A 57,671-nucleotide genomic window follows, 5' to 3' on the forward strand; every position below is an offset into this window, starting at 1 on the left:
TATCCTCGAATGCAGGAACCTCGCTCTGTCTTGAAATCTCAACGGAGGGCGTGATTGAGACTTTTTCAGTGCCATTGATCTATAGATAATGGAATCGCATTTCTAGAAATGTTGGGAGTTCGCCTAGAGGAAGAACCCCCTCAAGAACTAATTTTTGAGGATTTAGCTAACTTGCCGCCAATGAAAGCTCCCGCTAAACTCGCAGCTATGCAAATATTAACTCTTATTATAACACCCGCTTTTATTGTAAATCCTGCGATGTTTCCGCCAATTGTTTATACAAAAATATCCTTGTCTATTAAGTATGGAAATTCCCCTGAATCTGCTTTCGCTTATCTTTGGTATGGAGTGTTACTCTGTGGAAGATTAGGAGACATAGATTCTGGATATCAATTTGGTAAACTAGCTATTTTGCTCTTAGACAGGTTTAACACAATCACTCTTAAGTCCAAAATATTTTGTGTATTTAATTCTCTGATCCGATGTTGGAAAGAGCCGCTTAATACTACCCTCGAACCTTTGGTTGAGGCTGTTCAAAGTGGTCTAGAAAATGGAGATATAGAATTTGCTTGTCATAGTACAGTCAATTATTGCAATCACTTATTTTTAAGCGGGAGAGAACTACAAAAAGTTGAGCAGGAGCAGGCAAAATATGTGGCTCTGACAATTAATTGTAAACAAAAATTTGATACTTTATTTGTCCAAGTTTACAGCAAATAGTTGACAATTTACTAGAAAAAAACACAAATAAATACCGTTTACTAGGTGAAAGTTTTAATGAAGAAGAACTACTTCTAGGAATGGAAGCCTCTAACAATGGGACTTTACTCTATGCTTACTATGTCGGCAAAATGATCCTCTCTTATCTATTTAAAGAACCAGATAAAACAGTATCGAGTGCCCATTTAGCATTAAAATATGCCGACACAGGGGCAGGATTAATGCACATGAGTATCTACAACTTCTACCATTCTCTTGCCCTCATAGCCCTGTATCCAAAAGCCTCGGCAACAGAGAAAGAAAAATATCTAAGTGCAGTAGCCGCAAACCAAGAAAAAATGCAGAGTTGGGCGTTCCATGCACCGTGCAATTTCCAGCACAAGTATGAGTTAGTAGAAGCAGAAAAAGCGCGAATTTTGGGACAACCTTTAGAGGCGGGTGATTATTACGATCGCGCCATAGCCGGAGCCAAAGAACAGGGATATATCCAAGAAGAAGCATTAGCCAACGAACTAGCAGCAGAGTTTTATTTTTATCGCGCTAAAGATAAAATTGCTCGGATTTATTTAACTGATGCTTACTACGGATATAGTAGCTGGGGAGCGAAAGCTATAGTCAAAGATTTAGAAGCCAGATATCCTCAAATACTTTCTCGGATAGCTAAGCCAGAAAGTCAACGTAGCCAGGTCACGATTACCACTACCTCGACGAGTGGAGGAAGTGCAGGATCTCTAGATTTAGCTACTGTGATCAAAGCATCCCAAGCTCTTTCTGGTGAAATTGTACTGAGTAAGCTGTTGGCGAAATTGATGAAAATTGCGATCGAGAATGCGGGTGCTCAAAGTGGCATTTTCATTTTAGACAAAGCTGGAAATCTACTCATTGAAGCTTATGGCACTGTAGATGGGGATGTAGAAGTGCTGCAAAGAATACCAGTGGAAAATACTAAGCAACTACCCCTATCTTTGATTAACTATGTTGCCAGAACTCAGGAAAATGTGGTATTAAACGATGCGGGTTGTGAAGGAACCTTCACGGCGGATACTTATATCGTCAACCAAAAACCCAAGTCAGTATTATGTACTCCCATAGTCCATCAAGGAAAACTTACTGGCATTCTTTACTTAGAAAATAATCTCACAACTGGTGCTTTTACTCCAGATCGTTTAAAAGTTTTACAACTTTTATCTTCTCAAGCAGCTATTTCAATTGAAAATGCCCGTCTTTATAACGATTTGGAAGCAGCAAATGCTACTTTAGAAGCGAAGGTGGCAGAAAGAACGCAACAGTTACAAGAAAAAAATATCGATTTACAAAAAGCAGAAGAATTAGCGAAAGCCGCCAACTCTGCCAAGAGTGAGTTTCTTGCTAATATGAGCCACGAGCTCCGAACGCCACTTAATGGCATTTTGGGTTACACCCAAATCCTCAAACGACAAAAAAACTTGGCTGACCAGCAAAAAGATGGTTTGAACGTGATTAGTCAGTGTGGCGAACACCTCTTAACCCTAATTAACGATATTTTAGATCTCTCCAAAATCGAAGCCCGAAAAATGGAAATCCACTTGAGTAATTTCCATTTCTCACAATTTTTGGAAGGTCTGGCTGAAATTTGCAATATTCGGGCAGAACAAAAGGGAATCTCCCTGATTTATGAGCCCATTACCCAACTACCTCTTGCCGTCCAAGGTGATGAAAAACGCTTGCGTCAAGTTTTAATCAATTTACTCGGCAATGCGATTAAGTTTACCGAAAAAGGTGGCGTGGCATTCAAAGTAGGATATCAGGATGGCAAAATCCGGTTTCAAGTGGAAGATACCGGAGTGGGTATGGCATCAGAGCAATTGCAAGACATATTTTTGCCTTTTCACCAAGTAGGAGAAGCCAACCTGAAGGTTGAAGGAACCGGGTTGGGACTCGCAATTAGTCGCCAATTAGTCCAGATGATGGGCGGTGAAATAAAGGTGAAGATTACATTAGGACAAGGGAGCATTTTCTGGTTCGATTTAGATTTGCCAGAGGTATCGGAATGGGCGACTAATGCAGCCAAAGCCAATGCCCACACAATCGTTGGTTTCAAAGGCCGAAAGCTAAAAATTCTCATAGCTGACGACAAGTGGCAGAATCGCTCGATCATAGCGGGAATGCTTCAGCCGTTAGGATTTGAAATTCTGGAAGCAACGGAGGGTCAGGACTGTTTAAACAAGGTGGTGGAGTATAATCCCGACTGTATTTTGATGGACTTGATGATGCCAGTAATGAGCGGCTTAGAAGCAACGCGCCGGATTCGCAAATCATCAGCTCAGACTAATTTAGTGGTGATTGCTACTTCGACCAGCGTTTTTGATTTCGATCGACAACAAAGTGTCGAGGTAGGTTGTAATGATTTTATTCCCAAACCGATACGGATAGAGGAGCTTTTAGAAAAATTACGTACTCATTTAGGGTTAGAATGGATTTATGAAGAAAATCTGGAAGAGATTAGGAAAGTAGAAGGAGAAAAAAAATCTCTAAGTTCTGAAATTGTAGCTCCCCCCGATCAGGAAATCGCCGTTCTATTCGATCTAGCAATGATGGGCGATCTCCGAGGGATTGCGGAGCGAGCTGCAAAACTAGAACAACGCAATGAGCAATGGGTTCCCTTCGCTAGCCATCTGCGCCAGTTAGCGAAAGGATTTGAAGAACAACAAATCCTAGAGTTTATTAAACAATATAGGACGACAACCAATGAGTAGTGAAATTGCCGAACAAAGCACCATTTTAATCGTAGATGACACCCCGACTAATTTAGGTGTCCTGTTCGATTTTTTGGCTGATTTTGGCTTTAAAGTATTGGTAGCTAGGGATGGTCAAAGTGCTCTCCAGAAGGTCGCATATGCTGCGCCCGATCTGATCCTGTTGGATGTGCTTATGCCAGGAATAGATGGGTTTGAAACTTGTCGCCGTTTGAAAGCCAATGATTTAACGAGAGACATTCCCGTGATTTTTATGACGGCTCTTGCTGATACGGTGGATAAGGTTAAAGGTTTGAGTCTGGGTGCGGTGGATTATATTACTAAGCCTCTTCAGCATGAAGAGGTTTTAGCTCGCGTTAATGTCCACATAAAGCTCCGCAATTTGTCGAAGAAACTCTTGGAGCAAAATGTGTGCTTGCAAGCAGAAATCGAACAGCGTGTCAAAGCGGAATCTTTGCTCTTGAAGCTGGCATCGGAGTTGGAAAGGCGAGTTGAGGAAAGGACGGCTGAACTTTTCCAATCCAATCACTTGCTAAAACAGGAGATTCAAGAGCGTCTGCAAGCAGAGGCAGGATTGCAACAATCGGAAGCTCAATTGCGAAGCCAAACTCAATGTTTAGAAAAGGCTTTTAGAGAATTGCAAATCACGCAGACTAAACTTGTGCAGAGTGAAAAAATGTCTTGTCTAGGTCAGCTTGTTGCAGGTGTAGCCCATGAAATAAATAATCCGGTTAATTTTATTTTTGGGAATCTTTCTTATGCCGATGATTATACCCAAAATTTGATTGATCTCGTCAATCTTTATCACCAAGAATTTCCGGATGCAGGACCAAAAGTTGAACAGAAAATAGAGGAAATAGAACTAGGTTTCTTGGTTGAAGACTTACCTAAATTGCTGAGTTCAATGAAGGTAGGTGTTGACCGGATTCGCGAAATTGTTCAGTCGCTGCGAATCTTCTCGCGATTGGATGAATCTGGAATGAAACCGGTGGATATTCACCAGGGTATTGATAGCACTCTGTTAATTTTGCACAACCGTGTTAAAGGAAGGGGCGATCGACCTGCAATTGAGGTGGTCAAAGAATTCGGCAATCTGCCTCTGGTAGAGTGTTATGCGGGTCAGCTTAACCAGGTGTTTATGAATCTTGTTGCTAATGCGATTGATGCCATAGATGATTATAATACGACGCGATCCTTAAGTGAAATGAAAGCTAATCCTTCTCAGATTTTCATTCGCACTGAGGTCACGGAATCTAATCGAGTGTTAATTCATTTTACGGATAACGGGCCGGGGATGACAGAAGAAATTAGCCAACACCTATTTGAGCCATTTTTTACTACTAAGCCTATCGGGAAGGGTACTGGTATTGGGCTGTCCATTTCCCATCAGATTGTAGTGGATAAACACGGGGGCAAGCTCAATTGTATTTCAGCTCCTAATCAGGGGGCAATCTTTATTATTGATATTCCAATTTACCAGAAAATTTTGGCTACTAATTTAATTACGATGTCTAAAACAGCTATGGGTATTTCTTAGTTAATTTTAACTGAAGGCGAGTTCAATAAGTTTTAAGGGTTGCACGACTATATCAAAATCGATCAGGCAGGGGGATATTCCCCTACTTTAGGTAATGAAGTAAGAGACGGATAGAAGCCTTCGGGAGCATCTCAATGAAAGCCGCGAAGCTAGAAATTGGAGTTTTGAGCCATGAGGCAGAAGGAAGGAACGAGAAGAAGTGTTTTTATAACCCACATTCGGCACCCCCAACTGGCACATACGCGGATTGAGGGGGTAAAAGTGAATCATCCCAGATAATAGTGAGTAAAAACACCCGAAAATCTGTGCAACGCTCGCATCACCCAGTTAGGAATTCCTAAAAATTGCCATGAGCTCATGAATTAAATCTTCTTCAGCCATAAAAAGTCAAAAATCTAATTATTACTAACTATTACTTCCCAGCATATGTCGCCAGCATTATGACCATGAGGCATCACTTCTGCATCTACATTACTTAAATGTCAATAAGTTTTTCCAATCAATTTTAGACTTAATTCACAACAGGAAATAATCAAGCCTACAGGTGAATGCCAATAAAATTACTATCGCAAACCGTTCAGATATAAAATTAAAAACTTATTGAATTCTTTGAATACAAACGGTATGAATAAATTGTACAATTGGGAATGTCCAGCGTAGACTAAAATGAGCTTGAGTCTAGGTGAGATGTGTCGGTATTTATCGGGAATTTTTGAGCCACTGACAGGGCAAGGGTTGTGAATATTTTGGTAAGTTCGGCTTTTATAATTTATCTAATACTCTTCCTAGTATGTGCCAGTTGGGGGTGCCGAATGTGGGGTGTAATATCACTTCCGGCTGCACTCCTTATAATACTGAGGACACGGCACTGCCGTATCCTAATTTCTTCTTCCTACTTCTTCCTTCGTGTTCTTCGCGCCTGGGCGCTTCAATCAAACCAATTCTTCCCGCACCAAAGGAGCAAATGCACTAATTTTCTGCAATTACCGATCGCCCTTTAATCCAATCGAGTAAAATAGGATTGACCAATTCCGGCGCTTCATCCTGGGGACAATGGCCCACTCCCTCCAAAGGAATAAACTTTTCAACAGCCGGAAACTTTGCCAATTCTCGCCCCAATGCGATCGGCTCCCAAGGGTCATCCGTACCCCACAAAATCAAAGCCGGACAGTTTAAAAGCGGCAACAAATCCTCCGGTAGCGGGCCTTGAGAATAACTGATAAATGCTACGAATACTTCAACTGCGCCGCTGTCTTTAGCAGGTTCCAGCAGCATATTTACCAGTTCGTCGCTGACAGCTTCAGGACGGTGATAAGCTTGCAAAAGCACTTTTTTTACTGTTTTTGGCGTTGCTAATTGTTTAAAAAATAATTGACTTATCCACTTGACATTTAAAACTTTTTGTGCGATTGGGGCCCCAAAACTGCGATACCAAGGCAATTCGGCGCGTTTGCGATCGTGCAGCAAGCGCAGGGAACAATTGAGTAAAATTACGCCAGAAGCAATATCGGGAAAATCAACAGCGGCTTGCATAATTGCTACACAGCCGATCGAATTTCCCACCAAAAAAGCCGGCCCGCCCGCAACTTCCCGACAAAAATCAGCAATTAGCTGTCCCCAAGTTTCAAAAGTATAGTCAATCTCAAGCTTGGGGGCGGGTTTAGCAGAACCGCCAAAACCGATGAGGTCGATCGCATAACAGCGGCAATCAGTAGCCAGCGCCGGCAAATTCTTGCGCCAGTGGCCCCAAGACGCACCAAAACCGTGGACAAACACCACCGCAGGCCCCTGGGAACCCGCAGCCTGGTAGCAAATCGGAAAGCCTTTCCACAGCCAAGTTTGAGGTGCAACAGCAGTTGACGAAGTGGGAGTAGAAGATGTCATGCGATTTTAGATTTTAGATTTTAGATTTTAGATGAAGGCAAGACTGCAAAGGACTCAAGTCATTACTACAAACCGTATCGCAATTCGAGGCAACCACGGGGAGATGGCCCCCACTGCATAAATCCTCAGCCTTCCTTCCCTCACCCCTCTTCCTTCTTCCTTCTTCCTTCTTCCTTCTTCCTTCTTCCTTCTTCCTTCTGACTTTGCAGTTAGAGCCGATATTATGTCACGATTAAACCTGCTGACTTCTTTGCTGTATTAAAATTTCCCTTATGCCAACGATCGTTTCCACTGCAGTCGTACCGTTTCTGGGATCAGAAATTGTACCAGACTACGACACCGCCAAAGTAGTAATCTTGCCAATTCCCTACGAAGCTACCACCACTTACCGCCGGGGGTGCGAAAACGGGCCGGCTAAACTTCTAGAAGCTTCTCATCAACTCGAGTGCTACGACGAAGAATTGGATTCCGAAGTTTGCTACGATGTCGGAATTTATACAAAAGATCCGATCGCCGATACCCGCAACAGGCAACCAGTTTCATCCTCAGAAATGCTGCGAGTCACCCAAGCCGCAGTGCATCAGCTAGTTACCGAAAATAAATTTGTCATCTCCCTCGGAGGCGAACACAGCATCACTGCCGGCGTTGTCGAAGGTTATCGCCAAGCATACCCGGATGAACCTTTCACAGTCGTGCAAATCGACGCCCACGGGGACTTGCGGCACGAATACGAAGGCTCGATTCACAACCACGCCTGCGTGATGCGGCGTGTTGTAGATATGGGCTTACCCACACTGCAAATCGGGATTCGCGCTATCTGCAAAGAAGAAGCCGACTTGATTAAAGCAAAACAGCTAAACGTGATTCGAGCTCGCGAAATCGCTACTCAACCGGATTGGGCCGATCGGGCAATTGCCAGCATAACAACTAAGCGAGTATTTTTGACGATCGACTTAGACGGCATCGATCCGACTTTAATTCCAGGAGTGGGAACACCCGAACCGGGCGGGTTAAATTGGTATTCTCTCACCGGGTTTTTGCGCCGCGTCTTCGAGTCCTACGAAGTAATTGGGTGTGACATTATGGAATTAGCACCTATTGTAGATTCTGTAGTCTCAGAATTTACCGCCGCCAAATTAGCATACAAACTTATTGGATACCAAGCTCTGGCTCAAGGTTGGCTAAAGCCAGACGAGGGATAAATCGCGAAGTAGGAATCACTTATAGGCTGTTGGCAAGGCTAGAATTAAGCTAAAGCCAAACAACAGCCAATTTTATTCGTGCTGACAGTTTCATCTTTCATGCTGGCAAATACTGCTCTTCACCTCCTGAAAACATGAGTTTACTAATCGATACAACGGGTACTCCCATTAACGGCTACGCTCCCGATTTTGAACTGCCGGGAGTTGACGACGAAGTTCACCATTTAGCTCGATATTTAGAAAAGTTTCGGGCGATTGCGGTGATATTTATGTGCAATCATTGCCCTTACGTGCAGTCGTATCTCAATCGTATGAAAGAACTTCAAGCAGATTTTCAAGATCGAGATGTTACTTTAATCGGGATTAATGCTAATGATGCAAACCAGTATCCCGACGACAGTTTTGAGAATATGAAAATTTTTGCCACCAACAATCAACTCAACTTCCCGTACATCCGAGATGTTGCTCAAGATGTGGCTGAAAGTTTTGGGGCTTCTAAAACGCCGGAGGTTTTTTTGTTAGACCAAGACGGCAAACTGCGCTATAAAGGTTTAATTGACGACAACGGTGACGATCCGGCGGCGGTGCAGGTTTCTTATCTGCGAAGTGCGATCGACCAATTGCTCAACAGTCAACCCGTTGAGCCTTCAACTACAGAGGCAATAGGCTGTTCCGTCAAATGGCGATCGTAGTCATTAGTCAGCAGTCATCAGTCATTAGAAGATGATAATCCTGGACAAACAGCATCTACTTGTAAGGTGTGCGCGGCGCACCTTACTACTACAGATAGTGTAGATCGCTCTAGGGAAAATTATAATACAGCCTTGTGGAAAGAAAACGCATTTTCAACCCGATCGTCGCAGCCACTTTAGCGCTGACACTGCTGATTGCTTGGAACTTATTTAAAAGCGTTTCCCCAAAAACAGCACAGCAGCAAACGTCCTTAAACGTATCCGCTGCTATCAGTCTCTCCAAAGCTTTAGGGGAAATCAAAACTGTTTATCAAAGCAGTAATCCGAATTTTACTATTACTTATAATTTCGGTGCTTCCGGCGCTCTCGCACAGCAAATTCAGCAAGGAGCACCAGTAGATGTATTTTTCAGCGCCGCTACAAAACAAATGAACGATTTGCAGCAATCTAACCTGTTAAGTAACGACACGCGCCGCAATTTGCTAACAAATCGCCTGGTTTTGATTACTCCCAAAAACGGTGTTGCTTTGAGCGATTTCAAACAGTTGACAGATGCCAAGATCAATAAAATTGCGATCGGCGAACCGAAAAGCGTACCTGTGGGCCAATACGCTCAGGAAATGCTAAATAAACTTGGATTGTGGCGGCAAATACAGCCAAAATTAGTGCGAGGAAATAACGTCCGCCAAGTGCTGACATTCGTCGAAAGCGGTAACGTAGATGCTGGTATAGTTTATGCGACTGACGCCACAGCCTCAGACAAAGTAACTGTGCGGCTAACGGCTGCGGAAAATTTGCATTCGCCCATTGTTTATCCGCTGGCAGTTATCAGAAACAGCCGCAATCAGGCTGCTGCGAAAGCGTTTGTTGACTTTTTGGGGGGCGATCGAGCTAAAATAGTATTTCAGAAATACGGATTTGGCATAGTTCGATAACTCATTAATTAGGGATTTTTTACCGCTGATGGCAGCAGATAAGCGCTGATTAACGCGGATGTATTTATATATAGATGGAATTTGATATTTCTCCGCTCTGGATATCTCTAAAATCCTCTGCTATTGCGACATTTATCACCTTTTTCCTGGGAATAGCCGCCGCCCGGTGGATGCTTTCAACTCGCATCAGAGGTAAAGCTTTAATTGAAGGGATTTTCATTTCTCCCTTAGTTTTGCCGCCGACAGTAGTGGGATTTTTGCTACTGCTGCTGTTTGGGAGAAATGGGGCGATCGGGCAATTTTTGCTACAATTCGACTTAACTATAATTTTCACTTGGCAAGCCGCCGCCATTACTGCCACAGTTGTATCATTTCCCCTCATGTACAAAACTGCTTTGGGAGCTTTTGAGCAAATTGATGCCAATCTTCTCAATGCAGCTCGCACTTTGGGGGCCTCAGAGTGGCAAGTTTTTTGGCGCATTATGTTGCCGCTAGCATGGCCGGGAATTTTAGCAGGAACTATTCTCGCATTTGCCCGCGCTTTGGGTGAATTCGGCGCGACTTTGATGTTAGCTGGGAATATTCCCGGACAAACTCAAACTATCCCGATGGCAATTTATTTTGCTGTGGAAGCTGGGGATATGAGGCAAGCTGCTATTTGGGTTTTGATTATTCTGAGTATTTCTCTGAGCGTGCTAACTGCTGTTAATTTTTGGATTGATTTACAAAGGATATCGCTCAAACCGAATTCGAGCCAAAGACTGCAATTAAATATTCTTAAATTCGCGTCTACTTTTACTACTACAAAATCCCAAAAACAACAACCGAAAAGCGGACTTTGTTTAAGCATTTTTAAACCTTTGTCCAGCTTTGCCTTGGATGTCGGCTTCGGTATCGGCACGGAAGTGCTCGGAGTTTTGGGCGCGTCGGGTTCCGGCAAAAGCATGACTCTGCGCTGCATCGCTGGTTTGGAAACTCCAATGAGCGGTAAAATTTCAGTCAATGGCAGGGTTTTGTTTGACTCAGCACAGGGTATTAATGTAGCTTCTAAAGACCGCCGCATCGGTTTTTTGTTTCAAAACTATGCTTTATTTCCTCACCTGACTGTTGCTCAAAATATTGCGTTTGGCTTGCAGCATTTATCTGAAAGCGAGCAAAAAATTCGGGTAAAAGAACAACTAATTTCGGTGCAAATGTCGGGACTGGAAAACCGCTACCCGCACGAACTTTCAGGGGGCCAACAGCAGCGGGTCGCTTTAGCTAGGGCGATCGCCCCTTCTCCAGAATTGCTACTGTTAGACGAACCGTTTTCTGCTTTGGATACTCATTTACGCAGTCAACTGGAACGGGAGTTAATGCAGACTCTGGCTAATTATCGGGGAATTACTTTGTTTGTCAGCCACAATTTAGAGGAAGTTTACCGGGTGTGCAAAAATCTGTTGGTGTTGGCGGAGGGAAAGCCGATCGCCTTTGATACCAAAGAGAACATTTTCGATCGCCCTGGCAATTTCACTGTCGCCCAGTTGACGGGCTGTAAGAATTTCTCTGCAGCTAAACCGATCTCCGTAACTCTCGTGGAGGCGATCGACTGGGGCTGTACTCTGACTGTAGTCGAACCAATTCCCAAATCTCTAGTTTCTGTGGGAATTCGGGCTCATCAACTGAGTTTTGTTAGGGGGTGCGATCGTGAAAATACTTTTGCTTGTTGGATCGCCTCGACTGTGGAAACTCCGCACCGGGTGACATTATATCTCAAATTGCACTCGCCTCCCAATGATTCCCAAGATTATCACTTGCAAGCCGAAGTTTTCAAGGAAAAGTGGAGGGCTATTAAGGACAATCCTTTTCCCTGGTATGTTCATATCGAGCCAATTAGGTTAATATTAATGGAAGGCTGAGTTAACTAGCAATATACCGTTAACCGTCAACACTCAACAGTTAACAGCTAACAGTTAACCGTCAACACTCAACAGCTAAATACATCTTAAGCAAACATCAATCATGACTCAACAAGTTAAAAAAACCGACACAGAATGGCAACAACAACTCACGCCAGAACAGTTTAAAGTCACCCGCAAAAAAGGAACGGAAAGAGCTTTTAGTGGCGAATATCACGACAACAAAAAACCCGGAACTTATAAGTGTATTTGCTGCGGCACTGAGCTATTTAAATCAGAAACTAAGTACGATTCCGGTACCGGTTGGCCGAGTTTCTACGCTCCCGTTAGCGAAGAAAATGTCAAGTGTGAGTCCGATAACACCTTGTTCATGCGCCGAACAGAGGTACTGTGCGCTGTTTGCGACGCTCATCTCGGTCACGTATTTAACGACGGGCCGAAACCTACCGGTCAGCGTTACTGCATGAATTCTGCTGCTCTTAATTTCGTCCCCAAGGATTAAATTTAGTCAACCGTTCTCAGTCAAGTGTTCTGGAACAGACTTTTGGGTCTGTTCCGGGCAATTGATGTTCAAAATGCACCCATACTGCTATCTTATGGTGGAGGCAAAAAGAGTAAAAAAATAGTGGCGGCATGGGGATGGTATATCAGCGAGTTTTGCTGAAGCTCAGCGGTGAAGCGCTGATGGGCAGCTTGGGCTACGGCATCGATCCGATAGTGGTTCAGTCGATCGCCCAGGAAGTGGCCAAAGTCGTGTCCCAAGGCATTCAAATCGCGATTGTTGTCGGTGGTGGCAACATTTTTCGCGGGGTGAAAGCTGCTTCGGCAGGGATGGATCGGGCAACGGCTGATTATGTGGGCATGATTGCTACGGTGATGAATGCTATCACTTTGCAGGATGCCCTGGAACAAGCAGGAGTGCCAACGCGGGTGCAATCGGCGATCGCCATGCAAGAAGTAGCTGAACCCTACATCCGGCGGCGGGCAATTCGCCACCTAGAAAAAAAACGAGTAGTGATTTTTGGTGCCGGTTCTGGCAACCCTTTTTTTACTACTGATACTACAGCCGCTTTGCGGGCTGCTGAAATTGATGCAGAGGTCATTTTTAAAGCTACTAAGGTAGATGGGGTGTACGATTCCGACCCCCACCTCAACCCCAACGCGCGCAGGTATCAAACCCTCACCTATGCCCACGTCTTGAATCAAGATTTGCGGGTGATGGACAGTACCGCGATCGCCCTTTGCAAAGAAAATAATATTCCTATTATGGTATTTGACCTCTCGGTGTCGGGCAACATCTACCGAGCTGTAATGGGAGAATCTATTGGAACTCTTGTCGGAGGTTTTTGTGAAGTTAGCTGAATCAGAAGATCATATGCAAAAGGCAGTTGAGGCTACTCAACGGTCTTTTAATACTATTCGGACGGGACGGGCCAACGCCTCCCTCCTCGATCGAGTCATGGTAGACTACTACGGCTCTCCAACTCCGATCAAATCCCTTGCCAACATCGGCACCCCGGATGCGACTACGATCACCATTCAACCGTTCGATCGTACAGCGCTTACCTCGATCGAAAAAGCAATTTCCCTGTCCGATGTAGGACTCGTTCCCAACAACGACGGTTCAGTTATTCGCTTGAACATTCCGCCGCTGACGAGCGACAGACGCCAAGAATTTGTCAAAATGGCCAGTAAGTTTGCTGAAGAAGGTAAAGTTGCAATTCGCAATATCCGCCGCGATGCCGTTGACTCGATTCGCAAGCAGGAAAAAAGCAGCGATATCTCTAAAGATGAATCCCGCGACTTGCAAGATAAAATTCAAAAGCTGACGGACAAGTACATTGCCAAAATAGAAGAAGTTTTGGCAGCCAAAGAGAAAGATATCACGACTGTTTAGGGAATGGGAAATTGGGCAGGGGGAATAGGAAGAGTTTTGAGATTGCCGAGATACGGCCGCCAACAACGAGCAGACGCTTAATGATTTGTGAGTTGTGAGTTAAAAACTCAAGATTTAACACTCATTAACTTACCAATTCCTCCTGCCCCATGACCAATCACCCATTACCAGTTGTCCGCTGAAGGAATTCGTCCTGCCATTGTTAGCGGATTTAAGGTTGCTGAGGCGATCGATCGAGTTCTTGGAGGTGCCGACGACGCTAAGGAGCCGTACACTCAATCGATCGCCCAAGAATGGAACACTCATATGATTTGGGCCAGTCGCTTGGCTATAGCATTCTATCAGTTTACAGGAGCTGCTTACAGAGCGGGGGTCAAATTGCCGATGACTACTCAGTTGATGAGCAAAATTTTGTGTGGCGAACTGCGTTATGCCGATATCGCTAACCGCGCTCTTAAAAAGCTGATGCCGTTTTAGAACGAAGGAAGTTCGGCAACGGATTTAACGCATGGATTTTGAGGGAAGAAAGAAGAGAGAATCTTCTTAAATTCCAATTCCTTATTCTCAATTCCTCATTCCCAATAGCGGTAAGGTGCGCCCCTAAGCACCCTAGATAATTGGATTTTGCCTAAATCCTGTAAAATTTAAAATCTAAAATCAAATGATAATTTATTTTTATAAAGTAGAGGAGCCTTATGGCTGCTTTTCTAATTTTTCACTACACGACATTTCTCTGCACGGTCAATATTGGTTGACTGTGGAACATTACTATCAAGCCCAAAAATTTGTCAGCACAGATAAAAGATTAGTGGCGGCGATTCAAGCCGTAGCAACTCCTCAAGAAGCCGCTAAGTTAGGTCGCGATCCCAAGCACCGGATTCGTGCTGATTGGGAAGCAGTGAAAATTTCCATTATGCGCGAAGCAGTTTTAACTAAGTTTCTCACTCATACAGACATTCAAGCTATTCTTCTTGCCACAGGGGATCGAGTGATTGTCGAGGATTCGCCAACGGATTACTACTGGGGGTGTGGCTGCGACAGAACCGGTCAAAATCATTTGGGTAAAATTCTGATGAGCGTGCGCCAAGAAATTAATCAGGACCAGGGGCGCTGAGAGAAACTCAAATTCTTTCGTTAATTATCATTATATGAAGTTATACAACAAATGTCAAGTTATCCTAACAATGAAGAATTTTCATAGTGAAAGTTTAAGATTGCGAGAATTTTATAAGAGCATTAAAATAATAATAATTATTTGCTTAACTCGCTCTGCCTGTTGAAGGCAAGGATTAAACTGGCGCGATCGCAGATTTTCCTTACGCCAGTGCGCCAGAGGCGATACACCGTCGTCTGTCTACGTTGCGCTAGCCATTAATTGTACAGATCGGTTGAGTCAAAAACTCAGGGTGAGGCATTTGAGTTTGAACGATCCAACAGCACATCAAAACTTCTTATTATCATTGTATAAGTACAAAAGGAGATTTATGCAACTCAGAGAAAATACGCAAGAATTACATTATAAACTAGACAGAGAAGTTTTGATACGGCGGATAACAGAACGCATCCGCCAATCTCTAGAATTAGAAGATATTTTAACCAGTACGGTAGCAGAAGTGCGGTCTTTTTTGAAAACAGATCGCATTATGATTTACAGGTTTAGTGCTGACGGCAGCGGAGAAGTTGTTGCTGAGTCAATTAATAACAACCATCTCCCTTCCTTGAAAGGGCTGCACTTTCCAGCAGACGACATTCCCGCGAGTGCCAGGGAAATGTATGTCACTTTGCGCCAGCGGACAATAATAGATGTTAACTCAGGGACGATCGTCCTGAGTCCCCTCGATGCTGCAGACACCGGTCAACCTTTAGTAAAGGAAGAGATGCACTACAGATCGCTCGATCCTTGCCACACAGCTTACCTGATGGCAATGGGAGTGCAATCTTCCTTAGTCGTGCCGATTTTGCACCGCAGGATCGCCTCGCCAAACAGCAAAACAGATATTTGCGAGGCCGCGACGTGTCTGACTCGATACGAGCCAGGAAATAATCAAAAAATTCACATCGAACTGTGGGGACTTTTAGTGTCTCACCACTCCGCGCCTCTCAATATTTCACCAGCAGATTTAGAAGTAGTTCAGCTCGTATCAGATCAATTATCTAGCGCTATAGCCCACGCACTTCTCCTCGAGCAAACCCGCTCTCAAGCGGCCCGCGAAGCTACCGTGAGCCGCATAGCAGCCCTGTTATATAGTCACGTAAACATTCAACTGCAACAGGGTTTAGAAGCCACCGTCACCGCTCTGGGCGGCAGCGGTGGCCGACTCTATCTCAACCCGCCGAAAATCAACGGTGAAAATTTATCCCCTCCCAAGATTGAAGGAGGATTGCGAATTGCTCCGGCCTACAGTGATGCTACCTTTGAACTGTTCACCACAGGAGAACAACCGACACTTCCCAACTGGGAAAAAGTTAAGGCGCTCGAAGCTCACCCCCTCTGGCAGGAATGGCTAACCAAAGGATTTAAAAATACTGAAGAACTTCCCAACATTTCAATTTTTACTAACTGTCAATTCCCAGTTTTGATAATTACCGACTTATACAAAGAACCTCTATTTAGAGTTTTAGTTTCCGCTTTCCAATCTACTAAAATTAGGGGTCTGCTGGTAATTTCCCTCCACTACAAACAACAAGTAGTTGGCTGTTTGACCATTTTTCGCAATGCAATTGATACCGAAAAAATGTGGGCGGGGCGCTTTGACACCAGCGCTGCACAAACCCTTCCCAGACAATCCTTTGAAGTCTGGCGAGAAATAAAAAAAGGTCAGTCGCCCGAGTGGAAGTACGAGGAAATTGAGCAAGCTTTAGCTATAGGCAGCCAATTTTGTTCGGCAATTGGGCAGTACGTTCTTTATAAAGAAGTGCAAACTCTGAATGCCAACTTGGAGCGCCAAGTTCAAGAACGCACCGCCCAATTGCAAAAATCCTTGGACTTTGCCAAAGTATTGACGCGAGTTAGAGACCAGATTCGCAGCACCTTAGATTTAAAAATCATACTGCAAACTATTGTGCGAGAAGTCAGAGTTTTGTTGGATACCGATCGCACGGTAATCTACCAATTTGCAGCAGACAAACAGGGCGAGGTAGTTGTCGAAGCTGTTTGTGGCGAGTGGCGGTCCATTTTAGGTATCACATCTCCACAAGGATGCTTTTCCGAAGGCTCAGACTGCTTTTATCGAGCCGGACGGGTGCGAGCAATTAATGATATTTATACTGATGATTTAACACCCTGTCACCGCGAATTTTTGGAAGATTTGCAGGTGAGAGCAAGTTTAATTGTACCCATGATCGGCAAAGATTCCCAATTGTGGGGGTTGCTGATTGCCCATGAGTGTTCGGGACCGAGAGTTTGGCACACAGCAGAACAGGAATTGGTGCAACATTTAGCTGCTCAAGCTGCGATCGCCATTCACCAAGCAGAACTGTATCAAGAAAGTCTCAATGCAGCAACTGCCGATCGATTAAAAGCCGAACAGCTAGCTAAAACAGTCACAGAATTGCACAATACCCAAGCCCAACTGATTCAAACCGAAAAAATGTCCAGTCTCGGACAACTTCTGGCCGGAGTCGCCCACGAAATCAATAACCCCGTTAACTTTATCTACGGCAATCTGTCCCACGCCAGCGAATACACCAAAGATTTACTCTGCTTGGTGGAACTCTACCGCCAGCACTACCCCAATCCCAATCCAGAAATTAGCGAGTGTTCCGAAGCCATCGACATCGACTTTCTTGCCGAAGATTTGCCAAAAATTTTGGGTTCCATGACGGTCGGAGTTGAGCGCATCCGCCAGTTAGTTGTCTCCTTGCGTAATTTTTCCAGAAGCGATCAAGCCGAGAAAAAAGCCGTTGACATTCACGAGGGCATAGACAGTACCCTGTTAATTTTGCAGCACCGGATCAAAGCCAATTCTGATCACAACACCGTAGAAATTATTAAAGAATATGGCAAGTTGCCCTTAGTAGAATGCTATGCCAGCTCGCTCAATCAGGTATTTATGAATCTGATCGGTAATGCCCTTGACGCTTTAGAAATGGGAAAAAAAGAGCGAGTTATGGATATTCCCTTTAAAGCGGCAAGTGCAGCGGCAACGCATTTAAGCTCCCAAATACTGCCTATTGAGTCAGGAGATATACAGGCAACCACCGAGTGTTTGATTCCTGATTTCCCATCCCCTTGCATTCGGATTCGCACTGAATTAATCGATGAAAAAACGGTAGGAATTTGCATTGCAGACAATGGTCACGGCATCCCCAAAGAGTTAATTTCTCATATATTTAATCCGTTTTTTACTACTAAACCCGTCGGTCGGGGTACGGGTTTAGGACTCTCTATCAGTTACCAAATTGTAGTTGAGAAACACCAAGGCGTACTTAAGTGTGTTTCTGTACCCGGTCATGGTACAGAATTCTGGATTGAAATTCCCCTGAATTAGGCAACCGTCAAGGCAAGATCAACTTCACCAGCACAGAACCGATCGAACCGAGAAGACTCATAAAGTCGCCGCGGCTGGAAGTGCGGGGTTCCGTAGGCTTTTGGCGTGCAACAATGGCTTCGCCTAACTGCTTTGACAACTCCTGACCTTGGGGATTTCCTTGAGCTGCAAAGAGTTTGTTTGCTATTGCAGCGTCTTGAGTCGCGCCGGCGAAGTCTCCCAAGTCAGCGCGAGACATACTGCGCGCAAAATAAACGGCGGCTAAATCCGATTTCAAATTTAGCGCTTGATTGTAATAATCAATGGCGTTTCTGTAGTTTCCTGCTTGAGCTTCCAGCACTCCCAACCGGTAGAAGTCTTCAGCAGTGCCGATATTGGTTGGCATTCCTCTAACTCCGAGCAGTTGCGCGTTAGTTAAATTAGCGCCTTGCAAATTGGCGTCGCTGAGATAGGCACTTCTCAAGTCAGCACCGCTGAGGTTCGCACCGCTGAGGTTGGCCCCCGTCAGGTTGACGCCAAACAGGCTGGTGCCGCTGAGGTTGGCACCGCTGAGGTCAGCCCCGGTAAGGTTGGCTCGACTGAGGTTAGCCAACCTTAAGTCAGCACCTTTGAGATTGGCTCCGGTTAAATTGGCTAAAACTAAGCCTGCACTGCTGAGGTCGCAGTTGGGACACTGTCGGGTGGCTAGTAATTGTTGCGTGTGTTGGATGTTCTCGGCGGGTGCAGGAGCGATCGGCGCGATCGCGCTCAGCAGCGTTGCAGCAACGAGGATTCTGAGTTTCATTTTAACCGTCCCAAATCCAAAATATTAAATCTAAAATAGCTTTTCTCGAAGCAATTGAAAATCACCATAACACAAGTTCACCCAACAAATCTTTGACTTGGTGTATGTAGGAGTTCTGTGCGCCATCAACACCCTACATTGAAGTTCTCGGCCTTACCTTAGTGTCAAATAAAGATTTCGCTGCCAATAAATTAGGGTAATGAAAAGCTCATTACCCTTTAGCCGCTGTTCTCGGCAATCATAAAAATTAACAAATAAATTAGTCGTGAATCGTGCCGTCGGGCATCGTTGTACCCTTAAGATATACTCCGCTCAGGTTAACTTTTGTAAGGTTTGCTCCCAACAGGTTTGCTCCGCTTAAGTCTGACGCACTTAAAATCGCTTCAGTCAAGTCTGCCCTAATTAGACTCGCCCCCATTAAGTCGGCTCCGCTAAGGTCTACTTTGCTCAAGTTTGCCCCAATTAAATCGCATTCTGTGAGCACCGCCCTACGCAAGTTTACTCCGTAAAGATTTACTCCGTGCAAGTCTGCACGGCTGAGTGTTGCCCGAGATATGTTGGCTCCAATTAAAGTTGCTTGGATCAGGGAAGCTCCGCTCAAGTCTGCTTTGCTGAGATTTGCTCCCATCAACTCAGCTCGATTCAGGTTAGCTTCAAGTAAAAGTGCTTCTGTGAGGTCGGCTCCACCTAAGTCTGCTTTGCTCAAATTAATTTTGCACAAATTGGCTTTGCCAAAGTTGACTCTGTTGAGTTTGGCTTTGCTGAGATTGGCTCCAATCAGGTCGGCTTCATACAGATTGGCTCCAATCAATTCTGCTTCGTAGAGGTAGACCTCGTGCAGGTAGACCCCGCTAAAATTTCTTTCTCCTATTGCGTATAGCTTGAGCAGTTCGTCAACGTTCATTGTGGCTTCTCTACACCTTTTAAATGAAGAATACTGTCAGCAAGCTGGTTGCACCGGATGTTCTGCAATTTTAGATTCTGAAATATTCACACCCTGGGTGAAACTTCCCTCAATCTGCAAGGTTTGAGTATAAATTAGATGGTTTGGTGAGGGTGAAGGACAAAGCTGCATTCTCTTTTCCCTTTGGTTACCAATTAAAATTTAAAAATTTTAACAACAAGTTTGATCGCACTTCCTGACTAAATCCCAAAGATTCTACGTGGAAACTCCGATCCAAGCCATAACTTTTTATGGGTAGTTGAGCTTACTGAGTAAGTGTGTGACCTAGATCACAAAAAAAGGCTAGTAGTATCACATAGAAACTTTGCTTTCGATCACAGCAGGCGGGCAAAAATAGCCGATACTTATACTGTAATGCTAATAAATTGACAATGCCACCCTTGTCGTGTTTTACTAAATTGCCGATAAAGCCAGTAGTTTCACGGATACTTGCCCGCGGCAAGAAAGTCGGTTGCAAGGTCACTCGGCCCTACCCGCCCTGACCGATGAGAGTGCTGATATCTAAGCATTTTTTGCACAGCGAAAGCCAAAAATGTACTTCGGGGGCTAGGGAAATGTCTGTAGAAAAATGCGATCGCTGGTGTACAGACATTCCCCTGTTTGCTAGCACCTAATGGCTAAAAATCGCTTATACGTTCGCAAAAAATACCAATAAATACCAAGAAAACCATGATAAATGTTTAACAATAAGAGAATAAATGGTATTCCTTAAGAGTCACCTCTTGCCGGTAATGTTACAGTCGCTCGGTTCACTGCTATCACTATTAGCAATGACGCTTGTCCATCAAATACAAAAATGATCCAGAAACCGGGTTTTTTACCAAACAAAATCATGGCAACCTTGCTCCAGGTTAAAATAATCCGGTTTCTGAGCGTCTGACTGCCTCCAGGAAGGAAAAAGTTTAATGAGAACGATCACTTTTGTATTGCTTCAAGGCAAACAAAAGGTCAGCATTTAGGATAGGAGCAGCTTTCGCTCCCTTGTCAAACAAAGGTATTGTAGAACGCGAATCGTGAGGTAATTGATATGGCTGGAGTATGTAAACTTAGCATCACAGAGACAATTGAAGAACTAAAAAACCTGTTAACGGAACAAAAAACAGCAAGCGGCTTTCAAAAAATTCAAGCACTTTACCTGTTCAAAATTTGTCATGTTAAGACAGTTAAAGAATTGGCAATGACCATTGGGGTAAATCGAATTACAGTGCAGCGGTGGCTGAGAAAGTACCGATCTGATGGACTAGAAGGACTCCTCGAAACAAAGCACAGCGGCGGCCGCAAGCCGGCCATTCCTCCGCTGGCACGCGCTAGTTTGGCAATGCGCCTCAGCGACCCCCATAGAGGCTTTAAAAGCTATGGAGAAATTCAAGAGTGGTTGCAGCAGGAATATAGCATCGAGGCTTCCTATAAAGCCGTTTACGCAACAGTCAGATACCAGCTCAAAGCTAAGCTGACAAAAGTCTAGACTGTTTATACCACGTCGGATTAAGCACTGACTATCTAATTGTTTGCCGTCAGCTTTTGAAGATTTTGAGGAGTTGCGTCATCACGACAAAGCGGACTAATTCTTTTTTAACAAAACTCGCTCTCATAAACTGCGGAGCATATAAATTGTATGTTGTGGCAATGGGGTGAAGGGGAGAAGATTTGATGCTTTTCCCGCGTTTGTGAAAGATGCTTAAAAAATTGGTTAGAAAGCATAACTTGCAAGTTTTGTCTAATTTGCAAGTTTTGTTATATGGATGGAAAAATTGGCAGCAGCTAAGGCAAAAACCGATCCAAAGCCGCTTTCAACTCTTCGATTTCCGTATCGATATTACCTTCTTTAGCGGCTCGGGCAATGCACTCAGTTAAGTGTTCGTCAAGAATGATTCTCGCTACGCGATCGAGCGCGCCTCGAACCGCAGCAACTTGCACGAGAACTTCGGGACAAGGACGGTTTTCTTGCACCATTGTTTTAATGCCGCGGACGTGTCCCTCAATCCGAGACAAGCGATTTACCAGCCGCCGCATCGATTCTTCATCGTGATGGTGAGGATGGACTGATTCAGCGTCGTGATGGTGGTGGGAATTTGAGGGCAAGGATTTGTCAGTAGAAGTATCAGATAGAATCATCGGGGTTACGAGGGAAATTTAAAAGTTAGAATTCAGAATATGTGGAGTTGGTGCGGGCTCGTGACTCATGTATTGTAACTGTCAAAATATATTTAGGATCTTCATAATGGCAGATTATTGAGTCCGCACGATCGCACACGTTTACCAGACTAACCCAGACTAACAAAGATTGACGCTATGCGACTATTTAAGTTTTTTCGCCCCACACCTCGAATCGGTGCTCGTTGGTTCGCCCTAATTTTAGCAATGACGATCGCCCTGAGTGCGTTAGCAATCAATGCTGCACCCGCTGCTGCCGCTGATGGCAGCAATCCGCCCAACTTACACTTCCAGAGTTTCCCAGCCACCGCCGCGAATCCGCAACTGTTAGCGCTGCGGAGTCCTGAACTCCCAGGGGATACCGGCAGTTTTGTGACGGCGGCAGTCGATCGAGTCGGGCCAGCAGTTGTTCGTATTGATACCGAGCGCACTGTCAGTCGCAACCTCGACCCCTTAATGGAAGACCCATTCTTCCGCAGATTTTTGGGAGAAGATTTACGCAGCCTGACCCCCAGACAAGAACGCTTACGCGGTCAAGGTTCCGGCTTCATTATTGACAAAAGCGGGATTGTTTTAACCAATGCTCACGTAGTTGACAAAGCCGATCGAGTGACTGTCACCTTAAACGACGGCAGGACATTTCCAGGAGAAGTCCAAGGTACTGACGAAGTAACAGATTTGGCAGTTGTCAAAATTAATACTAAGCAATTAGACTTGCCGACTGCCACCTTGGGAGATTCCGACGCGGTGAAAGTCGGAGATTGGGCGATCGCCGTGGGCAACCCCCTCGGATTTGACAACACCGTCACCTTGGGCATTATCAGCACCCTCAAACGCTCCAGTGCAGCCGTCGGCATTCCCGACAAGCGCCTTGATTTCATTCAAACCGACGCCGCCATCAATCCCGGCAATTCCGGCGGCCCCCTGTTAAACAGCAGAGGAGAAGTAATTGGCATCAACACGGCGATTCGAGCGGATGCAATGGGTATTGGCTTTGCGATTCCGATCGACAAAGCCAAGGCCATCTACGCGCAGTTAGCCAAGGGAGAACAAGTCAGCCATCCGTTTTTGGGGATTCAGATGATTGCTTTGACTCCTGAAATGGCCAGAGAGAATAATTCTGACCCCAATGCTCCTTTGATTGTGCCGGAAGTTAACGGAGTGTTAGTGATGCGAGTTGTGCCAAACACCCCTGCTGAGAAAGCAGGGATTCGCAAAGGGGATGTGATAGTTCAAATTGATGGTGAAGGAGTGACTGAGGCGGAACAGTTGCAAAGTTTGGTGGACAACAGCAAAATCGGTCAAATTCTGAAACTGAAAGTGCGCCGCGGTGCCCAGATTAAAGAAGTAGCCGTTCAAACTGCTCAATTGCAAGATTTTTAGAAGTGAAGAGGAAGGGGGGAAACTGTTAGAAAACCTTTCCTTCTTCCTTCTTCCTTCTTCCTTATTCCTTCCTTTATATGACACGATCTCAACTTGCCTATCCCAAAATTCCAGATAGTAAAAATTGCCCTCACGAACAATGTATAGCTTTTGAGAAGTACGATGGCACTAATTTGCATTGGGTTTGGGAAGTCGAACTTGGTTGGTATGCTTTTGGTACGCGCCGCAGTAGATTTGATTTGGATGAGATGGGAATTGCAGAATTTAATGCTGCACATCCAGGTTTAGAAGCAGCACCTGAAATATTTAAAAGAGACTTTGCTAGTCCCTTAGAGTCTATATTTCGAGAGAATGAACAGTATCACTGCGCTGAAATTACTGTGTTTACAGAGTTTTTGGGTGCTAACTCGTTTGCGGGAATGCACCAAAAGGACGATCGCAAACAACTGCTTCTTTTTGATGTGGAAATTGAGGGCGGTATGGTTGTTCCCGATCGGTTTATTCAGGATTTTGGTAAATTAAATATTGCGCGAGTGATTTATCGTGGCAAACTGACGGGCAAGTTTATGGAGGATCTTCGCAGGGGGAAATACGGTGTGGATGAAGGTGTTGTGTGCAAGGGAGGCGGCAATTCTAATAATCTGTGGATGGTGAAGATTAAGACTGATGCGTATATGCAGAGATTGCAGCAAGCTTTTAAGGATGATTGGGAAAATTACTGGGAGTAATTTCAAATCTGAAGAGTAAGTTTTTTCATGAATCGATCGAGTAGTGCGATCGCTAAAACCTCGTCTTTTGCTTGAGTACAATTAACCTTGTCGTTTTCTTCAACCTAATCTGGATCAATACTTGGTTCAATCAGAGCCATGTGCTAAGCTATTGGCTATCTCATCCGCTAGTCTTCTTGCTCCTAGCGCGTCAATTTCCTGTAACTGCCCCAACAAAGTTTGCAGACCACTAAGTCGAATTTGTCTATCTATTATCCAACTGCGATCTGAATCCCAGAGTTCAGCAAGAAGTTGAACTAAAAGTTCACTTTCCTCATTTCTGCTACTGGGTAAGAGTTCCTGATTTTGGATGAGCATTTTGAAAAGTAAACGGCGGAAATATCTATAATTCGTTGATTTGCAAACACGGTACAATTTTCTTCTCAACCACCAATCAGGAAGTAAGACTTCTTGAAAACGCTCTAAAAACTCCATCAGCCATTGATCTGCTTGAGTTTCATACTTAAGATTATCCTGAGACACTTGCCCCAGCAGGTTAATCAATTTTTCCCAAATATCCCTGACTTTACCGAACAATTGCAGATTTGACTCCGGCTGATTTCTAAGGTCAAAAAAATATTCTCCAAATGTACAGGCTGTGTAATTTCTAAATGAGTAGTCAATTATGTCCGAAGAATTTCTCTCAACAATACAGTAACTCAAACTATCTACAACATGACCTAAAACAATGCAATCTACAAGGTCAACATTTTTGAGAACCTGGAGAATTAGATTAATTCGTGTAGCAACTTCGCTAGAAGTGGATTTTACTATCGCATCTATTATTTGAGATTGAGCTGAATAAAGTTGTGTTTCTACAGAATCATCTCCATCCTCTTCTTGCTCTGCTTTGTTCTCTACATAAACTGTTGCCCTTTCGTGAAACAAAGCAAAAAGCACTTGCTCGCGTAATAAACTGATTAAATCCAGCTCTATCTCGCTATCTAGCTTTGCTTCTAGCACCGGAATCAAGGCTGCTGCTAAAAAATCCCAATCCAAGTAATTGTGTAACCAACGAGGTTGTTGTTGTAGAGGTTGGATAAGTATTTCTGGAATCCATTGATAAACATCAATTAGAGAAATTTCTGAATTTTTATTATCTTCAAAATCATTTTGCAAACTAGACCATGCCTCTTCAATTTGAGGATCTTCTCGTTTGCTTATTTCTTCATCAATAAATTCCGGGTGCGGGAATAGATAAGACCCATCTGGGTTAGCAAAATTTTGGATGACCTTAGCATCGGATACTGCATGAGTCAGGGAAATGAGGCGAGCTATTCGGGGTGCAATATTGATTAGTTCTTGGGTGAGAGGGTGAACAAGCCCATATTCTCTTATCCACGATCGCATAAAAGCAGATGTATTGCGATCGCATATACCTATAAGGCAACGGAAGGCAGCAACCCGAAGAGAACTTTCAGATTCAACTCTTTGCAGCAATTTAGGAGCCGTATGTGCAATAAAACCTTCAGCATCCATGTTGTAATTCTGACCACGACTGAAGTCGTCTAAACTTATCGATAAATTTGAAAGATCATTAGCACAGTAAGTGATATCGTTCTCCAACTCCGGGGTTAGAGGATTAATAGGAGGAGCGAGAACGATAGCAATTGCTGCCCAAATTATATCTGTAAAAGCTTTTTCTCCAAGGCGCTCTTGTAGAGAAGTAAGCTGTTCTTCACTGGTCAGAAGAGTCACAAAATCCCGATGTAGTTCCGGTGTCTTTTGCAACTCACCATCTATAATTTTTCGGCATATCGTTACGATTTGAAGATACTGAAGATTCCAAAGCGCAGATTCGGCTTGAGCATCAACTTCAGCATCTTCAGGTAAAGTACCGACGAAGCCAAACCTTCTAGTTCCATGCTCATCCTCTTCCGACACCCAGTTGTTGCCCTCAAACCAAGCTCGGATTTTTAATGCACGAGAGCGACTGACCTCTGGAATAAAATTAATTTGGTGATTATCCCAGTCTGCCAAAATCTGAGAGGTTGCATCAAAAGGAATGTCTCCCTCTAGCCAGATTTGGCGTGCTATCTGTAAGAGGGAAATTTTTCTGTGAGATAACTGATGAAATTCAGCTAACTCTTGATATTCCTCGTTTGACAGTCGCCTGTATGCCTTCAAAGAATCAAAGGCAAAATTTTGTCCCTGATCAATTAATTCAATCTCTAACCATACCCAAAGTTGTAATGACGACTGTAGAGGTAGTAAGGAACCTTTCAAAAGATTGGGATCGCATTTAGCCAGCGAAATGAGTACCCCAAGCATTGCAACAGTGTCAGCACGCTCAAAGATAATTGATATAGAACGTTCGAGTGCTGCTTTAGTCGGACGACTGTAGAGCCATCCCTCCAGCGTCATTAAGAAACAAGCGACAATATCTGGAGACCAAGGATACTTGCGATGCCAGTACAAAGCATGACGACCACCTTTGAAGTGTTTTCTGTTCTCACCAATAAGCAAAGTTACGCCATCAGTATCAGTTTTAAGATTTCCCTCCAGTTTGTTCTTTGCCCAGCGATGCTCATGCCAGTAATCTGTGGCTACATTACAAAGGGTTGCAATAACATCAACTGCAAGAGATTCATTGATTTGAAGTAGATAAAGAAGTGGGAAAAACTTGAATGTGCAGACATCCAGATCATTAGAGCCTTTTGTTCCAAGATTATCATCTAACCGTTTAGAGGAGCGCTCGAACTCATAGCGATAACCAGGCGGTGAAATAGTCAGAGCTAAAAGTAATTCAGCACCGAGTTGTGGATTGACACGAATAACGGCACGGAGATATATACCATTATGCTTCAACATGAATTTTCTAAAATCAGGCTCTACTCGACCTGAAGGGCCTTTCGGGTGTGCCGGTTGAAGTATACCTACTCCAGAAAAAACTATGGAACGACTCGTATGAGTTGGTGTTAATTTTGTCGCCGGAATCACTTCTCGTCCTGCCAAAGCTCTTAACAGCCACGCTGAACGCTCTGGAACAAGTTTTAGTGTAAAGACGATACAGGCAAAAGCTGCTGATGAGGAATCATGTAACCAGTACCGTTTTTCTTGGTCGGGATCGGGTAGCAATACCCTATGAGCCAAATCAACAATTAGTTCTGCAATCTGAACCCGCAGTGGGAATGTTTCTGCAACGCCCCAGTTAAGGCAAGCTTCTGCTGCTTTAAAGATTAAGTCAGATTTTTCTATCAAAGCTTCTTGATTCTGCGCTAAAAGCCAACGCCAAACAGGTTCCCACAGATGTACTTTTGGAGTTCCAGTTGTACGTTCATGTAACATAAGCCTTTGGCTTGCGGACATTGACGGGAAAACTCCAAAGTAATCAGGAGTCGGCTCGGTTGCGATCGCTAGAAGACGAGAGATGAGGCGCTCAATGAAAAAAGGAAGGTGTTCGCCAGAACAACTCTGAAGGACGTAGCTTCCCTTTCTACTCAAAATTGCGCCATCGAGAAGTAAGTCAATAAGTTGTAAATGATTACCTTTCTTGGCCTCTTGAAGTAATTCCTGCCATGTTTCAGCTTCTTCTGACTCCATCGCAAGATATAAAGCAAACCAGCGCACGGGCTGCGACCAGAGAGGATTTCCCGACTTCGCAGCAAGCTCACTAGCTTCTAGTTCACGTCTTTTCCCCAGAAGGTAACGAAATCTTGCACAATCTCCTACAAAACGGTGTGTGACAGCTACTTTTTCTTCTACAACTCGAAGACAGTCTCGCCGCACCAGGGTATATAGGATTTTGGATTCAATCCCAGAGTCATAGAGAGACAGATCGGGAGTAAATTTATTGGCTAATGAAAGGGCTGTTTTAATTAACACACGACCTTCTTCACTGGCTTCGTGTTCATCCCCTACATGAGAGCGCCAGAACCAAGCGAGTAGGTCTAAGTCATTTTTGAAGGATGAAATATTATTGATATTATCCCGTTGAACCCTACTAATCAGCCAGTCAAGAAGCTTAAGGTTTAAAGCAGGGCCAAACTCATCAGCACGTTGAACAAGGCTCGCAACGTCGCCTGGTAAAGTATTCGATGACTGAAGATCGTTAATAGGTAGTTGTGGTAACTTAACAACATCAATAGAAAGTTCTGTGCCAAGTCGAGCAGCAATTTTGTCACGAACTCGGCGTTCAGCATCTAAATGTGCCACCAGAACAAAGCGCACATCAGATGTTTCCCTAACCAAAGCATTTTGAAGAAGGTTAAGTACACAATCAAAGCTTTGATCGTTGACATCACTCAGGTCATCTATGATGATGATGATGGGTTTCTCAATTATCTGAGCTGTTAGCAGTTCATCAATACGTCTTGTATCTCGGCTAGATGTAGAGTCTGGGGTTACTGTGAAGGAAATAATGTCAGATGGATGGAGGAACAAGCGCGTATAATCTTGAAAACTTGTTTGCATACCCAGCTTGCAAAGTGCTGATTTTCCAGATCCCGATGACCCGATGAGAAGGGTTATCCGCTTCGTGAGTACAGATGCTTGTAGCTGTGAGAGTAAATCTGTCCTGGGTAGAGACAGACTGCCACCGAGTGTATGTCGAATAGCATGAAGTTGATCGCGCGATCGGCTTAATAATCTTGCCTGTGTTGCTCGGAACGCTTCCAAGCTTTTATCATTTATGAGTTCCCGCCATATAAGAGCGCTTATACGCTCAGGAGATAAGCCTGAACCAAGTTGAAGAAGATAGCCTAACCATCGTCCTATAGTTGTCTCCGTATCCTCATCCCGTGAAAGATTTTCTAACTCAGCCTTTAAGTCTAATCTTGGGTCAGCAACAAACTCATAGCTGACACAAGTTTTGAATGTATCAAGCCTTTGTGCTTGATCTCGTGTTAATGTAGGGTTCCATTCTTTAATAACTTTATTAGGATTCTTATTATCCTCAAACTTTCCAGAGATTTTTAACCGTAAGTGTTCTACCAACTCTGGTGTAAGTTCAGAAGCAAGATTGAAAATTTTCCAAAGTTCTTCAAGCGCTTCACGAATCGCCTTGCCTGAAAGAGTTCGTTTGACTTGTGTGAGGGTAACAACTTTACCTGATTCAGTAATGTCTGAAATGGCTTCTGCGAGAATTTTATGGGCTGTATTCGGGTCTTGGCGATCGGCTTCAGAAGCTTCTTTCCATTGACGTACAATTTTCAGCAGTGTCAACAGGAATTGGTGATCGAATCCGCTCAAAGCCAGTAAACCACCCTCTGCTTGCTTAGGATAAAATTCCTCCCAAGCACTTCGTAGCTCATCTAACTGAGAGAGCAGATTTATTTCGGAGGATGTTAAAGTCGGGCTTGTTGTTTCGCTATTGACCATGCCTAATCCTAACTTTTCCTATAAAAGTTTGTTGCCCCTTTGGACTTAAAGGGCGGTTATCGCCGCCCCGTAGAAGAAATCCCCAACCTAAATCCTAATGTATCTGCGTAGGGTCAGCCTGAAGTCGAAATGTAGGAATTTTTTTCAACCATCCAGAAATCCTGCGTCACTCGATGCTATATTTGTCACCCCGCCAGCTTTTGCATTTCCCTACTCTTCAAGTTCTAAATATCGAGCCAAAATCTGTTTAATTTCTGGTATGTGGTGCAACTCCAATTGCCCAAGACAGCGCACAAGTCTGCGTTTATCAAAGGTCATCGGATCTACGCACACGATAAAACTCTCGGTACTCAGACCATTGAGAGTCGAAGGAATTACTGGCAAAACAATGGGCCGTAAATGCTCGTTTGGAACAGCAGAAGTAATGGGCAGAACTGTGACTTTACTGCGTTGATTAAAAGTAGTTCCTGAAATAATTACCGCCGGTCGAGTCTTGCGGATTTCTGTACCAACTGAGGGATCGAAATTCACGAGCCAGATGCTTCCCAGTCGGTAATCGCTGCTTGCTGCCATGCTTCATCCTCATCGGTTAATTGATCGCTCAGTTCATCCAGCAATAAACAGGCTTCTACCATTGCCTGCTGTTCTTGTTGTTTGCGCCATGCTTGCAATAAAAGCTCAACTAGCCGACTGCGATTTTCTACACGCTCATCAATGTAACGCACTAGCTCATCTGGCAAAGAGATAGATACTTTCATATTATTTATGCCACTTTTAATACTACCAAGGGTAGCACAACGATCGAGCCGGTAGCAAGCTGATGAAGTAGAGCAGCAGCAACGCCCATTCCGTCTGATTCCGATCGCCCCCTACACAAAATTAGCCGGATCTTGATCTCGCCGATGCTTCAGCAGAATCGGAGAACCTTGGCCATCACCCACCAAAGCCGCCGTTTCCTCCAACACTTCCCTCAGCCGCTTGGCCGCGTAGATGGACATATCGCGGGGCACATTCACCCGATCGCGCAAATACCGCAAAGCCGCATCAGAACCAGCAGGCGGCATACAAACTTCGCCAGTCATCATCAAAGTTAAAGCACAACGCAAAGCCTCATCAAATAAGTTGTCATCAGCAGGATTGACTCGAACGATGTTGCAGTGGTGCTTAATGACGCGGTGAAGTGCTTCAGCGCGGGAGGTTTCCGGTTCTGGATACATTACATCCGGCAGTCCAGCCCAAGGCCCATTATCCACGCGGGCTTTATTGAGTAGCATCTGAGGTTCGCCGTTTTCATAACACCCGCCCATCTGAGGTGGTAAATCGTGGACGTGGGTGTGAAAATCGCTCTGAGTGCCCCGATAGGTAGGGCGGGTTTCCATCGCCGCAAACCAGTCAGCAAAGCGCGGGTTTTCTTCCCGCATCGAGTAGCCTTTGTAGTAGTAAAGACTGGCATTCATCCGTTCGACATAGGGCGTAAAGATGACATCCGCCGTGCCAAATTCATCGAGGAAATAAGAGCCGGGGGTGCTGCCGAGAGCCTTTTCCACCTGGGCGACGACGCTGATAAATTGGTTGCGGTTGTGTTGTTCTACTTTGGCTGAACTTGCTGGGTAGCACAGCCAAGAGCACCAGGCTCTAAATAGCAGTCGCTCTAGCCGCCGCATGGGTATTACTGCGGGGTTTTCCATGCCCAAACCCAAGGGGCCATAGACTCGTTCGAGGGCGATTAAGATATCATCGCTTTCGGTGATGATGCGGCCGTCTAGTTCGATCGCCGGTAGCATTCCCGATGGCACTTTGCGTTTGTACCAGCTTTCCTTTTCCCCATAGCAGAACATAGTAACTTTCTCAATGCGGTAGGGGATTTGTTTTTCTTCTAACCACAGCCAGATTTTTTGGCAGTAGGGACACCAGGCGTGGTTGTCGCGGTAGAGGGTGACTCGCACATCGGATTCGGTTTTACCGAAGAGGCGCAAGCGGGATTGAGCGTTGGTGGGGCCGTTGGTGCGATCGACTTCAAAGTCTGTGAGGGCTTCTAATTCTTTCCAGCTTAGAGGGGTCATGCGATTTTAGATTTTAGATTTTAGATTTTAGATTGGAGAATTGAAGACAGCGACTGCTTCGTGGCAATAATAGAACTTACGCACCAACTCTATCTGTAGGGTGCGCTGTGCGCGCACCTTACCCCTACCCATAACGTATTCAACTATTTTTTGGTCTTAGTCGTGAATAAGATAGTTGGTTCTCAGTTAAAAAAAGCTTTGAGGACTTCAGTCCTCACTACAAACTTAACTACAATTAAGGCGACATTTGGGGAGGGGGTGGGGCGTCTTGAATTTTAGCCAGTGCTGCTTTCATTTCAGGAGTGGCTAGCAACTTTTGCGTATCTGCGATTAAACGATCGCCCCAGAGGTTTTCTTTGAGATATTCTACGGTAGCATAACGTTTGTCGAGTTTCAGAGCTGCTTCTCCCATCGCTAAGCCTTTTTCTTTGTCACCTTTGGTGTAGAATGCTACTGCTAGAGCTAGCATTGCTTCGGCTGCTTTGTCGTCGATCGTGATCGCTTCTTGCCAGCGTTTGATGGCGCTATCAACATCTCCCATTTCGTATTTGACTAATCCGATATTGTTGACAGCAGGCCAAAGATTTTTTTCTAAAGCAAAGGCTTTTTCGTATTGGGCGATCGCCTGATCAAACCGCTTCAGCTTATAAAAAGCATTACCTAAATCAAATAATGCACCTGGAGTGTCTGGTTTGAGTTTTAATCCTGCTTGCAAATATTCAACTGCTTTCTCGTAGTTCGCTTTCCGAAAGTAAGCTTCTCCCAAGACAAATTTAATTGATGGATTTTCTGGCGACAGAGATTGAGCTTGCCCCAAAGCTTCAATGCCTTTGTCAAACTGTTCGACTTGAAGGTACAAGCTACCTAACAAAGTCCAAGTTTGAGCATTTTTGGGGGCTAACTGTGTGGCGAGTTCGGCTCTAGGTACCGCTAGTTGGTACTGCTGGAGTCTGGCTAGCTGGACGGCTTCTTCTGCAAGGCTCAAGGCCGTTTGTTCGAGTTGGGCCGAGTCGATTTGCAGGGTGTAAGGCAGGAGTGCCTGTGCCACAGCAGGCTGGGGCATTGCCCCCAAACCGAGTGCGAGTAGCAGAGATATTAAAGGAATGCGATTAGGCACTGTACAGCCCCAGAAAAAAATATAAGGGTTTCTCGATCGCCTATAATAACTCATATTTTTGAGTTTTGATATTGCTTCTTGACTCGCAACACTTTTGGGTTTTCATTTAAATATAGTAATCCTAAATGATTCAGATAAATTTGTAGGGGTAGTGCTAATAGTGCCTACCCCCTATCTATCGGGCAACCACGGGAGGATTGCCCCTACAATAATTATGCAAATGAATGATTTAGGATTGCTATACTTGTCAAATTATATTTACACTCAGGGTAGTCGTTTTTATTCACTGTTTTATAAACCACTGATCACCTCACTACAAATACGCAAAATGATGAGTTATTATAAACTTGACTGACTTGATAAATAACGCTTGGCGGTTGACAGTTAAATAGTTGCCCACTTGTGCTTTTCCTCATAAATAATAGTTAATTTTTACAGGTTGAGAAACGAGTTACTTCCTCACTAAAAACCTGGGAAATTCTTCATTTTTAGGAACTTGAATGAGTTAATAAACTCTGTTGAATTTTGTCTAACAATTGTGCTGCTGATAAGGAAGAAGGCAAAATTTTGGCAGATACTTCTTGCAGTAGAAAGTCGATCGCCTCGGATTCCGGATTTACAGCAGATCGATAATCCCAGACTAAAATTGGCAATTTTACTGCCATTTGGCGCAAGTTCGATAGCGCCTGCAGCATAGCGGTTGATTCTGAGGGGGCATCTCGCAAACACAGCAAAACTAAGTCAACGCTTTGATATTGCAACTGCTGCAAAACTTCTGTCCAGCAGGGAGCGATCGACCCTCGAAATCCTGCGGTGTGGATGTACTGGATCAAAGCTTGAAAGTTGGGAGTAGAAAACTGGGAATTGGGGAGGGGAATCTCGGCATTTGTCGATCGATCGCGATTTTCCAATTCTTCCGTCGGGTTCCCCCCAGAAGAGGAGTGCAAATCGGGTAAAGTCGAAATGTCTGCAAATAAAATGCTGGGTTTCCAACTCATGCCCGCAGCAACTTGAATCACTTGCCACAAAGCACTTGGTACCAACCCGGTTGGTGAAGTTTCACTGTCGTCGGGACTGCGGGTAGCCAAACAGGGAAATACCGACAATCCTTTGACTTGATTTGCCAGTTGCGTAGTAGTGGGGTCTAAAGTCACTAACGGGAGAGAACCCAAATTTCGAGACCGACTTAACTGTTCGATAAAAGCTAAGGGGTTTTGCAGTTGACTTGTACCATCCAAGACGATCGCATCGGGCCGCCAAATTCTGGCCACGAGTTCTGCTTGGCCGAGGTCGTCTGCTTCTAAAACCCGGCAGTAGTTGGGGTTGAGCAGTAAAGCGGAACCTTGAGACGAACTGTTTTGCGGGCTGAGCCACAACACGGTTAAAGAACTCCTTACTTTGGGGCTACTAGAATTACTGTGGCCGATCAAGTCTGCCAGCAGCCGCCGCAAAGCGGGTTCTTCCACCGGCAAGGTCAAAAAGCCTTCAGCTCTGTTGACACTAGCCCGTTCTTTCTCCCCTCTGGTGGCTGTGACGATCGCCGGAATCGATCGGGTATCCGGGTCACTCTTGAGCAGCGTCAGCACGTCCCAACCCGACAGCAGCGGCAGCAGCGGGTTGAGGAAAATCGCTTCGGGACTGAACCTGCGAGCTTTTTCCAGCGCTTCGGTGCCGGAACGGGCGACTATTACTTGGTACCCCAAACCTGAGATGACGTTGGTTAAATCTTCGATATATTTGGGAACTGCTTCGACTATTAATACTAAACGAGAGCGAGAATTGGCGATCAGAGTCGGATATTGGGGTTTTAATAATTCTTCCTCGGCCGCTCCAGGTGCCGGGACTTCTTCGCTGCTATTTCCCGGAGGATTTGGTGGCAGCAACAGGGTAAATTGAGAGCCTTGGTTTTCTGAGGAAATAAACGAAACGTCTCCGCCGTGGAGCCGAGCTAGGCGTTGAGTCAGTACCAGTCCCAGTCCGGTTCCTTGAAAGCGGCGGGTGAGGGGGCTTTCTAGCTGTTGGAATTTCTGAAAGATCAGATGCTGTTTGTCGGCGGGGATGCCGATGCCAGTGTCCCAAACTTTGAATGCGATCCAGCCTTCCCAAACATTTACTTTCAATCCGATTTTGCCGCCGAGTTCGGTGAATTTTAGGGCGTTGGAAAGGAGGTTGACGAGCATTTGCCGCAGTCGCAGTTCGTCGGCAATTAATTGGCTCAGTCCCGGTTCTATTTCGAGTGTAAATTCTATTTGGGCCGAGGGTTCTGCGTTTGCTGTGCCGTCAGTTTTGCTTGGTTCGGGTGGTTTTTTTTCTTCTTGCTGTTGCAGTTGTTTTGCTTGTTCAAAGGCTCTTTGGCAGGTTGATTCTATTTCGACTGCTTCGGGAATTAGTTCTAGCTGCCCGGTTTCCATCCGGGTCAAGTCTAATATATCGTTAACTATTGTCATCAAATGCCGCCCGCTTTTATGAATTAGTTTGGCGTAGCGTGTTTGGCGATCGTTGAGTTCTCCGATCAATTTATCTTTGAGGAGGCTGGACAAACCTAGCACGGCGGTGAGTGGCGTTTTTAGTTCGTGGCTGATGCAGGATAAAAATTCGTCTTTGAGTCGGTTGAGGTGGATTAAATCTGCGTTTTTCGCTGCTAGTTCTTTGGCGACTAAATGTTCTTCGGTGACATCTTGTCCCATTACTAAAATTAGCTTGTCTGAGAGCGGCTGTTTGACAAATTGCCAGATCCGTTCTTGACCTTTTTGTACGGGACACTCGCAAATGTAGGTGTCTGGTTTGCCGGCCATGGGGCACCAAGCTGGAGCGGTTAATGTTGAGGGGGAGGCAGCAGCGTACAGGGGCAGCGGACAACTGGTGGCTGCGGTTGAATCACGCGCGGCGAAGCTATCCCGCAGGGAATCGCCCGATCTACTTGCTCCTACTAGGCTCCTGCAGTCGGTGGTGATGCCCTCTAACTGCAGGCTCTTATATTCGCTTGTTAAATGGCTTGGTTTGCGGGGCGAGTGTTTACCCAAATTTGCTGCTGGTTCTGGAACTGGTTCTGGGCCAGCTCCCAGCAAAATCCGCCACGCTGCGTTTTGGCTGACTATTTGTGCGGTGGGGGTTTGCAATCTCAGGGGCAGGGGTAGTTTTTCCAGTAGTTCGACTAGGGAGTTCAGGTTTTCCGAAGGTTTCAATCCTGCTTCTAGAAAGCGTACTTGAGCGTCTAGGACCGTGGCGATGGCTTCGGAAATTGGTTTTTTTAATTCGATTTCTTTGACTGCTGTTCCCTGCTCTGTGAGGCTGCAGAGCGAGCTGCTGTTGAGTGCGGCGAATTGCAGCAGGCTCAGGTTGTCTAGCATTCCTAAGAATTGACCACTGGCATCTGTGAGGGCGATCGGAGTTTTGGAGGGGGTGTCGGCGGTTTGGCGGTTTGGCCGGGCTGGGGTGTTCTGTTCCTCTGTTTGCAGGTACTCCCAGAATTCGCTGACGCTCATAGCGGCGGGTAATACCCTGACTGGTTCGATCGCGATCGAGCTTTCTGACAAAGGTTGCTGCCCGTCGTTTGTGCGATCGGCTCCCCAAGCCCAAAGGCTGCGGAGGTAGACTAATCCCAGCGGCTGTAGCTGTTCGTTGACTACTGCAACTCGATCGCAGTTGCAGGATCTGAAAATTGACTGCAGCGATTCTAGCGCACCCGTTTGGAGGCACAGCGGCACTGGCTCGATAAAATTTTTGAGACTGGGGGTGGTGAGTGGCATAACAAACCTGATAGTCTGCTCGCGAGAGCAGTAATATTTTTGATGCTCAATGTAGCTGCGAATTTCTGTATCTTATTTGTTTTATATCAGTTCGCTATCAGGCTCCGTATCTGTACCGACACCAGGGAGTTCGATGCCTACGCCTGATTTGAGGCGACTAGCAATTATTTTAAGGCTTAAGCTTAATTGCAGAAATCACGCTCAGGGTGCTTGACACAAAAACCACGGAGTACACTTTTATTCTTCTTCTGGTAGAAGCGCATCACTTATTTTGCGGTTAAGATTGGTTAAAATAAATGTTGAGATGATTGTTAAAATGTTAAGTTTTTTGTAAAGGAGATATCAACTCTGAGCGATCCAGCACTTTCAGGCAACTTAGGTGGTGCACCTACAGCTTTGCTTCCTCAACTTTCTATCGGTATTTTTGTCCGCTCTGAGGAAATTGCAGCCTCTGCGATCGAGCTTTTGAGAGGCGAACGCTATGCTTTAACGCACCTTAAGTCGGCAGTGGAGCTTTTCGGATTCCTTAAGCACAATTATCACCTTGATTGTTTGGTTTTGGAGGTGGATGGGGATCTGCGATCGCTTCTGGGCAAGCTCCAAGAACGATCGCTATTTTTGCCGGCTGTGATTTTTTCGCCTCACGCGCAGGTAGATGGCAAGCCCGAAGCACCATATTCAGATGGTTTTGAGGCTGCTGCCAGTACCGCCGCCAACAAGAGTCAAGACGAAAGCTGTGCTTTTTTTTATCACCCTGCTGAGGTGCAACTGGCAATCGCTCGATCGAACGAAATAGCTGCAGGTATCGATCAGGCGATCGCACAATTTCTCAAACTTTCAACTCCGGTTCCTGTCAATTACCAATCATCCGTAACGGTCGATGCGACAGCCCAATTGACTGCTCAAAGTTTGCTCAGCCGACAGCAGCGGCGGCTGGCGGAAAAATTACGGGAGCGATTAGGATACTTAGGTGTGTATTATAAAAGAAATTCCCAGATTTTTTTGAGAAATCTGTCGGGACCTGAGAAGCAAAAGTTTTTGGAGCAACTCAAGTTAAGTTATCGCGACATCGTTTTGAATTATTTTTCTCAAGATGCTGCGGTCAACAATCAAATAGATGAATTTGTGAATTTGGCTTTTTTTGCTGACGTTCCCGTGACTCAAATTGTAGAAATTCACATGGAATTGATGGACGAGTTTGCTAAACAGCTAAAATTAGAAGGGCGCAGCGAGGAAATATTGCTTGATTACCGTTTGACCCTGATTGACGCGATCGCTCATATGTGCGAGATGTATCGGCGATCGATTCCGAAAGAGACATATCAAAGTAGAATGTAGAACGGATTCGGCCTAATTTAAGAAAGAAAAGGTAGAAGGTAGAATCTAACAAAAAAGAAAGGAGCCGAGAAACGACCGCGCGAGCGCGAGGCGGAAAATATTATAAAATAACAAAGAACAGCGGATTTAAGACAAATAACAACTACAACTAACATCTGACAACTAATACTCAACATTTAAAAAAGTTCATGAGTCCTCTGAAGAAAACCTACGTTCTGAAGCTGTACGTTGCGGGGAATACTCCCAACTCAGTGCGAGCTTTGAAAACCCTAAAGGACATCCTAGAACAAGAATTTCAAGGAGTCTACGCGCTGAAAGTCATAGATGTTCTCAAAAATCCTCAGCTAGCAGAAGAGGACAAAATATTGGCAACCCCGACGCTGGCCAAAATCCTGCCGCCGCCGGTGCGAAAAATTATTGGCGATTTGTCCGATCGTGAGAAAGTTCTGATAGGATTAGATTTGCTCTATGAAGAACTTCGCGAAGAAGACCTGAATTCATAAGATAATCAGGTGAGAGTCAGTCAATTTTTGATTTGAGACTTCGGTTTGGCGTGAAACGTTCGGCGAGCGCGAGCGTCGAAGCGTCGAGTCGCGCTCAGTCGAACGATTTTAGATTTTAGATTTACTCAACAGATGAATCTGGGAGGTTGAAAAAAAGTCTAAAATTTTTATCTTTCCACGACAAGAGTACGTGGCACGGTATCGGTTTTTGGGCGGGGTCATTAGTCAGCAGTTAGCAGTCATTAGTTATTGAGCATGAGCCAAAACTAAAAGCTGGGTACAAAGACTCATGATCGGCGGTTAATGAGTGACAACTAAAGAATACTGAGAGTTGACAAAAATCGACATGAATGAAATTAGTCAAACGGTTCAACGAAAAGGATTGGTAACGCCAGGAGTTGAAAAAATTCGCACGATGATTGAGGGTTTCGATGACATCAGTCACGGCGGAATGCCACTCGGCAGAACCACCCTAGTCAGCGGCACGTCAGGAACGGGAAAAACTTTATTTGCCGTACAGTTTCTTTATAACGGAATTACCCATTTTGACGAAGCTGGAGTGTTCGTAACTTTTGAAGAATCTCCCACAGATATTATTAAAAATGCTTGCAGTTTCGGTTGGGATCTGGCACAGTTAATCGAGGAAGGCAAGCTATTTATTTTGGACGCTTCTCCCGATCCGGAAGGTCAAGATATCGTAGGAAATTTTGATTTATCAGCCTTAATCGAGCGAATTCAGTACGCCATTCGCAAGTACAAAGCCAAGCGGGTTTCAATAGATTCGGTGACAGCCGTATTTCAGCAGTACGATGCTGCATCGGTGGTACGCCGAGAAATTTTTCGCTTAGTTGCGCGCCTCAAACAAGTAGGAGCAACTACAGTTATGACTACGGAACGGGTGGAAGAATACGGCCCGGTGGCGCGGTTTGGGGTGGAAGAGTTTGTGTCGGATAATGTAGTGATTGTTCGCAACGTTTTGGAAGGGGAACGCCGCCGCCGCACCATGGAAATTTTGAAGTTGCGCGGTACAACTCACATGAAGGGCGAATATCCTTTTACTATGACTAATGACGGAATTAATATTTTCCCATTGGGGGCGATGCGATTAACTCAAAAATCTTCAAACGTGCGGGTTTCTTCGGGTGATAAAACTCTCGACGAGATGTGCGGTGGCGGTTTTTTCAAAGACTCGATTATTTTGGCTACAGGTGCAACGGGAACAGGCAAAACGCTATTGGTGAGCAAGTTCTTGCAGAATGCTTGTATGAACGGCAATCGGGCGCTGCTTTTTGCCTATGAAGAGTCGCGGGCCCAGTTGTTCCGCAATGCTTATTCTTGGGGCATTGATTTTGAGGAAATGGAAGAGAAAGGACTGCTGAAGCTGCTGTGTACTTACCCGGAATCGGCGGGTTTGGAAGACCACTTGCAGAGTATTAAATCAGAAATTGCTGAGTTCAAACCTTCTCGAATTGCTATAGACTCGCTGTCAGCGTTAGCTAGGGGTGTCAGCAATAATGCTTTCAGGCAATTTGTGATTGGAGTGACAGGTTTTGCGAAGCAGGAAGAAATAACCGGGTTTTTCACGAATACAAGCGACCAGTTTATGGGTTCTCATTCGATTACGGACTCTCATATTTCTACGATTACTGACACGATTATCATGCTGCAGTATGTAGAGATTCGAGGAGAAATGTCGCGGGCAATTAATGTATTTAAGATGCGCGGTTCGTGGCACGACAAAGGAATTCGAGAATACACGATTACTGAAAGAGGGCCGCAAATTAAAGATTCGTTTAGTGGTTACGAACGGATTATCAGCGGTTCTCCTAGTCGGATTACGATTAATGAGAAGAGTGAGCTATCGCGGATTCTCCAGGGTGTGCAAGGTCAAGACGATGAGGATATTTGAGAGTTAGCAGTGATTGGTCGTTAAAAGTAGGTTGGGTTGAGCTAGGAAACCCAACTTTTTTAATTTGAGGAGTTTGTGAAGATTTATAGCAACCGCGAAAATGTTTGGGAGGTTCTTAATTGCTGAAATATGAGCTTTTATGGCCTTCTTCATCAGCGCCTTTTGCTATAGCAATCCCACTCAATAGGTTGTGGTAAAAATGTAGGGTAAGTTGTTGTTCCTCTAAATTGTATATTTCAATGACATCTCAAAAAGCATAAAATCCTCTCTCTACTCGATTTGTAAACAGGTAGCCTTGCTGGTGTTAAAGTTATAGTAGGAGGTCATTCTCCTGAACTAGGTGGGGTTACTCCCGATCATCGATGTATTCCCATCGCCGAAAAAACTGGATTGATTTCGCCCGAAGAGCACATGGGTTTTAGAGTAAGCTTGCTGGCAATATCAGCAGTGGCTAGCAGCAGGACTAATTCTGCCTAATATCGGGTTGAATCTCTCGGCACGTCAACTCAGCCAACCGACTTTAATCGCTAAGAGCGATCGCATTATTGAGTGTAATGATATGAAGCCAAAATATCTATAGCTAGAGATTACGGGAACGGAAATGATTCTTAATGTTGACATTGCCTACAATCTTTTGAGCCAATTATCGAAGCGTGGCACTGGGATTTTTGTCTATGATTTGGGGACTGGCTATGCTGCTTTTAACAACCTGAAAAATTTTCCGGTTAATTCGCTCAAAATTGATCGCTCATTTGTCCGCGATTTAGCCAGCGATCCGAGCGATAGCTCAATTGCCAAAGCCATAGTTGCAATCCCAGATGGCTTAAATCTGAGCATAATTGCCGAAGGAATGGAAACCCCAGCGAAATGGGAATAGTTACAAGCGATCGCCGAGGAAATTGGGCAGCGTTATATGTTGAGTAATCCGGTCATTGCTGAGTTTGCTATTCATTTAATCCGACATCCTGAATTGTTGTCTACCACTATGTGGGATCAGCAATCCTCCCTCATGAAAGGGCGCAAAAGTCTTATAATTAATTTAATTCTCGTGTCGCTCAAATGACTAAAAAAATTTTCTTACGGAATAATATCAAAGTGTTTGGACAAGGCACCCAGACGATGATGTTTGCTCATGGATTTGGGTGCGATCAAAATATGTGGCGTTTCGTAACACCGGCCTTCGAGAAGGACTACAAAATCATCCTATTTGATTATGTAGGTTCGGGACAGTCTGATATTAGTGCCTACAGTTATGAACGGTACAGCGACCTCAATGGCTATGTTCAGGATGTCCTCGATATCTGTGAAGAATTAGCATTGACGGATGTGATTTTTGTCGGTCATTCTGTCAGCAGTATGATCGGCCTTCTGTCCTCAATGCAACCTCCTAATTACTTTGATCGCCTGATTCTCCTAGGGCCTTCACCCTGCTACATCAATGATTTACCAAATTATTACGGAGGGTTTGAGCGCAAAGATATTGAGGATCTCCTCGATATCATGGAGAAAAATTACATTGGTTGGGCAAGCTTTCTGGCGCCAATGGTGATGCAGAATCAGGAGCGTCCTGAGTTAAGTGAGGAACTTGAGACAAGTTTTTGCTCTACCGATCCGGTGATTGCAAGTCGCTTTGCCGAGGTAACTTTTTACTCTGACAATCGCAGTGATTTAGCCAAGGTATCAGTACCTTCACTGATATTGCAATGCGCTGATGACGTGATTGCTCCCACCGAGGTAGGGGATTACCTTCAGCACCACCTACCTAAAAGTACGCTACGGCTGATGAAAGCTACGGGACATTGCCCGCACCTAAGTCATCCACAAGAGACGATCGAGGTGATTAAGGAGTATTTGAGTGTACCTCATACTACCTGATTTGTATGGCAAACATGACCTACCAGATAGACGAGCTACTCAACACGTCACCCTGTGGATTCCTCTCGTTTGCTGACGATGGTACGATCGTAATGGTCAACGCCACATTACTGCAATTACTCGGATACGAAACCGATGAACTGCGGGAACGGAAAATGGACTCCATTCTGCCAATGGCCAGCCGGATTTTTTTTCAAACCCATTTCTTCCCCCTGTTGAAGCTCGACGGTAAAGTAGAGGAAATTTACTTCTCATTAAGGTCAAAGCAGGGCAGTGATGTACCCATGCTGATCAACGCTGTGCGTCGGAATCAGGGAGGAAACTTCGTCAACAACTGTATCTTGCTCTGTATCCGCCAGCGTATCCTATACGAAGGTGAAATTATTAAAGCAAAAAAAGCAGCAGAGGCAGCTATTCTCGCCCAAAAACAAGCAGAAATCGCTCTGCGGAAACAGTACAACAAGGCGATATTACTTCAAGAAATTACTCAACACATCCGTCAATCTCTTGATTTGTCTACAATTTTTGAGATTGCTTCGCAGGAGATTCGCCTGTTTCTTGATGCCGAGCGCGTCGGCATATTTAAGTTCGATCCTGACAGTAATTTTGGATATGGTGAGTTTGTTTCAGAATCCGTAGGCGAAGGATGTAAATTGGTAAGCAGAAATCTCTTGAACGACCAGTGTGGTGGTGAACAAGATCCTGATTCATATAAAGAATGGAGAATGCAGGTAGTTGAAGATATCCATAATATTGACCTTCAACACTGTTACCGCGCTCTTGGGAAACAATTTCCGGTTCGGGCTAATTTAGTTGCGCCACTGCTCAATGCAAAAGATTTGTGGGGGTTGTTATGTATTCATCAATGTTCTGCTCCTCGGCAATGGGAAGAATTTGAAGTAGACCTTGTTAAACAGATTGCTAATCATTTAGCGATTGCCATTCAACAAGCGGATATTTTTCAGAAGTTGCAGAAGGAATTGGCAGAAAGGCAGCAGGCCCAAGCGCGCATGAGAGAAATTAATCAACAACTGGCACTCTCTAACGAAGAACTAGCCCGCGCGACTCACCTCTTAGAACAAGTGGTAAATATTGATGGGTTGACTCAAATTGCTAATCGCCGCTGTTTTAATGACCGGTTAGAGCATGAATGGCAGCGGCTACACCGGGAACAAAAACCTATTTCTCTTTTGTTATTTGATGTGGATTATTTCAAACGTTATAATGATTGCTACGGTCATCAAATGGGGGATGATTGCCTGTTCAAACTTGCTCAGACTGTGCAAGAAGTGGTCTACCGTCCGGCGGATTTAGTGGCGCGTTACGGCGGGGAAGAATTTGCCATCATTTTGCCGAATACTGATATTGAAGGAGCGAGTTCTGTGGCCCAACGGATTCACGCTGCTATTCAAGCTTTACATATTCCTCACAAAACCTCTGATGTGAGCGATGTAGTTACTATTAGTATGGGGATCGCCAACTTGATTCCGATTTCGGAACTATCATCGGCTGACTTGATTGCGATCGCCGATCGTTCACTATACCGTGCCAAGCAACAGGGGCGCAATCAGTCCGCGACCTGCGACTACAGTGGCGATTCGATTTTTGACACTGATGCTTAAATCACAATAATAATTGAGACCGAGGACAAAAATTTGTCCCTGGTCTCTCAAAATCAGTCATTTTATAAATTTAAATGAGCACGGAGGGATTTGAACCCCCGACCCTCAGGACCGGAACCTGATGCTCTATCCACTGAGCTACGTGCCCTTGACTATTTAGAGTATAACACGTCTTGCGGAAAATGGCGAGTGCCGATCGCAAATTTCCTGCCCGGCCTCCAAACCGCTTGACCCATGGGGGTTAAACTCGCCCGCGCGATCAAATATCAGGCTGTTCTCGAAGCCAAAGACTGCAACTTTTACCTAAATGATAACAATAATACGACAATGGGTAAAATAATAGACTTTAATCGAGCAAACATTAGGTTTACATTCGATGGGGGTTGAGCATCTACCATAGCTAAAATAGCCCGCATCCATTCCTCCTAGCTAAGCGGCAGTAAATAAATCGTGCTGCTATTAAGACCGGTTGTGCAAATACGGTTCTAGACTAAGTTCACCAAACCTCTCAATTTTATGGTTTCTAAAATTTTAGACAAATTACCGCTGCGAACTGTTCTCATAGTTCCATTTATACTGCAAATCCTGGGAGCCGTAGGACTCGTAGGATATCTGTCTTTTAGAAACGGACAAAAAGCAGTTAATAACCTCGCCAGTCAGTTAATGAGCGAGGTGAGCTTGCGTGTCGAGCAAAACCTGCAAGTTTACCTGACAACTCCCCATCAAATCAATCAAACAAAGCTTGATGCTGTAAAGCTCGGCTTGTTAAAGATGGAAAACTTATCAGCTTGGGAGAAATATCTTTTGCGGCAAGTACAATTATATCCATATATCAATTTCACCTCCGTTGGCAACAATAAGGGAGATTATAGATCCGGTGAACAACTGTCTAACGGCTCCAGAATGATGAATGTAATAGACACATCTACTGGGTTGAATTTTAACTCTTACAATACGAACGCTCTCGGCGATCGCACTAAAGTTACCATCATTGCCAAAAACTATGATAATCGGCAACATCCTGCGTACCAAAAAGCCGTCAAAGTCGGCAAACCTACTTGGAGTTCGGTTTTTGTTTCCTTACTAGAGCCGACCTTAATTATCAGCGCTCTCCAACCCGTATACAGCGACAGAAATCAGCTAGAAGGAGTCTTATTTACTGCCTTGCGTCTCGACCATTTTGGGAGATTTCTCAACAGTCTCAAAGTTGGCAAATCCGGTCAAACATTTATTATAGATCGCCAGGGTATTTTGTTAGCAACTTCCACAACAGAAAAACCGTTTCGCACTAAAGGTAATAAAAGACAATTGTTTAAAGTAGAAGAAAGCAGCAACCATTTTACTCGAGCGACAGCTAAATATTTGACGACCAAATTTAAAAATTTAGACCAAATTAAAAAATCCGAGTTATTGAGCTTTGAAATAGATGACAAGCGACAATTTTTAAAAGTCTTGCCGTTCCAAGACGGCCAAGGTTTAGACTGGCTGATTGTTGTAGTTGTGCCCGAAGCAGATTTCACCAAAGAAATCGATGCCAATACCCGCACAGCGGTTTTGCTTTGTTTCGCAGCTTTAGGAGTAGCTGTGGTGATTGGCATTCTGACTTCTCAGTGGGTGACAAATCCTATTTTGAGCTTAAATACGGCAGCCAAAAATATTGCTAAAGGTGAATGGGATAAAACAGTACAAAGCGAACGCTCCGACGAATTGGGGGAATTAGCCAAGTCATTTAACAGCATGGCTCAACAACTGCAACAATCTTTTGAAACTTTAGAACAACGAGTGCAAGAGCGGACGGCAGAATTGGCTGTAGCTAAAGACAAAGCGGAAGTGGCAAACCAAGCTAAAAGTACCTTTCTTGCTAATATGAGCCACGAATTGCGATCGCCTCTCAATGCAATTCTCGGTTTTTCCCAACTGATGACTCGCAGCCAAACTCTATCCCCAGAACATCAAGAAAATATTAGCATAATTAGGAGCAGCGGAGAACACCTCCTTACCCTGATTAATAACGTGCTGGATTTATCTAAAATTGAATCGGGGCGCACCACCCTAAATCCCAAAAAAATCGACCTCTATCGCCTGCTTAATGACTTGGAAGATATGTTTCAACTCAAAGCACATGACAAGCACTTGCAGTTGGTTTTTGAGCGCAGTCCCGATGTGCCACAATACGTAGAAACGGACGATTTAAAATTGAGGCAAATTTTAATTAATCTGCTAAATAATTCTCTTAAATTTACCGAGGATGGCGGTGCCTGGGTCAGAGTTAGCAAGCAGTCGTCAGGCATAAATCAGCAGGCAGAAGGGGGAAATGTTGCTCAATCGGAAGTATCAACAAATACTGAAGTTTTTGCCATTAATGGTATTAAAATATCTCAAGTAAGTCAGTCGAACAACCAGATCATTTCAACCCCAAATGACTATTCAGCTTCTACCTCTTCCTTCTTCCTTCATTTTGAAGTCGAGGATACTGGGCCCGGTATTGCTACCAATGAATTAGACGATCTTTTTGAACCTTTCGTGCAAACCAAGACAGGCAAAGATTCGCAAGAAGGTACCGGCTTGGGATTGCCAATCAGTCGCAAATTTGTGGAATTAATGGGGGGTGAAATGAGTGTCTTTTCTGCTGTTGGTAAGGGAACTAATTTTAAGTTCGACATTCAAGTTATTGCGGTCGATGCGGCTGATATTGAAAGCCCAAAACCGAGCCGGAATGTTATAGGCCTGGTTCCCAGCCAACACATCTATCGAATTTTGATAGTAGACGATAAACCGCTCAACCGCCAACTGTTAATTAAAATCCTCTCTCCTTTGGGTTTTGAACTAAAAGAAGCTAATAACGGCCAAGAAGCTATTGAGATTTCGGATAGTTGGGAACCGCATCTAATTTGGATGGACATGAGAATGCCTGTGATGGACGGCTACGAAGCGACGCAATATATTAAAAGCACTATTAAAGGTCAAGCTACTGCGATTATTGCGCTGACAGCGAGCGTTTTGGAGGAAGAACGGGCAGTTATTTTATCGGCGGGCTGCGATGCTTTTATGAGGAAGCCTTTCCGGGAAGCCGATATTTTTGATGCTATGCACAAACATATCGGAGTGCGCTATATTTATGAAGATCCGGGTCAAGCTAATTTATCGGCTCTCAAAGAGGGCGATCGCGCAATGACTGCGGCTGATTTCGTGAAATTACCTGAGTCGCTGGTAGCTAATTTAAAGTTAGCTATACTGAATGCAGATATGGATTTAATTGATAGCTTGCTCGATGAAATTCGATTAAAGGATGCAGTAACGGCAGGTGCGATCGCAACTTGTATAGAAAATTTTGAGTACGACAAAGTTTTAAAGTTAATATCTCAAACAATATCACATGAATAACGACCTTCCTAGGACCGATCGCGGTAATATTTTAGTAGTTGACGACACCCCAGCTAATTTGCGACTGCTAGCCGGAATTTTGAATGGCAAGGGCTATAAAGTCCGCCCCGTACCTAGCGGCGAGTTAGCGCTTTCGGCGGCCAAAGGTATGCCTCCTGATTTAATTTTGCTGGATATTATGATGCCCGAAATGAATGGGTATGAAGTTTGCCAAAATATCAAAGCTGATGAACGAACTTGCGACATTCCGGTAATTTTTATTAGCGCAATTAATGACGTACTTGATAAGGTCAAAGCCTTTGCTGTGGGTGGGGTAGATTATATTACCAAACCTTTTCAGGTGGAAGAGGTGTTAGTGAGGGTAGAAACCCATTTAGCTATGTGCCAGTTGCGAAAAAAACTCCAACAGAAAAACAATGAACTTACAGTTACTTTAGACCAACTGCAAGCTACTCAGAATCAATTAGTGCAATCGGAAAAAATGGCCGCATTAGGGCAACTAATTGCAGGCATTGCTCACGAAATCAATACGCCGTTGGGGGCAATTCGGTCGTCTATTGGAAATATTACCAGCTTTTTGGATAACAATCTCGAAAGTTTGCCAGTTTTTTTTAAAGAACTGTCAGCCGAACGCCAGCAAGATTTCTTGCGTTTGATGTACAGTTCTAGTCAACAAAATTACTCTTTATCTACTCGAGAAAAACGGGTATTGAAAAAAGGCGTGAAGCAGCAACTCGATTCGGAAGGCATTGACAATTCTGACAGCATTGCTAGCATTTTAGTCAATATCGGATTACAAGGAAATTTGCAAGAATTCTTGTCGTTGCTCAAAGATCCTGACAGCGAAAATATTATCAAAACAGCCTACGACTTTGCTAGCATTCACAGAAGCGCCCGAACCATTGCTACCGCTACTGAGCGCGCTGCCAAAGTCGTCTTTGCCCTGAAAAATTATGCGCGTTACGATGTAAATGGGGAAAAAATACAAGTGAATATTACGGATGGAATTGAAACTGTATTAACTCTTTATCAAAACCAAATCAAGCAGGGTGTGGAAATTGTCAGAAACTATCAAGATCAATTGCCTGTGGTACTGTGTTATCCCGACGAACTCAATCAAGTTTGGACAAATTTAATTCACAATTCCTTACAAGCGATGGGCAATCAAGGAACTTTAACAATTGACGCGGTACAACAAGATACCAGCGTCTTGGTAAAAATTATTGACAGCGGTAAGGGGATTCAACCAGAGATTATTCCGAAAATTTTTGAGCCTTTTTTTACCACCAAACCTGCGGGAGAAGGCAGCGGGTTGGGACTGGATATTGCCAAGAAAATAATTGACAAACATCAGGGTAAAATTGATGTGGAGTCGATGCCCGGTAAAACAGCATTTACCGTGTCTTTGCCGATTAATTTAACTGAGTAGGTAAAGCGCCAGAGGCTGAAGTCTGGGGCTAAAATTTGCAGTCTACCCGCGCAGAATGTAGAATTTGGAAAACGGTGTACTGCCCATGCGGGTTCACCCTGCCATACTAAAGAAGGAAACTAGCGATGTCTAAATCAGCAATTTTGTGTGTGGACGATGAAGTAGGAGTGTTGGAAAGTCTGGAAATTGAACTGCAACAGGCATTTAACGGTAAATATCTTTGCGAATTTGCTGAAAGTGCTGCCGAAGCTCTGGAAATTATTGAAGAGCTATGTGAAGATGAGGTTAACATTTTAGTAATTGTCTCTGATTGGTTGATGCCGGGAATGAAAGGAGATGAGTTGCTGATTAAAATTCATCAAAAATATCCGCAAATTGTGACAGTGATGCTGACAGGACAAGCCGACAAAGAAGCAATCGAACGCACAAAAAATCAAGCAAATCTTCATGCTTTCATAGAAAAACCTTGGCGAAATCAAGAATTAATTGAAGCGATTAAGTCTGGTCTAGCAAATTTATGAAAAAACCAGTAATTATTTGTGTCGATGATGAGCAGACTATACTCGATAGTCTGGAAATAGACCTGCTGAAAGCTTTTGAAGATAAATATTTAATTGAAACGGCCCAAAGTGGCGAAGAAGCTTTAGAGTTGCTGGCAGAACTTTTAGCAGAACAGTATGAAGTTCCTGTGGTTATTTCCGATCATATCATGCCTAGTATGAAAGGAGACGAACTATTAAGGAGCGTTCATGCTATCTCGCCGAACTGTCTCAAGATCATGCTGACAGGGCAGGCTGATTTGGAGGCGGTAGCCAATGCTATTAACTATGCTAAATTGTACCGATATATACCTAAACCTTGGCAAGGTGATGACTTGAAATTAACTGTCACTGAGGCAATATATAGATATTTTCAAGATAAACAATTAGCTGAAAAACAAATAGAACTTCAGGAAATGAATCAGGAGTTGGTAAAATTAAACCGCAGGCAGGCCATGCTGATTGCCAAACTCCATGAAAACGAAAGTCGCTTGACGCAATATCTAGAAGCTATGCCATTGGGCGTGTGTGTACTTGATGCAAACGGGCAATCTTTCTACGCTAACCAGAAAGCGCGGGATATATTTGGCAAAGGCACTGTGCCGCATATTAATTCAGAGCAAAAAGCAGCAATTTATCAATTCTATAAAACCGGAACTAATCAGAGATGCCCCGTGGAAGAATTGCCAATTATGCGGGCACTTCGGGGCGAAAATGTGCGGACTGAGGGTGTAGAAATTCGTACAGCTAATAAGATTATTCCTGTAGAGAGTTGGGCGACTCCAATTTATGATTCTACAGGCGACATTTCCTATGCAATTATTGCTTTTAGTGACATAACTGAACGCAAGGAAGCTGAAGTGGCGCTAATTCAAGCTGAAGAGAAGTATCGCGGGATATTTGAAAATGCTCTAGAAGGTATTTTTCAGACGACGCCGGACGGACATTTTATCAGTGCGAATCCTGCTCTGGCGGAAATTTACGGCTACGATTCCGCGTCAGAATTGATAGAAAGTATTAATGATATTCAGCAGCAATTATATGTGAAACCGAACCGCCGTCAAGAGTTTCTGGCGCTGATGAAACAGCATGGTACTCTGTGTGAGTTTGAGTCTCAGATTTACTGTCGAGATGGCAGCATTATCTGGATTTCTGAGTATGCGCGCACAGTTTATGATGCTAACGGTGAAGTGCTTTACTATCAAGGTTTTGCTAAGGATATTAGTTTGCAAAGACAGGTGGAAGTGGAACGAATCAGGTTTACTAATGATTTAGAAAAAGCTTTGGCAGCTCAAGAAAAGTTAAATGAGGCACTGTCAGAAAGCAAAAGCCGATTGACTCAATTCCTGGAAGCGATGCCGGTGGGAATATTTGTTGTGGATGGTAAGGGTAAACCTTTTTACATGAATTCTTGGGGCGAAAGGATACTAGCCCAAGGTTTAATTTTTGATGGATGTACTGACCAATTCCCTGAAGCTTATCATTTTTACGACGCTGGAACTAATCAATTGTATCCGAGGGATAGCCAACCGATTGTTCGGGCGTTGCGGGGAGAATTTGTGCGTATGGACGATCTAGAAGTTCATGGGTCGGATCGGATTGTGCCGATCGAGGTTTGGGCGACTCCAATCTACGACGAACGGAAAAACATAGTTTACGCGATCGCAGCTTTTCAAGACATCACAGAACGTTTAGAGGTAGAAACCGAGCGCCGCCAATTCACAGACGAGTTACAAAAAGCTTTAGCAGCGGAAGAAAAATTAACAGATGCTTACGGGCGATTTGTGCCGCACGAATTTCTCCACTTTCTGGGATATGAAAGTATTCTGGAAGTCAAATTAGGCGATCAGGTACAAAAAGAAATGTCGGTACTGTTTTCAGATATCCGTGATTTCACTTCTCTTTCGGAAAGCATGAATCCCGAAGAGAATTTCCAATTTATTAATGGTTATTTGTCGCGCATGGAACCAGCAATTACTGACAATTTTGGTTTTATTGATAAATACATTGGCGATGCGATTATGGCGCTGTTTGATGGCAGTGCGGACCATGCTGTGAAAGCTGGAATTGCAATGCTACAAGAGCTTAACGAGTATAATATTAGTCGTAATCAGGTCGGTTCCCCGCCGCTGCAAATTGGCATAGGAATCAATACGGGTTCTTTGATGTTAGGCACGGTGGGCGGCCAAAGTCGGATGGACAGCACGGTGATTAGCGATGCGGTAAACTTAGCATCCCGCGTGGAAACTTTGACGAAAGAGTATGAAGTTTCGATGTTAATTACTCACAATACTTTTATACAGTTAAACGATTTTTATGATTTGAGGCTGATCGATCGCGTAACAGTTAAAGGCAAATCGCGAATGGTAACACTTTATGAAATATTTGCGGCAGATCCGCCAGATTTACGACAGAAAAAGTTAGAGACAAAGACAATCTTTGAGCAAGCTTTGGTACTATACAATAGTGACAAGTGTGGCGAAGCTATAAGATTGTTTTCGGCCTGCTTAGAAATCAACCCTAATGATAAGGTAGCTCAAATTTATATGCAGCGGTGTCTGAAAGGAGCGATCGCTCCTGCATAATACCATTTTAGAGTTGAGATTTGAGAATTGGGAATGATTTATGCCATAAGGGTTGGGAGTTTGCCTACAGTTGTATTCTTTTTGGAAACTGGTATCATCATTGTTTAGACAGGCAGGGAAACGCAAACTATGGTTTCTTGCTGCGGGAAACTTTCTATTTTAACTTCTCCTCCATGCAATTCTACAAGGCGTTGAACAATAGCCAGGCCCAATCCCAAACCTGCTTGTTGGTAAAGTTTGCGATCGAACTGCCTGTAAGCTTCTAGCTGGGCAATCTGATCGGCAGTCATGCCACGGCCTTGGTCTTTGACACACAGAAAAAAAGTCTTATTTTCCACGAAAGTGCTTAATAAAACAGGCGTTCCTTCTAATGAAAATTTGAAGGCATTGTCCAATAGTTCTTCAACAATTTTTGCGAGTCGGACAGAATCCATAGCTACCGAGGCATCTTGCAAGTTTAATTGTAAATCGTCTGTTCTATTCGCGTGTTTTGCTTGCTGCCGCGCTTTTTGACTAAGTAAAGATTTTACACAGATAAATTCGCTGTTTCGCATCTCCTTTAGCAGTTCGGGATTTGTGGCTGCTATCTCCAGTTCTGCATACAGTAAAAAGTTCTGAATCAGTCGATACAAACGATGGCCGGAAGTTTGAATTTGACCTATCATCTCTAAGATATCGGATTCCTCTAATACCTTATATTCTGACAAAATTAGCTCAGAAAAGCCCAGAATTGCATTCAAAGGAGTCCGCAATTCATGGGGCAGCGACATACTAATATTAGTGCGTAATTCGTCTAGGGTCTTTTGAGATTGTCGGCTAATTGTTTTTTGTTTTTCAAGTCTAATAGCAATGGCTTTGAGCAGTTCTTGCGGCGTACACGGTTTAGTAATGTAATCGTCAGCTCCCAGTTCCATGCCCGTGCGAACGTCAACTTTATCGGCTTTGGCTGTGAGGAAAATAAACGGAATTGTTGCAGTCAAGGGTTCGGAACGCAAAGCTTTGATGACGCCGTGACCGTCTACTTCCGGCATCATCATGTCGCACAAAATTAAATCCGGGATTTGTTCGATCGCCAATTTGATGCCGACTTTGCCGTTAATCGCTCCTATTCCTTCAAAATTCTCGGCTTCCAGCAACTCTAAAATATTCTCTCTAATCGCTTCTTCGTCTTCTATTACCAAAATCTTAGCCACGGTGATAGCTCCTTTTAGTTAGTAGTTTGTTGAAAAAATCTGGGTTCAGACACTTGATAAGTTTGTTTGTTAGGGGCTTAATTAATCGTTAAATGGCGGATATATATAGTTGATAATTCAGTTGTTATTGACTGGGATCGCAAATTAAAGGTAAGGTAATAGTGAAAGTTGTGCCTTTTCCTTCTTGACTGTCGATCGCGAGTTGGCCACCGTGAAGTTCCACAGCCCTCTTCACAATAGCTAAACCGAGACCTGTTCCCGAAATAGTGCCGACATTTGTAGCTCGGTAAAAAGTTTCTAAGATCCGCTCTCGATCGGCTTGCGGAATGCCAATGCCCTGGTCTTGAACTTGGAAAACAGCTTCTTTGTTTTGACAGTTGAGGTGCAAGGAAACTGTACTGCCGGCGGGGGAATATTTGATGGCATTTGAGAGGACATTTCCCAAGATTTGCTGCAGCAGTTTTTCATCCATTTGAGCCTCGCAGTTGCCGCCTTCATATTGAAAGGCGATCGGGTGTTGGTTGCTGTCGTTGAGCTGCTGCTCTTCTACCAGTTGACGGCAAAATTTTTCAAGGTTTAAGGAAACCGGTTGAAACTGCAAGGTATTGGCTTCGATTTTGCCAATTACGAGGATATCTTCTAATAACTCTGTCATGCGTTTAATTGCTAATTGAATCCGCACAAAATGAGTAGATTTTTTATCTTGGGGCCACTGAGAACTGTAATCTTGCAGCAATCCAGCGGAAAATTGAATGGTTGTCAAAGGTGTGCGGAACTCATGGGAAACCATTGTGACAAATTTAGCTCGCAGTTCAGAAAGTTCCTTTTCTCGTGCGAGGGCTTTGAGAATTTCCGCTTCTGCTCGTTTGCGATCGCTAATGTCACGGGCTTCCGCAATCAGCAGCAAAACTTGTCCTGTTTCATTTTTAACAGGTTTCAGTGAGAAATCAACTGTCATAATTTGGTCACTTTTGCCTAACAAGTCGATTTCGCTGCGGAAAAACTCGCCGCGACTTGCTTTGCCGATCGCGCATTGCAATTGTTCGGAAACCTGTGGCGACTGGGCCCAAATCGCCATTTCCCAAATCGGGCGACCCACAATACCCTCCGATCGCAATCCGGAAAAATCGAGGGCTGTCTCGTTGACTTCCAGCACAATTCCTTGGGGAGTCAGCAGCTTGGTTAGCTGAAACGAAGAGTCAAAAATCGCCCGAAAGCGGCGCTCGCTTTCCCGCAGCATTTGAAATGTTTGAGATCGTTCGATCGCATAGCGGATCGTCCGCACTAATAATTGAGTAGTAATTTGACCTTTAACAATATAGTCTTGAGCTCCCAAGCGAACTGATTCGAGGGCGATCGCCTCATCGTCCAAGCCTGTCATTACCACCATTGGCACATCAGGAGCAACTTCTCGCAGGCGAGTTAGCGTTTCCAAACCGCGGCTGTCGGGCAAAGAAAGGTCAAGCAAAACGACATCAAAGGGTTGTTTACACAGTTGTGCGATCGCTTCATGCAGGAACTCAACAGACACCAGTTCCCACTCGACGCCGACAGATACTTCTAACAGTTCTGCAAGCAAATCAGCATCAGCAGGATTGTCTTCTACTAACAGAATCTTAATCCACATAACTTAGACGTTTTTGACTATAAAATTTTTACTCTACCAATCTTAGGTTAAACTTTTTTCCTTTCCCTTACCATTTTCAACTTGAAAATTATTATTTGGGAACTGTCACTACCACCAGCCACCAATCCTCAATCCATCTCACCAGCTTAGCGACTTGACTAAAATCGATAGGCTTAGTGATGTAGCATCGGGCTGACAGGGCATAAGACTTGAGCATCTCTTGAGCGGCTGCTGAGGTTGTCATTCGATTTTAGATTTTAGATTTTAGATTTTGGATTTTGGATTGACTTGCGCGAGATAAATTGGGGGGCTTGAGGATTTTAGATTTTAGATTTTGGATTGATTCCACGGATAAATCTGGGGGCTTGTACCATCAAGAAATTCGCTTGTCATAATTACCACCGGAATCATTTTTAACTTGAGTGTTGAGTTGATTTATATCAATGTTTTTAACCTGTTTTTTAGGCAAAATCAAGTTAAGCAGAATTAAATTAGACCTAGCAGGCGAACCGAAAAGCCTGCTTTATTCAATAAACTCTTGCTGGTACCATATTTTCTACTATTTGCAACTTGTTAAAAATTGGCTGGACGCCAGCTTTTATAAACCCCATTCAGCCTCGCTGAGCAAATAATCCACCAGCAGGATTTCCATAGGTTAAAAATTTTTAGAGCATTCATAAGCAAAGCATCTGTTCGTTTAATTTAGAGGAAGTTTGACGACTGCCAGCCAGAATTCCTCAATTAACCTGACTACTTTAGTAAATTCAACGAAATCTACAGGCTTTGTTATGTAACAGTTGGCGTGGAGGGAGTATGACTTAAAAATATCTTCGGGCGCTGCTGAAGTGCTGAGAATCACTACAGGAATTAATTTTAACTTTGGGTCAGTTTTAATTTCTTCTAGCACTTCAATACCGCTTTTTTTCGGCAGATGCAAATCGAGCAAAATCAAATCGGGACGAGGTACCCTGAGATAAGGTTCTTTTCGGCGCAAAAACTTGATTGCTTCTACTCCATCCTCCACAAAATGCAAGTTATTCAATATTTTACCCTGACTGAGGACTTCTATTGCCAAATCGGCATCGCTGGGAGAATCCTCAATCAGCAAAATCTCTATAGGTCTAACAGTGCTTCGATCGCTCATAACCGGCGTATCCCTTTGAGTATAAAAACAAAATTGAATTTTGAGGCTTCAGGTACTAATTATAGGAATAGTAAAGTAAAAAGTCGCTCCTTTTCCCTCCTGAGATTCCACCCATATCCGACCGCCGTGGCGTTCAACAATGCGCTTGCACATTGCCAAACCTATGCCAGTACCGGAATATTGGCGGCGGGAGTGCAGGCGCGCAAAAATGATAAAAATGCGATCGGCATACTGCGGATCAATGCCAATGCCGTTATCGCGGACACTGAACACCCATTCGCTCTCTTGCCTACGGGCAGCGATATGAATCAACGGGATATCTTGGCGACAAAATTTGATGCTGTTGGCGACCAAATTTTGGAATAATTGCACCAGTTGAAATTCATCCGCCATCACGGTTGGCATCACGTCGCAGGTGATTACAGCTTTTGTTTCGGCGATCGCAATTTGCAAATTGCACATAGTTTGCTTAACCACAGCGTTGCAGTCCGCCTGCTCAAACTCCTGACCCCTCGTTCCCAGGCGTGAATACGCCAACAAATCGTTAATTAACTGCTGCATTCTCGTGGCGCCATCGACAATATAATGAATATACTTATCTGCGCGATCGTCCAAATTTCCTTGATAGCGCTGGGCAAGCAATTGAGTGTAACTGGTAACGGCTCGGAGCGGTTCTTGCAAATCGTGGGAAGCCACATAAGCAAATTGTTCTAATTCCTCGTTGGAACGCTTCAAATCTTCTGTAAGTTGCAGCATTTGCTGCTCTGCTTCTTTGCGGCTTGTAATATTGTAAACCAAGGAACAACAAGACAGCAGATTACCCTGGGAGTCCATGACTGGACTGGTAGACATATCAGTCCAAATATCTTTGCCATCCTTGCTTTTGAATTTAAATTCGTGTTGTTCACGAATACCTTGCTTGCGTCGCTCGACATTATCAATAGCTTGTGGCTGTTCCGCTTTGTCCATGAAATCAAAAAGCGATCGCCCGAACATTTCTAATTCATTATAGCCGAGCATTCGCGCCATTGCGTGGTTCACGTAAGTCGTGAGACCATTACTATCAATTACCCAAATGCCTTCTTCTGCTAATTCAACTATTTGTCTGTACTTGAATTCACTTTCCTGCAAAGCTGTTTCAGTTAGTTTGCGCTCGGTGATATCTTTCATAAAACAGTGGTTGCCGTTAAATATTCCTTGTTCGTCCCAAGCTTTTACCATTGTTACTTGCTTGTAAAAAAACGAGCCATTTTTGCGGACCCCTCTAGCTTCTACTTCTACTTTGCCAGAAATGACCATTTCCTGATAAGCTGAGAGCATCATCTCAACATCGCCCGGATGTACGGTGAGCTGCCATTTCATGCCAAGCATTTGTTCCGGTTCGTAACCGCATTTATGAGCGTAAGCTCGGTTAACCTTCACGTAGCGCCCCTCAATATCTAGCCGTGAAATGCCTTCCACCGCATTTTGCATGGCACTGGTTAGGTCACGCAGTTCTTTTTCAGCTTGTTTGCGATCGCTAATATCCTGACCGATACCCAAAAAACCGTTAATATTTCCGTTACTATCAAATAAGGCAGTCACCGACAGCAGCACCGGAAACCGCGAACCATCTTTGCGAATGTAAGTCCATTCATTTTCGTCAGCGATTTTCCGGGACGGCAAGGCAAATAATACTTGAATTCCCGGCTCTATTTTCACTCCCCATTCTTGAGAAAGAACTTCAGCTCTTTGAGCGACCTCCAGAGGCTCGTGAATTATTGCTAGCGTGACTTTTCCGACCACTTCTTCTAGCGAATAACCTAAAAGTTGCTCTGCCGCCCGATTAAATGTTTTAATTGTACCGTTGGGATCTGTAGAAATAATTGTGTAGTTAGCGCTATTAAGAATTGCATTTTGCAGTTGCGTCAATTCCAACAAAGTGAGCGCAATTTTTTCCCGGTAGGCTATTTCTTTTTGCAATTGGTGGTTAGAAATTTCGATTTGAGCAGTGCGCTCAGCAACTCTGTGCTCCAGAGTTTCATTGAGCAGTCGATTTTCCTCTTCGACCTGCTTGCGTTCTGTAATATCAGTAATAGTACACACATAATTTTTAACCTCCCCATTTTCTCCGATTTGACCGACAGATTGACCGAATACCCAACTGATTTGAGTGTGATGAATGCCTTGAAAGCGGTACTCAGATTTAAATGGCAATTTCTCATGCGCGGCGCTATACCATTCAGAAAAAACC

Annotated in this window: 42 protein-coding genes and 1 tRNA gene (1 of these 43 running past the window's edge); 26 read left to right on the forward strand and 17 right to left on the reverse strand. The window is 44.2% G+C overall.

Annotated features, from left to right (window positions below; genetic code table 11):
* Nucleotides 1-108: 108 nt before the first annotated feature.
* From QUA24_RS09315 to QUA24_RS09325, 3 genes are all read left to right on the forward strand, one after another.
* Nucleotides 109-720, forward strand: a complete 612-nt coding sequence (locus tag QUA24_RS09315) for a hypothetical protein (protein WP_333229051.1) — start codon at nucleotides 109-111, stop codon at nucleotides 718-720.
* Between the two features lie 80 nt (nucleotides 721-800).
* Nucleotides 801-3,455: an ATP-binding protein gene (locus QUA24_RS09320; protein WP_333229053.1), complete on the forward strand. Its 2,655-nt coding sequence runs from the start codon at nucleotides 801-803 to the stop codon at nucleotides 3,453-3,455.
* Nucleotides 3,448-4,992: a response regulator gene (locus QUA24_RS09325; protein WP_333229055.1), complete on the forward strand. Its 1,545-nt coding sequence runs from the start codon at nucleotides 3,448-3,450 to the stop codon at nucleotides 4,990-4,992. Before QUA24_RS09320 ends, QUA24_RS09325 begins: the two co-directional genes overlap by 8 nt.
* Before the next feature lie 969 nt (nucleotides 4,993-5,961).
* Here QUA24_RS09325 and QUA24_RS09330 read toward each other — a convergent pair.
* The gene (locus QUA24_RS09330) at nucleotides 5,962-6,876 is read right to left on the reverse strand and encodes an alpha/beta fold hydrolase (RefSeq protein ID WP_333229057.1); all 915 of its coding nucleotides are present in this window, start codon (nucleotides 6,874-6,876) and stop codon (nucleotides 5,962-5,964) included.
* A 272-nt stretch (nucleotides 6,877-7,148) separates the two neighbouring features.
* Here QUA24_RS09330 and speB point away from each other — a divergent pair, with 272 nt between their 5' ends.
* From speB to QUA24_RS09380, 10 genes are all read left to right on the forward strand, one after another.
* Nucleotides 7,149-8,078 (forward strand): agmatinase, encoded by a 930-nt coding sequence (speB, locus tag QUA24_RS09335; protein WP_333229059.1) that lies wholly within the window; start codon nucleotides 7,149-7,151, stop codon nucleotides 8,076-8,078.
* A 134-nt stretch (nucleotides 8,079-8,212) separates the two neighbouring features.
* Nucleotides 8,213-8,770 (forward strand): thioredoxin family protein, encoded by a 558-nt coding sequence (locus tag QUA24_RS09340; protein WP_333229061.1) that lies wholly within the window; start codon nucleotides 8,213-8,215, stop codon nucleotides 8,768-8,770.
* A gap of 134 nt (nucleotides 8,771-8,904) precedes the next feature.
* Complete coding sequence (gene modA, locus QUA24_RS09345) at nucleotides 8,905-9,705, forward strand: molybdate ABC transporter substrate-binding protein (RefSeq protein ID WP_333229063.1); 801 nt, start codon at nucleotides 8,905-8,907, stop codon at nucleotides 9,703-9,705.
* 74 nt (nucleotides 9,706-9,779) lie between these two features.
* A complete protein-coding gene (gene modB / locus QUA24_RS09350) occupies nucleotides 9,780-11,603 on the forward strand; it encodes a molybdate ABC transporter permease subunit (RefSeq protein WP_333229065.1) in 1,824 nt (607 codons plus the stop codon).
* 103 nt (nucleotides 11,604-11,706) lie between these two features.
* On the forward strand, nucleotides 11,707-12,105 hold the full coding sequence (gene msrB / locus QUA24_RS09355) for a peptide-methionine (R)-S-oxide reductase MsrB (protein ID WP_333163153.1): 399 nt from the start codon (nucleotides 11,707-11,709) through the stop codon (nucleotides 12,103-12,105).
* A gap of 131 nt (nucleotides 12,106-12,236) precedes the next feature.
* Nucleotides 12,237-12,965 carry a UMP kinase gene (gene pyrH / locus QUA24_RS09360; protein ID WP_333076369.1) on the forward strand — a complete coding sequence of 243 codons (729 nt, stop codon included), beginning with the start codon at nucleotides 12,237-12,239 and terminating at the stop codon, nucleotides 12,963-12,965.
* Nucleotides 12,952-13,500, forward strand: a complete 549-nt coding sequence (gene frr, locus QUA24_RS09365) for a ribosome recycling factor (protein ID WP_333209003.1) — start codon at nucleotides 12,952-12,954, stop codon at nucleotides 13,498-13,500. Before pyrH ends, frr begins: the two co-directional genes overlap by 14 nt.
* A gap of 171 nt (nucleotides 13,501-13,671) precedes the next feature.
* Nucleotides 13,672-13,977, forward strand: coding sequence for a hypothetical protein (locus QUA24_RS09370; protein WP_333209001.1), 306 nt, complete (start codon nucleotides 13,672-13,674; stop codon nucleotides 13,975-13,977).
* A 184-nt stretch (nucleotides 13,978-14,161) separates the two neighbouring features.
* Nucleotides 14,162-14,614: an NADAR family protein gene (locus QUA24_RS09375; protein ID WP_333229068.1), complete on the forward strand. Its 453-nt coding sequence runs from the start codon at nucleotides 14,162-14,164 to the stop codon at nucleotides 14,612-14,614.
* A 370-nt stretch (nucleotides 14,615-14,984) separates the two neighbouring features.
* Nucleotides 14,985-17,990, forward strand: a complete 3,006-nt coding sequence (locus QUA24_RS09380) for a GAF domain-containing protein (RefSeq protein WP_333229071.1) — start codon at nucleotides 14,985-14,987, stop codon at nucleotides 17,988-17,990.
* A 7-nt stretch (nucleotides 17,991-17,997) separates the two neighbouring features.
* Here the strand turns inward: QUA24_RS09380 and QUA24_RS09385 are convergent, their stop codons facing one another.
* The 3 genes from QUA24_RS09385 to QUA24_RS09395 form a co-directional block, all read right to left on the reverse strand.
* A complete protein-coding gene (locus QUA24_RS09385) occupies nucleotides 17,998-18,774 on the reverse strand; it encodes a pentapeptide repeat-containing protein (RefSeq protein WP_333229073.1) in 777 nt (258 codons plus the stop codon).
* A gap of 259 nt (nucleotides 18,775-19,033) precedes the next feature.
* The gene (locus tag QUA24_RS09390; protein ID WP_333084313.1) at nucleotides 19,034-19,678 is read right to left on the reverse strand and encodes a pentapeptide repeat-containing protein; all 645 of its coding nucleotides are present in this window, start codon (nucleotides 19,676-19,678) and stop codon (nucleotides 19,034-19,036) included.
* A 529-nt stretch (nucleotides 19,679-20,207) separates the two neighbouring features.
* Nucleotides 20,208-20,330: a hypothetical protein gene (locus tag QUA24_RS09395; RefSeq protein ID WP_333229075.1), complete on the reverse strand. Its 123-nt coding sequence runs from the start codon at nucleotides 20,328-20,330 to the stop codon at nucleotides 20,208-20,210.
* Nucleotides 20,331-20,765: 435 nt separating this feature from the next.
* Here QUA24_RS09395 and QUA24_RS09400 point away from each other — a divergent pair, with 435 nt between their 5' ends.
* Complete coding sequence (locus QUA24_RS09400; protein ID WP_333229077.1) at nucleotides 20,766-21,203, forward strand: helix-turn-helix domain-containing protein; 438 nt, start codon at nucleotides 20,766-20,768, stop codon at nucleotides 21,201-21,203.
* 296 nt (nucleotides 21,204-21,499) lie between these two features.
* Here the strand turns inward: QUA24_RS09400 and QUA24_RS09405 are convergent, their stop codons facing one another.
* The gene (locus tag QUA24_RS09405) at nucleotides 21,500-21,853 is read right to left on the reverse strand and encodes a metal-sensitive transcriptional regulator (protein WP_333163138.1); all 354 of its coding nucleotides are present in this window, start codon (nucleotides 21,851-21,853) and stop codon (nucleotides 21,500-21,502) included.
* A gap of 177 nt (nucleotides 21,854-22,030) precedes the next feature.
* On the opposite strand from QUA24_RS09405, the gene QUA24_RS09410 reads away from it, so the two are divergent.
* A complete protein-coding gene (locus QUA24_RS09410) occupies nucleotides 22,031-23,275 on the forward strand; it encodes an HhoA/HhoB/HtrA family serine endopeptidase (protein ID WP_333229079.1) in 1,245 nt (414 codons plus the stop codon).
* 77 nt (nucleotides 23,276-23,352) lie between these two features.
* Nucleotides 23,353-24,003 carry an RNA ligase family protein gene (locus QUA24_RS09415; protein WP_333229081.1) on the forward strand — a complete coding sequence of 217 codons (651 nt, stop codon included), beginning with the start codon at nucleotides 23,353-23,355 and terminating at the stop codon, nucleotides 24,001-24,003.
* 126 nt (nucleotides 24,004-24,129) lie between these two features.
* Here QUA24_RS09415 and QUA24_RS09420 read toward each other — a convergent pair whose 3' ends face one another.
* The 6 genes from QUA24_RS09420 to QUA24_RS09445 form a co-directional block, all read right to left on the reverse strand.
* Entirely contained in the window at nucleotides 24,130-29,361 is a 5,232-nt protein-coding gene (locus QUA24_RS09420; RefSeq protein ID WP_333229084.1) for a hypothetical protein, read from the reverse strand.
* A gap of 210 nt (nucleotides 29,362-29,571) precedes the next feature.
* A complete protein-coding gene (locus QUA24_RS09425; protein WP_333229086.1) occupies nucleotides 29,572-29,934 on the reverse strand; it encodes a type II toxin-antitoxin system PemK/MazF family toxin in 363 nt (120 codons plus the stop codon).
* Entirely contained in the window at nucleotides 29,889-30,119 is a 231-nt protein-coding gene (locus QUA24_RS09430; RefSeq protein WP_190744512.1) for a ribbon-helix-helix domain-containing protein, read from the reverse strand. The genes QUA24_RS09425 and QUA24_RS09430 overlap by 46 nt, the downstream gene beginning before the upstream one ends.
* A gap of 111 nt (nucleotides 30,120-30,230) precedes the next feature.
* Entirely contained in the window at nucleotides 30,231-31,424 is a 1,194-nt protein-coding gene (locus tag QUA24_RS09435; RefSeq protein ID WP_333229089.1) for a glutathione S-transferase family protein, read from the reverse strand.
* A gap of 235 nt (nucleotides 31,425-31,659) precedes the next feature.
* Nucleotides 31,660-32,541: a tetratricopeptide repeat protein gene (locus QUA24_RS09440; protein WP_445242593.1), complete on the reverse strand. Its 882-nt coding sequence runs from the start codon at nucleotides 32,539-32,541 to the stop codon at nucleotides 31,660-31,662.
* Between the two features lie 488 nt (nucleotides 32,542-33,029).
* Nucleotides 33,030-36,290 (reverse strand): ATP-binding protein, encoded by a 3,261-nt coding sequence (locus QUA24_RS09445; RefSeq protein WP_333229091.1) that lies wholly within the window; start codon nucleotides 36,288-36,290, stop codon nucleotides 33,030-33,032.
* A 396-nt stretch (nucleotides 36,291-36,686) separates the two neighbouring features.
* On the opposite strand from QUA24_RS09445, the gene QUA24_RS09450 reads away from it, so the two are divergent.
* From QUA24_RS09450 to QUA24_RS09475, 6 genes are all read left to right on the forward strand, one after another.
* A complete protein-coding gene (locus QUA24_RS09450; protein WP_333229094.1) occupies nucleotides 36,687-37,628 on the forward strand; it encodes a circadian clock protein KaiA in 942 nt (313 codons plus the stop codon).
* Nucleotides 37,629-37,816: 188 nt separating this feature from the next.
* Complete coding sequence (kaiB, locus tag QUA24_RS09455) at nucleotides 37,817-38,131, forward strand: circadian clock protein KaiB (RefSeq protein ID WP_006632119.1); 315 nt, start codon at nucleotides 37,817-37,819, stop codon at nucleotides 38,129-38,131.
* Between the two features lie 346 nt (nucleotides 38,132-38,477).
* The gene (gene kaiC, locus QUA24_RS09460) at nucleotides 38,478-40,040 is read left to right on the forward strand and encodes a circadian clock protein KaiC (RefSeq protein WP_333163120.1); all 1,563 of its coding nucleotides are present in this window, start codon (nucleotides 38,478-38,480) and stop codon (nucleotides 40,038-40,040) included.
* Between the two features lie 586 nt (nucleotides 40,041-40,626).
* A complete protein-coding gene (locus QUA24_RS09465) occupies nucleotides 40,627-40,917 on the forward strand; it encodes an EAL domain-containing protein (protein WP_333229177.1) in 291 nt (96 codons plus the stop codon).
* 182 nt (nucleotides 40,918-41,099) lie between these two features.
* Entirely contained in the window at nucleotides 41,100-41,915 is an 816-nt protein-coding gene (locus tag QUA24_RS09470) for an alpha/beta hydrolase (RefSeq protein ID WP_333229096.1), read from the forward strand.
* A gap of 5 nt (nucleotides 41,916-41,920) precedes the next feature.
* Complete coding sequence (locus tag QUA24_RS09475; RefSeq protein WP_333229098.1) at nucleotides 41,921-43,537, forward strand: diguanylate cyclase domain-containing protein; 1,617 nt, start codon at nucleotides 41,921-41,923, stop codon at nucleotides 43,535-43,537.
* A gap of 75 nt (nucleotides 43,538-43,612) precedes the next feature.
* On the opposite strand, the gene QUA24_RS09480 is transcribed toward QUA24_RS09475, so the two are convergent.
* Nucleotides 43,613-43,685 (reverse strand) — tRNA-Arg (locus QUA24_RS09480).
* A gap of 368 nt (nucleotides 43,686-44,053) precedes the next feature.
* Here QUA24_RS09480 and QUA24_RS09485 point away from each other — a divergent pair.
* From QUA24_RS09485 to QUA24_RS09500, 4 genes are all read left to right on the forward strand, one after another.
* Nucleotides 44,054-46,921, forward strand: a complete 2,868-nt coding sequence (locus QUA24_RS09485) for an ATP-binding protein (RefSeq protein ID WP_333229101.1) — start codon at nucleotides 44,054-44,056, stop codon at nucleotides 46,919-46,921.
* Nucleotides 46,914-48,350: a response regulator gene (locus tag QUA24_RS09490; protein WP_333163111.1), complete on the forward strand. Its 1,437-nt coding sequence runs from the start codon at nucleotides 46,914-46,916 to the stop codon at nucleotides 48,348-48,350. Before QUA24_RS09485 ends, QUA24_RS09490 begins: the two co-directional genes overlap by 8 nt.
* Nucleotides 48,351-48,475: 125 nt before the next feature.
* Nucleotides 48,476-48,871, forward strand: coding sequence for a response regulator (locus tag QUA24_RS09495; protein WP_333163109.1), 396 nt, complete (start codon nucleotides 48,476-48,478; stop codon nucleotides 48,869-48,871).
* A complete protein-coding gene (locus tag QUA24_RS09500; RefSeq protein WP_333229104.1) occupies nucleotides 48,868-51,474 on the forward strand; it encodes a PAS domain S-box protein in 2,607 nt (868 codons plus the stop codon). The genes QUA24_RS09495 and QUA24_RS09500 overlap by 4 nt, the downstream gene beginning before the upstream one ends.
* Nucleotides 51,475-51,578: 104 nt before the next feature.
* Here QUA24_RS09500 and QUA24_RS09505 read toward each other — a convergent pair whose 3' ends face one another.
* From QUA24_RS09505 to QUA24_RS09525, 5 genes are all read right to left on the reverse strand, one after another.
* On the reverse strand, nucleotides 51,579-52,667 hold the full coding sequence (locus QUA24_RS09505; RefSeq protein ID WP_333229106.1) for a response regulator: 1,089 nt from the start codon (nucleotides 52,665-52,667) through the stop codon (nucleotides 51,579-51,581).
* Nucleotides 52,668-52,791: 124 nt separating this feature from the next.
* Nucleotides 52,792-54,294: an ATP-binding protein gene (locus tag QUA24_RS09510; RefSeq protein ID WP_333229108.1), complete on the reverse strand. Its 1,503-nt coding sequence runs from the start codon at nucleotides 54,292-54,294 to the stop codon at nucleotides 52,792-52,794.
* Between the two features lie 91 nt (nucleotides 54,295-54,385).
* Nucleotides 54,386-54,538 carry a hypothetical protein gene (locus QUA24_RS09515; RefSeq protein WP_333229110.1) on the reverse strand — a complete coding sequence of 51 codons (153 nt, stop codon included), beginning with the start codon at nucleotides 54,536-54,538 and terminating at the stop codon, nucleotides 54,386-54,388.
* 453 nt (nucleotides 54,539-54,991) lie between these two features.
* Entirely contained in the window at nucleotides 54,992-55,438 is a 447-nt protein-coding gene (locus QUA24_RS09520; RefSeq protein WP_333081177.1) for a response regulator, read from the reverse strand.
* 48 nt (nucleotides 55,439-55,486) lie between these two features.
* On the reverse strand, nucleotides 55,487-57,671 hold the 3' portion of the coding sequence (locus tag QUA24_RS09525) for a PAS domain-containing sensor histidine kinase (protein ID WP_445242592.1). It continues 614 nt past the right edge of the window; 2,185 of the gene's 2,799 nt are visible here — the last part of the coding sequence; the start codon falls outside the window, past its right edge — the gene reads right to left on this strand; its stop codon occupies nucleotides 55,487-55,489.

It is taken from the genome of Microcoleus sp. Pol12B5 (assembly GCF_036701335.1).
Classification (GTDB): domain Bacteria; phylum Cyanobacteriota; class Cyanobacteriia; order Cyanobacteriales; family Microcoleaceae; genus Microcoleus.

What these genes read in the sequence shown, in the direction of transcription:
- QUA24_RS09315 (WP_333229051.1), top strand. Translation starts at nt 109, where the DNA reads ATGTTGGGAGTTCGCCTAGAGGAAGAACCCCCTCAAGAACTAATTTTT.
- QUA24_RS09320 (WP_333229053.1), top strand. Translation starts at nt 801, where the DNA reads ATGGAAGCCTCTAACAATGGGACTTTACTCTATGCTTACTATGTCGGC.
- QUA24_RS09325 (WP_333229055.1), top strand. Translation starts at nt 3,448, where the DNA reads ATGAGTAGTGAAATTGCCGAACAAAGCACCATTTTAATCGTAGATGAC.
- QUA24_RS09330 (WP_333229057.1), bottom strand. Translation starts at nt 6,876, where the DNA reads ATGACATCTTCTACTCCCACTTCGTCAACTGCTGTTGCACCTCAAACT.
- speB (WP_333229059.1), top strand. Translation starts at nt 7,149, where the DNA reads ATGCCAACGATCGTTTCCACTGCAGTCGTACCGTTTCTGGGATCAGAA.
- QUA24_RS09340 (WP_333229061.1), top strand. Translation starts at nt 8,213, where the DNA reads ATGAGTTTACTAATCGATACAACGGGTACTCCCATTAACGGCTACGCT.
- modB (WP_333229065.1), top strand. Translation starts at nt 9,780, where the DNA reads ATGGAATTTGATATTTCTCCGCTCTGGATATCTCTAAAATCCTCTGCT.
- msrB (WP_333163153.1), top strand. Translation starts at nt 11,707, where the DNA reads ATGACTCAACAAGTTAAAAAAACCGACACAGAATGGCAACAACAACTC.
- pyrH (WP_333076369.1), top strand. Translation starts at nt 12,237, where the DNA reads ATGGGGATGGTATATCAGCGAGTTTTGCTGAAGCTCAGCGGTGAAGCG.
- QUA24_RS09375 (WP_333229068.1), top strand. Translation starts at nt 14,162, where the DNA reads ATGATAATTTATTTTTATAAAGTAGAGGAGCCTTATGGCTGCTTTTCT.
- QUA24_RS09380 (WP_333229071.1), top strand. Translation starts at nt 14,985, where the DNA reads ATGCAACTCAGAGAAAATACGCAAGAATTACATTATAAACTAGACAGA.
- QUA24_RS09385 (WP_333229073.1), bottom strand. Translation starts at nt 18,774, where the DNA reads ATGAAACTCAGAATCCTCGTTGCTGCAACGCTGCTGAGCGCGATCGCG.
- QUA24_RS09390 (WP_333084313.1), bottom strand. Translation starts at nt 19,678, where the DNA reads ATGAACGTTGACGAACTGCTCAAGCTATACGCAATAGGAGAAAGAAAT.
- QUA24_RS09395 (WP_333229075.1), bottom strand. Translation starts at nt 20,330, where the DNA reads ATGTCTGTACACCAGCGATCGCATTTTTCTACAGACATTTCCCTAGCC.
- QUA24_RS09400 (WP_333229077.1), top strand. Translation starts at nt 20,766, where the DNA reads ATGGCTGGAGTATGTAAACTTAGCATCACAGAGACAATTGAAGAACTA.
- QUA24_RS09405 (WP_333163138.1), bottom strand. Translation starts at nt 21,853, where the DNA reads ATGATTCTATCTGATACTTCTACTGACAAATCCTTGCCCTCAAATTCC.
- QUA24_RS09410 (WP_333229079.1), top strand. Translation starts at nt 22,031, where the DNA reads ATGCGACTATTTAAGTTTTTTCGCCCCACACCTCGAATCGGTGCTCGT.
- QUA24_RS09415 (WP_333229081.1), top strand. Translation starts at nt 23,353, where the DNA reads ATGACACGATCTCAACTTGCCTATCCCAAAATTCCAGATAGTAAAAAT.
- QUA24_RS09420 (WP_333229084.1), bottom strand. Translation starts at nt 29,361, where the DNA reads ATGGTCAATAGCGAAACAACAAGCCCGACTTTAACATCCTCCGAAATA.
- QUA24_RS09425 (WP_333229086.1), bottom strand. Translation starts at nt 29,934, where the DNA reads ATGGCAGCAAGCAGCGATTACCGACTGGGAAGCATCTGGCTCGTGAAT.
- QUA24_RS09430 (WP_190744512.1), bottom strand. Translation starts at nt 30,119, where the DNA reads ATGAAAGTATCTATCTCTTTGCCAGATGAGCTAGTGCGTTACATTGAT.
- QUA24_RS09435 (WP_333229089.1), bottom strand. Translation starts at nt 31,424, where the DNA reads ATGACCCCTCTAAGCTGGAAAGAATTAGAAGCCCTCACAGACTTTGAA.
- QUA24_RS09445 (WP_333229091.1), bottom strand. Translation starts at nt 36,290, where the DNA reads ATGCCACTCACCACCCCCAGTCTCAAAAATTTTATCGAGCCAGTGCCG.
- kaiB (WP_006632119.1), top strand. Translation starts at nt 37,817, where the DNA reads ATGAGTCCTCTGAAGAAAACCTACGTTCTGAAGCTGTACGTTGCGGGG.
- kaiC (WP_333163120.1), top strand. Translation starts at nt 38,478, where the DNA reads ATGAATGAAATTAGTCAAACGGTTCAACGAAAAGGATTGGTAACGCCA.
- QUA24_RS09470 (WP_333229096.1), top strand. Translation starts at nt 41,100, where the DNA reads ATGACTAAAAAAATTTTCTTACGGAATAATATCAAAGTGTTTGGACAA.
- QUA24_RS09475 (WP_333229098.1), top strand. Translation starts at nt 41,921, where the DNA reads ATGGCAAACATGACCTACCAGATAGACGAGCTACTCAACACGTCACCC.
- QUA24_RS09485 (WP_333229101.1), top strand. Translation starts at nt 44,054, where the DNA reads ATGGTTTCTAAAATTTTAGACAAATTACCGCTGCGAACTGTTCTCATA.
- QUA24_RS09490 (WP_333163111.1), top strand. Translation starts at nt 46,914, where the DNA reads ATGAATAACGACCTTCCTAGGACCGATCGCGGTAATATTTTAGTAGTT.
- QUA24_RS09495 (WP_333163109.1), top strand. Translation starts at nt 48,476, where the DNA reads ATGTCTAAATCAGCAATTTTGTGTGTGGACGATGAAGTAGGAGTGTTG.
- QUA24_RS09500 (WP_333229104.1), top strand. Translation starts at nt 48,868, where the DNA reads ATGAAAAAACCAGTAATTATTTGTGTCGATGATGAGCAGACTATACTC.
- QUA24_RS09510 (WP_333229108.1), bottom strand. Translation starts at nt 54,294, where the DNA reads ATGTGGATTAAGATTCTGTTAGTAGAAGACAATCCTGCTGATGCTGAT.
- QUA24_RS09515 (WP_333229110.1), bottom strand. Translation starts at nt 54,538, where the DNA reads ATGACAACCTCAGCAGCCGCTCAAGAGATGCTCAAGTCTTATGCCCTG.
- QUA24_RS09520 (WP_333081177.1), bottom strand. Translation starts at nt 55,438, where the DNA reads ATGAGCGATCGAAGCACTGTTAGACCTATAGAGATTTTGCTGATTGAG.